This is a genomic window from Actinoplanes sp. TFC3 (assembly GCF_001553785.1).
Lineage (GTDB): Bacteria > Actinomycetota > Actinomycetes > Mycobacteriales > Micromonosporaceae > Actinoplanes.
This window is the reverse complement of the sequence record NZ_LOJP01000001.1, coordinates 2,526,232-2,582,045: the sequence shown is the minus strand read 5'-3', so window position 1 is coordinate 2,582,045 and position 55,814 is coordinate 2,526,232. Positions and strand designations below refer to the sequence as shown.

At 69.8% G+C, this 55,814-nt stretch carries 51 protein-coding genes and 1 pseudogene (1 of these 52 running past the window's edge); 26 read left to right on the top strand and 26 right to left on the bottom strand.

All coding sequences use genetic code 11. From position 1 onward, the window contains the following. Both TFC3_RS11670 and TFC3_RS11665 read right to left on the bottom strand, forming a co-directional pair. Window positions 1-625 carry the 5' portion of an ABC transporter substrate-binding protein gene (locus tag TFC3_RS11670; protein WP_067499112.1) on the bottom strand. 272 nt of this gene lie to the left of the window's left edge, so 625 of the gene's 897 nt are visible here — the first part of the coding sequence; the start codon lies at window positions 623-625; the stop codon falls past the left edge of the window. Beyond that, complete coding sequence (locus tag TFC3_RS11665) at window positions 622-2,016, bottom strand: bifunctional diguanylate cyclase/phosphodiesterase (protein ID WP_067499110.1); 1,395 nt, start codon at window positions 2,014-2,016, stop codon at window positions 622-624. The genes TFC3_RS11670 and TFC3_RS11665 overlap by 4 nt, the downstream gene beginning before the upstream one ends. A 79-nt stretch (window positions 2,017-2,095) precedes the next feature. Here TFC3_RS11665 and TFC3_RS11660 point away from each other — a divergent pair, with 79 nt between their 5' ends. Both TFC3_RS11660 and TFC3_RS11655 read left to right on the top strand, forming a co-directional pair. Further along, window positions 2,096-2,746, top strand: coding sequence for a GntR family transcriptional regulator (locus TFC3_RS11660; protein ID WP_067499108.1), 651 nt, complete (start codon window positions 2,096-2,098; stop codon window positions 2,744-2,746). Between the two features lie 10 nt (window positions 2,747-2,756). Continuing rightward, window positions 2,757-3,761, top strand: coding sequence for a 1-aminocyclopropane-1-carboxylate deaminase (locus TFC3_RS11655; RefSeq protein ID WP_067499106.1), 1,005 nt, complete (start codon window positions 2,757-2,759; stop codon window positions 3,759-3,761). An 8-nt stretch (window positions 3,762-3,769) separates the two neighbouring features. Here TFC3_RS11655 and pdxY read toward each other — a convergent pair whose 3' ends face one another. The 6 genes from pdxY to TFC3_RS11625 form a co-directional block, all read right to left on the bottom strand. Beyond that, window positions 3,770-4,621 carry a pyridoxal kinase PdxY gene (gene pdxY / locus TFC3_RS11650; RefSeq protein ID WP_067499104.1) on the bottom strand — a complete coding sequence of 284 codons (852 nt, stop codon included), beginning with the start codon at window positions 4,619-4,621 and terminating at the stop codon, window positions 3,770-3,772. A gap of 96 nt (window positions 4,622-4,717) precedes the next feature. Continuing rightward, window positions 4,718-5,620 carry a YihY/virulence factor BrkB family protein gene (locus tag TFC3_RS11645; protein WP_067499102.1) on the bottom strand — a complete coding sequence of 301 codons (903 nt, stop codon included), beginning with the start codon at window positions 5,618-5,620 and terminating at the stop codon, window positions 4,718-4,720. Window positions 5,621-5,779: 159 nt separating this feature from the next. Then, window positions 5,780-6,385: a 3-oxoacid CoA-transferase subunit B gene (locus TFC3_RS11640; RefSeq protein WP_201787234.1), complete on the bottom strand. Its 606-nt coding sequence runs from the start codon at window positions 6,383-6,385 to the stop codon at window positions 5,780-5,782. A gap of 17 nt (window positions 6,386-6,402) precedes the next feature. Beyond that, window positions 6,403-7,062 (bottom strand): 3-oxoacid CoA-transferase subunit A, encoded by a 660-nt coding sequence (locus TFC3_RS11635; protein WP_067499099.1) that lies wholly within the window; start codon window positions 7,060-7,062, stop codon window positions 6,403-6,405. Next, window positions 7,059-8,240 (bottom strand): thiolase family protein, encoded by a 1,182-nt coding sequence (locus TFC3_RS11630; RefSeq protein ID WP_067499098.1) that lies wholly within the window; start codon window positions 8,238-8,240, stop codon window positions 7,059-7,061. The genes TFC3_RS11635 and TFC3_RS11630 overlap by 4 nt, the downstream gene beginning before the upstream one ends. 91 nt (window positions 8,241-8,331) lie before the next feature. Next, complete coding sequence (locus TFC3_RS11625; protein ID WP_067499096.1) at window positions 8,332-10,116, bottom strand: alpha/beta hydrolase; 1,785 nt, start codon at window positions 10,114-10,116, stop codon at window positions 8,332-8,334. 514 nt (window positions 10,117-10,630) lie between these two features. On the opposite strand from TFC3_RS11625, the gene TFC3_RS11620 reads away from it, so the two are divergent. Continuing rightward, window positions 10,631-10,870 (top strand): hypothetical protein, encoded by a 240-nt coding sequence (locus tag TFC3_RS11620; protein WP_067499095.1) that lies wholly within the window; start codon window positions 10,631-10,633, stop codon window positions 10,868-10,870. A 79-nt stretch (window positions 10,871-10,949) separates the two neighbouring features. Here the strand turns inward: TFC3_RS11620 and TFC3_RS11615 are convergent, their stop codons facing one another. The 3 genes from TFC3_RS11615 to TFC3_RS11605 form a co-directional block, all read right to left on the bottom strand. Beyond that, window positions 10,950-11,249 (bottom strand): hypothetical protein, encoded by a 300-nt coding sequence (locus TFC3_RS11615; protein ID WP_067499093.1) that lies wholly within the window; start codon window positions 11,247-11,249, stop codon window positions 10,950-10,952. A 101-nt stretch (window positions 11,250-11,350) separates the two neighbouring features. Then, complete coding sequence (locus TFC3_RS11610; RefSeq protein WP_067499091.1) at window positions 11,351-12,493, bottom strand: glutathione-independent formaldehyde dehydrogenase; 1,143 nt, start codon at window positions 12,491-12,493, stop codon at window positions 11,351-11,353. Window positions 12,494-12,584: 91 nt separating this feature from the next. Then, a complete protein-coding gene (locus TFC3_RS11605) occupies window positions 12,585-13,766 on the bottom strand; it encodes an FAD-dependent monooxygenase (RefSeq protein WP_067499089.1) in 1,182 nt (393 codons plus the stop codon). Window positions 13,767-13,844: 78 nt separating this feature from the next. On the opposite strand from TFC3_RS11605, the gene TFC3_RS11600 reads away from it, so the two are divergent. Continuing rightward, entirely contained in the window at window positions 13,845-14,345 is a 501-nt protein-coding gene (locus tag TFC3_RS11600) for a MarR family winged helix-turn-helix transcriptional regulator (protein WP_082771985.1), read from the top strand. Between the two features lie 6 nt (window positions 14,346-14,351). On the opposite strand, the gene TFC3_RS11595 is transcribed toward TFC3_RS11600, so the two are convergent. Then, complete coding sequence (locus TFC3_RS11595; protein WP_067499088.1) at window positions 14,352-15,128, bottom strand: DUF3152 domain-containing protein; 777 nt, start codon at window positions 15,126-15,128, stop codon at window positions 14,352-14,354. A gap of 132 nt (window positions 15,129-15,260) precedes the next feature. On the opposite strand from TFC3_RS11595, the gene TFC3_RS36945 reads away from it, so the two are divergent. Beyond that, a complete protein-coding gene (locus TFC3_RS36945) occupies window positions 15,261-15,506 on the top strand; it encodes a hypothetical protein (RefSeq protein ID WP_153040196.1) in 246 nt (81 codons plus the stop codon). On the opposite strand, the gene TFC3_RS11590 is transcribed toward TFC3_RS36945, so the two are convergent. Beyond that, window positions 15,472-16,068: a hypothetical protein gene (locus tag TFC3_RS11590; RefSeq protein WP_153040195.1), complete on the bottom strand. Its 597-nt coding sequence runs from the start codon at window positions 16,066-16,068 to the stop codon at window positions 15,472-15,474. The two genes, TFC3_RS36945 and TFC3_RS11590, sit on opposite strands and share 35 nt — an antisense overlap. Window positions 16,069-16,194: 126 nt before the next feature. Here TFC3_RS11590 and TFC3_RS37930 point away from each other — a divergent pair, with 126 nt between their 5' ends. Further along, window positions 16,195-16,341, top strand: a complete 147-nt coding sequence (locus TFC3_RS37930) for a hypothetical protein (RefSeq protein ID WP_161952580.1) — start codon at window positions 16,195-16,197, stop codon at window positions 16,339-16,341. Window positions 16,342-16,363: 22 nt separating this feature from the next. Here TFC3_RS37930 and TFC3_RS11585 read toward each other — a convergent pair whose 3' ends face one another. The 4 genes from TFC3_RS11585 to TFC3_RS11570 form a co-directional block, all read right to left on the bottom strand. Next, on the bottom strand, window positions 16,364-18,865 hold the full coding sequence (locus TFC3_RS11585; protein ID WP_067499084.1) for an FtsX-like permease family protein: 2,502 nt from the start codon (window positions 18,863-18,865) through the stop codon (window positions 16,364-16,366). 168 nt (window positions 18,866-19,033) lie between these two features. Further along, on the bottom strand, window positions 19,034-20,314 hold the full coding sequence (locus TFC3_RS11580) for a glycosyltransferase family 2 protein (protein ID WP_067499082.1): 1,281 nt from the start codon (window positions 20,312-20,314) through the stop codon (window positions 19,034-19,036). Further along, complete coding sequence (locus TFC3_RS11575) at window positions 20,308-21,282, bottom strand: hypothetical protein (protein WP_067499080.1); 975 nt, start codon at window positions 21,280-21,282, stop codon at window positions 20,308-20,310. The genes TFC3_RS11580 and TFC3_RS11575 overlap by 7 nt, the downstream gene beginning before the upstream one ends. Further along, entirely contained in the window at window positions 21,279-22,184 is a 906-nt protein-coding gene (locus TFC3_RS11570) for a WcbI family polysaccharide biosynthesis putative acetyltransferase (RefSeq protein WP_067499078.1), read from the bottom strand. Before TFC3_RS11570 ends, TFC3_RS11575 begins: the two co-directional genes overlap by 4 nt. A 109-nt stretch (window positions 22,185-22,293) precedes the next feature. On the opposite strand from TFC3_RS11570, the gene TFC3_RS11565 reads away from it, so the two are divergent. Genes TFC3_RS11565 through TFC3_RS11550 form a run of 4 tightly spaced genes read left to right on the top strand, consistent with a single transcriptional unit; the run spans window position 22,294 to window position 26,262 of the window. Further along, the gene (locus tag TFC3_RS11565) at window positions 22,294-23,394 is read left to right on the top strand and encodes a glycosyltransferase (protein ID WP_067499077.1); all 1,101 of its coding nucleotides are present in this window, start codon (window positions 22,294-22,296) and stop codon (window positions 23,392-23,394) included. Further along, window positions 23,391-24,479: a glycosyltransferase gene (locus tag TFC3_RS11560; protein WP_067499075.1), complete on the top strand. Its 1,089-nt coding sequence runs from the start codon at window positions 23,391-23,393 to the stop codon at window positions 24,477-24,479. Before TFC3_RS11565 ends, TFC3_RS11560 begins: the two co-directional genes overlap by 4 nt. After that, window positions 24,470-25,450 carry a glycosyltransferase gene (locus TFC3_RS11555; RefSeq protein ID WP_082771984.1) on the top strand — a complete coding sequence of 327 codons (981 nt, stop codon included), beginning with the start codon at window positions 24,470-24,472 and terminating at the stop codon, window positions 25,448-25,450. Before TFC3_RS11560 ends, TFC3_RS11555 begins: the two co-directional genes overlap by 10 nt. Beyond that, window positions 25,447-26,262, top strand: coding sequence for a glycosyltransferase family 2 protein (locus TFC3_RS11550; RefSeq protein ID WP_067499074.1), 816 nt, complete (start codon window positions 25,447-25,449; stop codon window positions 26,260-26,262). The genes TFC3_RS11555 and TFC3_RS11550 overlap by 4 nt, the downstream gene beginning before the upstream one ends. Here the strand turns inward: TFC3_RS11550 and TFC3_RS11545 are convergent. Together TFC3_RS11545 and TFC3_RS11540 are read right to left on the bottom strand one after the other, a co-directional pair. Next, complete coding sequence (locus tag TFC3_RS11545; protein WP_161952579.1) at window positions 26,249-28,105, bottom strand: PQQ-binding-like beta-propeller repeat protein; 1,857 nt, start codon at window positions 28,103-28,105, stop codon at window positions 26,249-26,251. The genes TFC3_RS11550 and TFC3_RS11545 overlap by 14 nt on opposite strands. Window positions 28,106-28,267: 162 nt before the next feature. Next, window positions 28,268-28,963, bottom strand: a complete 696-nt coding sequence (locus TFC3_RS11540; RefSeq protein ID WP_082771982.1) for a transcriptional regulator — start codon at window positions 28,961-28,963, stop codon at window positions 28,268-28,270. A gap of 150 nt (window positions 28,964-29,113) precedes the next feature. Between TFC3_RS11540 and TFC3_RS11535 the strand changes: the two genes are divergently transcribed. Genes TFC3_RS11535 through TFC3_RS11515 form a run of 5 tightly spaced genes read left to right on the top strand, consistent with a single transcriptional unit; the run spans window position 29,114 to window position 33,207 of the window. Continuing rightward, the gene (locus tag TFC3_RS11535; protein ID WP_067499070.1) at window positions 29,114-30,079 is read left to right on the top strand and encodes an ABC transporter substrate-binding protein; all 966 of its coding nucleotides are present in this window, start codon (window positions 29,114-29,116) and stop codon (window positions 30,077-30,079) included. Beyond that, the gene (locus TFC3_RS11530; protein WP_067499069.1) at window positions 30,079-30,984 is read left to right on the top strand and encodes an amino acid ABC transporter permease; all 906 of its coding nucleotides are present in this window, start codon (window positions 30,079-30,081) and stop codon (window positions 30,982-30,984) included. The genes TFC3_RS11535 and TFC3_RS11530 overlap by 1 nt, the downstream gene beginning before the upstream one ends. Then, window positions 30,981-31,754, top strand: coding sequence for an amino acid ABC transporter ATP-binding protein (locus TFC3_RS11525; protein WP_236718077.1), 774 nt, complete (start codon window positions 30,981-30,983; stop codon window positions 31,752-31,754). Before TFC3_RS11530 ends, TFC3_RS11525 begins: the two co-directional genes overlap by 4 nt. Continuing rightward, a complete protein-coding gene (locus TFC3_RS11520) occupies window positions 31,751-32,827 on the top strand; it encodes an aminotransferase class V-fold PLP-dependent enzyme (protein ID WP_067499067.1) in 1,077 nt (358 codons plus the stop codon). The genes TFC3_RS11525 and TFC3_RS11520 overlap by 4 nt, the downstream gene beginning before the upstream one ends. Further along, a complete protein-coding gene (locus TFC3_RS11515) occupies window positions 32,824-33,207 on the top strand; it encodes a Rid family detoxifying hydrolase (RefSeq protein WP_067499065.1) in 384 nt (127 codons plus the stop codon). Before TFC3_RS11520 ends, TFC3_RS11515 begins: the two co-directional genes overlap by 4 nt. A 267-nt stretch (window positions 33,208-33,474) precedes the next feature. Here TFC3_RS11515 and TFC3_RS11510 read toward each other — a convergent pair whose 3' ends face one another. Both TFC3_RS11510 and TFC3_RS11505 read right to left on the bottom strand, forming a co-directional pair. Continuing rightward, the gene (locus TFC3_RS11510; protein WP_067499063.1) at window positions 33,475-36,999 is read right to left on the bottom strand and encodes an AAA domain-containing protein; all 3,525 of its coding nucleotides are present in this window, start codon (window positions 36,997-36,999) and stop codon (window positions 33,475-33,477) included. Next, window positions 36,999-37,379, bottom strand: coding sequence for a hypothetical protein (locus tag TFC3_RS11505; RefSeq protein WP_067499062.1), 381 nt, complete (start codon window positions 37,377-37,379; stop codon window positions 36,999-37,001). The genes TFC3_RS11510 and TFC3_RS11505 overlap by 1 nt, the downstream gene beginning before the upstream one ends. Before the next feature lie 512 nt (window positions 37,380-37,891). Here TFC3_RS11505 and TFC3_RS11500 point away from each other — a divergent pair. After that, window positions 37,892-39,286 carry a hypothetical protein gene (locus TFC3_RS11500; RefSeq protein ID WP_153040193.1) on the top strand — a complete coding sequence of 465 codons (1,395 nt, stop codon included), beginning with the start codon at window positions 37,892-37,894 and terminating at the stop codon, window positions 39,284-39,286. A 99-nt stretch (window positions 39,287-39,385) separates the two neighbouring features. Here TFC3_RS11500 and TFC3_RS11495 read toward each other — a convergent pair whose 3' ends face one another. Both TFC3_RS11495 and TFC3_RS11490 read right to left on the bottom strand, forming a co-directional pair. Next, window positions 39,386-40,327 carry a glycoside hydrolase family 16 protein gene (locus tag TFC3_RS11495; protein WP_153040192.1) on the bottom strand — a complete coding sequence of 314 codons (942 nt, stop codon included), beginning with the start codon at window positions 40,325-40,327 and terminating at the stop codon, window positions 39,386-39,388. A gap of 190 nt (window positions 40,328-40,517) precedes the next feature. Continuing rightward, entirely contained in the window at window positions 40,518-41,564 is a 1,047-nt protein-coding gene (locus TFC3_RS11490) for a LacI family DNA-binding transcriptional regulator (protein WP_082771981.1), read from the bottom strand. Window positions 41,565-41,627: 63 nt separating this feature from the next. On the opposite strand from TFC3_RS11490, the gene TFC3_RS11485 reads away from it, so the two are divergent. From TFC3_RS11485 to TFC3_RS11445, 9 genes are all read left to right on the top strand, one after another. Beyond that, complete coding sequence (locus TFC3_RS11485; RefSeq protein WP_067499059.1) at window positions 41,628-42,395, top strand: 6-phosphogluconolactonase; 768 nt, start codon at window positions 41,628-41,630, stop codon at window positions 42,393-42,395. Further along, window positions 42,392-43,231, top strand: a complete 840-nt coding sequence (locus TFC3_RS11480; protein ID WP_067499057.1) for a sugar phosphate isomerase/epimerase — start codon at window positions 42,392-42,394, stop codon at window positions 43,229-43,231. Before TFC3_RS11485 ends, TFC3_RS11480 begins: the two co-directional genes overlap by 4 nt. Continuing rightward, a complete protein-coding gene (locus TFC3_RS11475; protein WP_067499056.1) occupies window positions 43,228-44,424 on the top strand; it encodes a Gfo/Idh/MocA family protein in 1,197 nt (398 codons plus the stop codon). Before TFC3_RS11480 ends, TFC3_RS11475 begins: the two co-directional genes overlap by 4 nt. Further along, window positions 44,421-45,287 carry a sugar phosphate isomerase/epimerase gene (locus TFC3_RS11470; RefSeq protein WP_067499054.1) on the top strand — a complete coding sequence of 289 codons (867 nt, stop codon included), beginning with the start codon at window positions 44,421-44,423 and terminating at the stop codon, window positions 45,285-45,287. The genes TFC3_RS11475 and TFC3_RS11470 overlap by 4 nt, the downstream gene beginning before the upstream one ends. Continuing rightward, complete coding sequence (locus tag TFC3_RS11465; protein ID WP_067499052.1) at window positions 45,271-46,593, top strand: extracellular solute-binding protein; 1,323 nt, start codon at window positions 45,271-45,273, stop codon at window positions 46,591-46,593. The genes TFC3_RS11470 and TFC3_RS11465 overlap by 17 nt, the downstream gene beginning before the upstream one ends. Beyond that, entirely contained in the window at window positions 46,590-47,537 is a 948-nt protein-coding gene (locus TFC3_RS11460) for a carbohydrate ABC transporter permease (protein WP_236718076.1), read from the top strand. The genes TFC3_RS11465 and TFC3_RS11460 overlap by 4 nt, the downstream gene beginning before the upstream one ends. Beyond that, complete coding sequence (locus TFC3_RS11455) at window positions 47,534-48,373, top strand: carbohydrate ABC transporter permease (RefSeq protein WP_067499049.1); 840 nt, start codon at window positions 47,534-47,536, stop codon at window positions 48,371-48,373. Before TFC3_RS11460 ends, TFC3_RS11455 begins: the two co-directional genes overlap by 4 nt. Next, entirely contained in the window at window positions 48,370-49,872 is a 1,503-nt protein-coding gene (locus TFC3_RS11450) for a beta-N-acetylhexosaminidase (RefSeq protein ID WP_082771980.1), read from the top strand. The genes TFC3_RS11455 and TFC3_RS11450 overlap by 4 nt, the downstream gene beginning before the upstream one ends. Window positions 49,873-50,291: 419 nt before the next feature. Beyond that, entirely contained in the window at window positions 50,292-52,001 is a 1,710-nt protein-coding gene (locus tag TFC3_RS11445; protein ID WP_067499047.1) for a M28 family peptidase, read from the top strand. Between the two features lie 59 nt (window positions 52,002-52,060). Here the strand turns inward: TFC3_RS11445 and TFC3_RS11440 are convergent, their stop codons facing one another. The 3 genes and pseudogenes from TFC3_RS11440 to TFC3_RS11435 form a co-directional block, all read right to left on the bottom strand. After that, a complete protein-coding gene (locus TFC3_RS11440; RefSeq protein ID WP_067499045.1) occupies window positions 52,061-53,752 on the bottom strand; it encodes an acyl-CoA dehydrogenase in 1,692 nt (563 codons plus the stop codon). A gap of 204 nt (window positions 53,753-53,956) precedes the next feature. Beyond that, window positions 53,957-54,070 (bottom strand): annotated as a pseudogene (locus tag TFC3_RS40440) (methylmalonyl Co-A mutase-associated GTPase MeaB); the annotation flags it as partial. A gap of 469 nt (window positions 54,071-54,539) precedes the next feature. Beyond that, entirely contained in the window at window positions 54,540-54,908 is a 369-nt protein-coding gene (locus TFC3_RS11435) for a helix-turn-helix domain-containing protein (protein WP_067499044.1), read from the bottom strand. 93 nt (window positions 54,909-55,001) lie between these two features. Between TFC3_RS11435 and TFC3_RS11430 the strand changes: the two genes are divergently transcribed. After that, window positions 55,002-55,640, top strand: coding sequence for an NAD(P)-dependent oxidoreductase (locus tag TFC3_RS11430; protein ID WP_067499042.1), 639 nt, complete (start codon window positions 55,002-55,004; stop codon window positions 55,638-55,640). Window positions 55,641-55,814: the final 174 nt, after the last annotated feature.

Here is a 55,814-nt window from a genome sequence, read left to right as displayed (position 1 = left end):
CTCGGCCGGTGCGGAGTTGCAGCATGGCGTCGGCGTTGGTGGGGTATTCGCCGATGTGGATGGGCTTGGTGCCGCAGCCCGCTTGGGAGCGGCGCAGCAGATCCGCTTGCGTGGTGCCCTTTTCGATGGCGACCACGCGGCCGCACAGGGCTGGGATGTCGGTGATGCCGTTGGGGTTGCCGCGCTGCACGATGATGGAGGTGCCGGCCGCCAGATAGTTGACGAAGTCGACCTTCTTCTCGCGTTGCGGCGTGTCGGTCATGGCGGAGAGCACGCCGTCGTACGTGCCGGCGACCACATCGTCCAGGGCGGTCTGGAACGTGCCGGTCACCATCTCGACCTTCACCCCCAGGATCTGGCCGAGCGCCTGGGCCATGTCGGGTTCGAAGCCGATGATGGTGCGACCGTCCGGGGCGAACTGCTCCAGTGGGGCGTAGCTGGCGTCGGTCACCAGCCGGATCACCCCGGCGTCGCGGATGCGCTGCGGCAGGGAGTCGTGCAGTGCCTGGTCGAACGGGACCGCGCTGGCGGTGTCCGGGGCACCTGTGGACGTACCGGATGATGCTCCACAGCCGCCGGCAGCCAGCGCAAGCGCCAGTGCGGCCGCAACCGAGGTCCTTCTCATTGGGCTCTCCCCACGGGTCGGCTGATGTCCGGCACGCTCAGATGGGTCCAGGGCACGGGACGCGAGTACAGGTAGCCCTGTGCCTCGTCGCAGCCGGCGTCGGCGATCCATCCGGCGGTCTCGGTGGTCTCCACGCCCTCGGCGGTAACCCGCGCGCCCAGGCCGTGCGCGAGCGCGACGACGCCGCGGATGATGGCCTGGCTTTCCGGGTCGTGCTGGACGTCACCGACGAAGATGCGGTCGATTTTGACCTCGGTGATCGGTACGCCGCGCAGCCGGGCCAGGTTGGTGCAGCCGGTGCCGAAGTCGTCAATGGACACACCGACCCCGGCCGCTCGCAGGGCATACAGGGTGGCGCGGGCGGTTTCCAGGTCGTCGGCCATGGCGGTTTCGGTGATCTCGATGATGAGCCGCCCCGGCGCGGTGCCGAACTCGGCCAGCAGCCGGGTCACCAGGGCCGCGAAGCCTGGCGCTTCGAGGTTACGGGCCGACACGTTCACCGCGACGGGCCAGTCCCGGCCGGTGGTCAGCCAGGTGGTCTGGTCGGCCAGCGCGCGCCACAGCACCCAGGCGGTCAGCGGTTCGATCAGCCCGGACAGTTCGGCGGCGGGCAGGAACTCGGCCGGGAACAGCAGGCCGCGTTCGGGGTGTTGCCAGCGCACCAGGGCCTCGACGCCGCTGATCTGGCCGTCGGCGAGCCGCATCTTCGGCTGGTAGTGCAGTTGCAGTTCGTCGCGTTGCAGGGCGCGGCGCAGTTCGGCCTGCACGACGAGCCACTGCGTGGGGTGGGCCATCTTCTCCCCGGCGTAGACCACGATGTCGGCGGTGCCGCGTTTGCCTTGGTACATGGCCGCGTCGGCGCGTTTGAGCAGGGTCTCGACGTCGTCGCCGTGGCGGGGGTAGAGGGCCACGCCGAAGCTTGCCTCGATGGTCAGCGGTACGCCGTCGAGGACCACGTCGCGGGTCAGGTCGGCGCGGACCCGCTCCAGCAGGGCGCGGACATCGTCGACGCCGGTGGCGGGCAGGATGACCGCGAACTCGTCGCCGCCGAGGCGTGCGACAACCTGGCCGCTGAAGGCGCGCAGCCGCATCCGCAGCACCGAGCCGTGGTACACGGCGAGATCGGTGACCTTGGCGAGGCTCTCGCGCTGCCCGGCGGTCAGACCCCGGGTGAGGTCGGCGCCGTCGAGCGCCGGCGCAACAGCCATTTCCGCGATCACGGCGGCTTGCGCCTTGCCCTGGTCCTGGCCCTCATGGGCGGCATCCTCGCCGGCGCCGTGCAGCAGCAGCGCGCCGAGCGCGCCGAGCGGCAGGAGGCTGACCACGGCGTACGTGACGAACAGGCGCGAGCCGGACCGCGCCGCCTGCTGTGATGCTCCATGACGCCACACGCCGGGTCCATCGACTGGGCTGCGGGAGGCATGAGAGAAAGCCTTCCGGCAAACCGATATATTGGATACGGTATCTCGCATGCCCGTTCCCGTCGGCGGCCCGCTGCCGCCTCGCCCGTTGCTGCGGACCCGTGCGTTTGACGCGCTGCGCACCGCCATCGTCGACGGCACGCTCGCGCCGGGTGAGCGGCTCAACGACGCCGAGCTGTGCGAGTGGCTCGGGGTGAGCCGCACCCCCGTACGCGAGGCACTGGCCCACCTGGAAAAGACCGGTCTGGTGCAGATCAAGCCGGGCAGCCGCACCGTGGTCGCCCCGCTGGACGACCGTGCGGCTGTGGAGGCGCAGGCGGTGGTGGCGAGCATGCACGAGCTGGCCGCCCGCGGGGCGGTGCCGCTGCTCACCGACGCGCGGCTGGCGGCGATGCAGCAGGCGAACGCGGACTTCGCGGCGGCGCTGGCCAGCGGCGATGGGGACGCGGCGATCGCGGCGGACGGCGTCTTCCATCAGGTGTTCGTGGACGTGGCCGGCAACCGGATGCTGGCTGCGATCCTCGATGACGCGACCCCGCTGCTGCGCCGGATGGAGAGGGTGCGCTTCGCCGCGCTGGCCGGCCGGTCCTCGGTCGCGCAGCACCAGACGATCGTCGACCTGGCCCGCTCGGGCGACGTCGAGGCGACTGCCGCTGCCGTACGCGCCAACTGGATGACGCTGCGGCCCGTACTGCAATGAAGGAGAACTGATGTCCCTCGACGACTTCGAGCGCTATCCCCTGCTGTTCGGGCCCAGCCCGGTGCACCGCCTCGACCGCCTCACCGCGCACCTGGGCGGCGCGCAGATCTGGGCCAAACGCGAGGACTGCAACTCCGGGCTGGCCTACGGCGGCAACAAGACCCGCAAGCTGGAGTACATCGTCCCGGACATCCTGGCCAGCGGCGCCGACACGCTGGTCTCGATCGGCGGCTACCAGTCCAACCACACCCGCCAGGTCGCGGCGGTCGCGGCCAAGCTCGGCCTCAAGGCCCGCCTGGTGCAGGAGAAGTGGGTCGACTGGCCGGACGTGACGAACGACAAGGTCGGCAACATCATGCTGTCGCGGATCATGGGCGCCGACGTCCGGCTTGACCCGGCGGGCTTCGACATCGGCGTGCGCGACTCGTGGGAGAAGGCGCTGGAGGAGGTACGGGCGGCGGGCGGTACGCCCTACGGCATCCCGGCCGGCGCGTCCGAGCACCGCCTCGGTGGTCTCGGCTTCGCCCAGTGGGCCCGTGAGGTCGAGGCGCAGGAAACCGAGCTGGGCGTCTTCTTCGACACCGTCATCGTGTGCACGGTGACCGGTTCCACGCACGCCGGCATGATCGCCGGGTTCGCCGACCGGGGGCGCCCGCGGCGGGTGATCGGCATCGATGCGTCTGCCACGCTGAAGAAGACCCGCGACCAGGTCGAGCGGATCGCCCGGCACACCGCCGGCCTGATCGGGTTGGGCCGCGAGCTGCGCGACGACGAGATCACCGTGCTGGCGGGCTGGGCGGGTGAGCGCTACGGCATCCCCGTCGCCTCCACGATCGACGCGATCCGCCTGACCGGCTCGCTGGAAGGCATGATCATCGACCCGGTGTACGAGGGCAAGTCGATGGCCGGACTCATCGACCTGGTCCGCAACCGGGACATCCCGGCCGATGCCACGGTGCTCTACGCGCATCTGGGTGGGCAGCCGGCGCTGAACGCCTACGCCGGCGCCTTCTGACCGCTCGCTCAGCGCACCTGCTCGGCCCGGAACTGCATCCGCGGTGCGGCATAAAACTCCTGCGCCGCCACCAACTGCAACTCACGCTCACCGGACCGGAACGTGGTCTCGATCAGATCGAAGACGCTGGACGCGGTACGTTCCAAAGCCACCGCCGCGTCTCCGGTCCCGACATAGTGCGCGGTGAACAGCGCCGCGGTGACGTCACCGGAGCCGTTGGCCTTGAACGGCAGGTGCGGCGTGGTGACCACCCAGGCACCGGCGTCGTCGGCGACGAGCATCTCGATCGTGCCCTGCTCACGGTCGGGTCGCTCGACGCTGGTGACCAGCACGGTCGAGGGTCCCAGGGCCCGGGCCAGGTCGACCGAGGCCAGCGTGGATTCGATGCTCGCCGGTTCGGTGCCGGTCAGGAACCCCAGCTCGAACTGGTTCGGGGTGATGATGTCGGCGACCGGCACCACCCGGTCGCGCAGCAGCGCCGGGATCTCGGGGGCGACGAAACACCCGGACTTGGCGTTGCCCATCACCGGGTCGCACGCGTAGACCGCCGCCGGGTTGGCCGCTTTCACCCGGCGCACGGCGTCGATGATGACGTCGCCGATGCCCACCCCGCCCTGGTATCCCGACAGCACCGCGTCGATCTGCGGGAAAACGCCCCGTTCCTCGACCCCGAGCAGGATCTCGGCAACGTCCGGCGGCGGGATGAGCGGGCCGCGCCAGGCGCCGTACCCCGTGTGGTTGGAGAAATTCACCGTCGGCACGGGGACGACCTCGACGCCGATGCGCTGCAACGGGAACACGGCCGCGGAGTTGCCGACGTGACCGTGGGCGACCGCCGATTGAATGGACAGAACCTTCATGAACCCAGCTTAGAGCTGGCTCAAGCAGGGAGCATCCAGTGGCTGAAAGCGGCGTAGCGCCCGGCGTACCCGATCGGCGCCACATGTTCCAGCGCGTCACTGCCCAACGGTGTTGTCGTCCCCCTCTTCGGCCAGGTCAGCCGGGCGGCCGGTGGCGCTTGTCGCGGTCAGGGCGGCGGCGAACAGCACCAACTGGTTGATCGCGTTGAGGAAGACGAGCAGCCCCCCCGACCCGGCGACGAGCTGGTACGTCGGGTTGTCCTCGGTGCGCTGCACGTACAAGCGGCCCAAGGTTTTCAGCAGTTCCAGGCCCACGGCCACCAGCAGGGCCGGACCCAGCACCCGGCGCAGCGGCATCCGCACGCGGGGCAGCCCGGTGAGCATCCCGGCGGCCAGCACCGTGTTCACGGCCAGCCCCACCACCAACCCGACCGAGGCCAGCACCCACCGCGACGGGTCCGGGCCGGTGTCCGCCGCGTCCACCGCCCGGTACGCCACCGTGGTGGTCACGTAGGCCACCGCCAGCGAGGCGGCCAGCAGAACCCCCAGCCCGGCCAGCACGAGCAGGTCGACGAGCACGCGGGTGGCCAGCCGCCCCGGGTATTCGGCCAGGCGCCACATCTTGCGAATCGAGGAACGCAGCACGTCGACCCAGAACCAGCCGCTGATCGGCAGGCCGATGAACGCCACGAAGCCGGCGGTGTTGCGGGCGTTGCGCAGGGTCTGCACATTGACCGTGGGCAGGTTCTCCGCGGCGTAGCGTTCCACCGCCCGCAGCACCGACGGGTCGTCCAGGATGAAGCCGAAGACGGCGAAACCCAGCAGGCCCAGGGAGAAGGTGGCGAAGAACGAGTAGTACGTCACCGCGGCGGCGAGCCGGCCGCCGTCGGCCTCGTCGTAGCGCAGCCCGGCCCGCACCAGGTGGTCCAGCCACCCCGCCCGGCGGCGCAACCGCTGCCAGCCGTGCACCACTGACCGTCCGAAGCGCCCACCTGTCACGCGGGCAGGCTACCCGGCGCGGCCCGCGGCCACGCCATAGCCGCACCGGACGCCGGGGGCAGCGCGCCGAGCCCCAGCCCCACCCCCGTGACCCGTCAGGACGGCCACCATCGATCGCACACTGCCTCGAGGTTGATGCCGCGCGTGACCGCTTCGGCCTTACCGCAGCGGCAGCGCCAGCCGGTCGCTGAGCTCGCCGACGGAGATGCCGAAGGTTTCCCGGACGATCACCGCGTCGCCGGTGATCGTGAAGGTGGCCAGGTCGGTGTAGACGCGGTCGACGCAGCCCACCCCGGTCAGCGGATACGTGCAGGCAGGCACCAGCTTGGGGCTGCCGTCGCGGGCGAACAGCGTCATCATCACGTAGACGCTTTTCGCGCCGATGGCCAGGTCCATGGCCCCGCCCACGGCCGGGATCGCGTCGGGGTCGCCGGTGTGCCAATTGGCCAGGTCGCCGGTCACAGAGACCTGGAAGGCGCCGAGCACGCACACGTCGAGGTGCCCGCCGCGCATCATGGCGAACGAGTCGGCGTGGTGGAAATAGGCAGCACCCGGCAGCTCGGTCACCGGAACCTTCCCCGCGTTGATCAGATCCGGATCAGCAGCGTCGCCAGGGGCGGCCGGGCCCATGCTGAGCATGCCGTTCTCGGTGTGCAGCACCACACCCGAGTCCGGCGCCAGGTGGTCGGCGACCAGCGTGGGCTGGCCGATGCCGAGGTTGACGTACGCGCCGGCCGGGATGTCGCGGGCCACCAGTGCCGCCATCTGGTGCTTGTCCAGGCTCACACCGCCACCACCCGATCGACGTAGATGCCCGGCGTCACCACAGCCTCGGGATCCAGCGCGCCGGTTGCGACAACCTCGCTGACCTGGGCGGCCACCAGGGCGGCGGCGGTCGCCATGACCGGGCCGAAGTTGCGGGCGGTCTTGCGGTAGACCAGGTTGCCCAGGCGGTCCGAGCGGTGCGCGCCGATCAGCGCCACGTCGCCTGTGATCGGGTATTCCAGCACGTAGGTGCGCCCGTCGAGCTCGCGGGTTTCGCGGCCCTGCGCGAGCGGGGTGCCGACCCCGGTGGGTGAGTAGAACGCGCCGATGCCCGCGCCGCCGGCTCGGATGCGCTCGGCGAGCGTGCCCTGCGGGATCACCTCCAGCTCGATGCGGCCCGAGCGGTACAGATCGTCGAAGATGTACGAGTCGGCCTGGCGCGGAAACGAACACATGACCTTGCGGACGCGTCCCTGGGCCAGCAGGGCGGCCAGGCCGGTGTCGCCGTTGCCGGCGTTGTTCGACACCACCGTCAGCCCGGTGGCGCCTTGCTCGATGAGTGCCTCGATCAGTTGCACCGGCATGCCGGCCAGCCCGAAGCCGCCGACCAGCACGGTCGAGCCGTCGCTCACCCCGGCCACGGCCTGGGCCGCGGTGTCGCAGATCGTCACGCTCATAGCAGGTTTTCCAGCACCACGGCGAGGGCCTGGCCGACGCCGATGCAGATCGCAGCGACGCCGTAGCGGTCGCCGGATTCACGCAACCGCCCGGCCAGGGTGCCCAGGATGCGGGCGCCGGACGCGCCGAGCGGATGTCCGAGGGCGATCGCGCCGCCCTTGGCGTTGACGATGCCCGGGTCGATGCCCCACGCGTCGACGCAGGCCAGCGACTGCACCGCGAACGCCTCGTTGAGCTCCACGGCCGCCACGTCCGCCCAGGTGATGCCGGCGCGGGTCAGCGCCCGATCGGCCGCCTCGACCGGGGCGTAGCCGAACATCGGCGGCTCGACCGCGCTGGTGCCGCGCCCGGCGATGCGGGCCAGCGGCGCCGATCCGATCGCTTGAGCGGCGGCCTCCGAGCCCAGCAGCAGCGCCGACGCGCCGTCGTTGAGCGGGGAGGCGTTGCCCGCGGTGATCGTGCCGCCGAGGCGGAACGAGGGCTTGAGACCGGCCAGCTTCTCCGGCGTCGACCCGGGACGGATGCCCTCGTCGCGGGTCAGGTCGACGCCGGGCACCGCCACCACGAGATCGTCGTAGAAGCCGGCGGTCCAGGCGGCGCCGGCCAGCCGGTGTGAGCGGGCAGCGAACTCGTCCTGACGCTGCCGCGAGATCGCGAACTTCTCCCCCAGCATCTCGTTGGCCTCGCCCAGCGACACCGTCCACTCCCGCGGCATGCCCTCGTTGACCAGCCGCCAGCCCAGCGTGGTGGACACCGCCGTGACATCGCCGGGCGGGAACGCCCGCGACGGCTTGGGCAGCACCCACGGCGCCCGGGTCATCGACTCCACGCCGCCGGCCACCACCACCGCGGCGTCGCCGGATTCGATCGTGCGGGAGGCCATCATCGCGGCGTCCAGCGAGGACCCGCAGAGCCGGTTGATGGTGCTGGCGGGCACCGTGACCGGCAGCCCGGCCAGCAGCACGGCCATCCGGCCCACGTTGCGGTTGTCCTCACCGGCCTGGTTGGCGCACCCCCAGTACACGTCGCCGATCGCCGCCGGGTCCAGCCCGGGCGCCTTGTTCAGCACCCCGCGCAGGGCGGTGGCGGCGAGGTCGTCCGGGCGGATCTCGGCCAGGGCACCGCCGAAGCGGCCGAACGGCGTCCGGGCTGCTGCATAGAGAAACGCGGAAGTCATCCCCCGACCGTACGGCCGCCGCCCGCCCGGAATCCAATGCTGCATCTCGCCTCAGCCGGTACACGGCTGAGGCGAGATCAGCGGGCGCGGCTCACCGGCTGCGGCGCAGCAGCCCCGAGCGCAGGTACGGGCCGGCCACCGGCGGCAGTTGCTGGGCCTCGGCCGGTGCCGCCTGAACCGATGCGCCGGTGCTGAGCAGAGATCCCCCGGAGCGGCCGGTGAAGGGCTGGCTCACCGAGTGGCAGACGGTGCCGGCCGCGGGCAGCGCACCCCGCAGCAGGTACCGGTCGACGGCGGAGGTGACGCAGGCGGAGGTGCCGTACGCGGTGTGACCCCAGTTGTCGCTGGACAGCAGGCGGCTGCCGGGCAGCAGCTTGGCCGCGGACACCGCCTGGCGGTAGCTGGTGGCCGGGTCGAAGTCGTTGCCCACGAACAGCACGGGAGCGCTGGTGCGGCGGGTGAACGGGCCGCGGTAGGCGTCCTCGTCCTGCACGGTCCACGTCTTGCCGGCGCAGAACACGGTGCCCCAGCCCCAGGCACGCCCGAAGTAGGGGGCGCGCTTGTCCTCCGCGGCGGTCAACGCCGGCCACTGGGCGGTGTCGCGGGGGTGGCTGGCGTCGGTGCAGGTGACCCCGCTGAAGGCGTCGATCACATTGTCGTACGGGAAGTCGCGCGCTGTTGGGCGTACCCGCGACATCTGGGAGCGCAGCGTGGCCTGCGCGGTGGACCGCTGCTTGCCGGTCTTGCCGCTGGGGACGGCGAGCAGCGTCTCGACGGAGGCGGCGAACTGGGTGACGAAGTCTCCGGCGTCGGGGAAGTACAAGCCGGTGAGGGTGATCCCGACGAAGTCGGCATAGGTCAAGCGCAGCGCTCCGCCGGCCTCGGAGCGGCCGATGTCCAGCGGCTTGGCCCGCAGCTTGCGAGCGATCGCGGCGAAGTGCCGTTGCGGGTCACCGGCGGAGAAGACGCAGCGCTTGGCGCCGGCGCGGTCGCAGCGGGTCAGCAGGACGCGCAGGGCGCGGTACGCCGCGTCGGCGGAGCGCAGGCGGCTGTCCTGCAACGAACCCTGGTCGGCCGGGACACCGGTCCACGACTTCGGGTTGATGACACCGTCGAGGGCCAGCGCGCGTACCCGGTCGGGGAACATGTTGGCGTAGTACTGACCGAGCAGCGTGCCATAGCTGAACCCGAGGTAGGTCAGCTTCTTGTCACCGACAGCGCGGCGCAGCACGTCCATGTCTCGGGCGACCTCTGCGGTCGACATCGCGCCGGCGAGTGCGGCGCCGGTGGTGGAGCAGCCACGGCCCAGCGCACGGGCCGCCTTGGTGTAGGCGGCTTCTTCCTTGGCGCCGTACGGGAAGAACTTGTTGAGCTGTTTCTGCGCCAGCATCAGCTCACGCGTCGAGCCGAAGCACTTGACGTTGTCGCTGGCTCCTACCCCACGCGGGTCGAAGCCGATGACGTCGAAGCGGTCCAGCACGGCGGTGCTGAGGAAGGCGGGAGCCATTTCGGCCATCTCGGTGCCGGATCCGCCCGGACCGCCGGGGTTGACGAACAGACTGCCGATCCGCTGGGCGGGTTTGCGCGCCTTGACGCGAAGCAGCGCGATCTCCACCGACGCCCCGTCGGGCTCGTCGTAGTCCAACGGCAGCCGTGCGGTGGCGCACTGTGCGTTGCCGTAGCAGGAATACCATGCGAGCTCGGGGGCCTGCACACGGTCGACGCGGGCGGCCTCCTGCGCGCTGGTCGCATCCGCCGCCGGGGCGATCGCGACGGGAGCGGCGGCCGGGGAAGTAGCCAGGACCGGGGTGACCGCGGCGCCGGCGAGCAACAATCCGCTTACTCCAGCGCCAAGCAGGCGAGCTGGGAACGACATGGGGGAGCCTCCTGGCGGGTGGGGACACTGCTACCGGTTACAGCGGGCGTGGCTGCCTGCCTGTGAAGCGGCTGAGCGCCTATTACCGCATTTCACCGGCACCGGCTGCACCATCCGACTACATGGAGTAGCCGACCGGAACGGCAGTTGCGCGCAGGTCACTCGGCGGCACTCTTTCGCCTTTCGGTCATTACCTGCGGCAATGACGCGTCAACAGGCTCAGAAGTCACGCTTGCCCCCACCCGTTAAGGACGGAAACCATTAACGGAGAGTACGCACGTCTGAGCGGAGTGACTCGACGCCTCACCCCGTTCCTTGGCGTAGGCCCCGGCTCAAAGCCTTCCCGCTGACGAGCCACCCTGGGCGAAGTGGCCCCGTGGCAGGCGCATCCCTTCAGGTGGCGGCCACGCCGGCCGCATCGAAGACGTTTCTCGGTCATCTGCGACTTGTCCTCAACTTCGCGTACCGGCCTACACCCTTGTCCCGTCCCAACCCAATTAGTTAACTTTCCTATATGAAGCTGATCACCGGAATCGCACTGACCACCGCAGCTCTCGGCGCCATGCTCTCCATCTCCACCGCGGCCGAGGCCGCCAGCGGATACACCCTGCAGGGCCGGTACGGCCATCCCGACCAGTGCGCCGGAATCGGCTACTACGGCCAGCAGAACCACCAGTGGGCGCAGTACTACTGCAACACCGTCACACCGGCCGGCGCGACCGGTCCGGGTCTGTATGAACTCTGGGTGGCGTGATCAGGGGCGCACGAGCACTTCGAGGCTCGTGCGCGCCGCCATCTGCCGGACCAGCGCGCACCTGTTCATGACCCCGTTGTCAGCGCACGGGGAGCTCCACCCGGCGGCCCATCCCGACGCGGGGCGCGTTGGTGTCGGTCACCATGGCGAAGGCGCCCGCCGGCACTCCCTCGCGGGTGGCCACCCGCGAGGCCGCTCTCAGCAGGGTGCGCTCGTTGGCCCCGGCGATGAAGAAGATGTACGTGTCGCCGGACTCCTCGCCGTCGTCGAATTCCTCCAGCCCCACCTCGTCCTCCAGGTCGATCATGAAGTCGCCGACGTCATCGATCCACTCGTCGTCGCCGGTCATCGGGAAGTGGATCTCAACCAGAACAGCCATGCCGTTGATGATTCAGCACCGCTGACCGCCGGATGCACGAGGGCCGCCGGCCGGGCAGCAGCCGAGGCCCGCCCGGCCGGCGCCGGGCGGGCTCTGCCGGCTCAGGCCGCGGGGCGCAGAAGCACCTTGGTCCAGCCGGCGTCGCGGCTGTCGAAGTGCTGGTAGCCCTCGGCCGCCTCGGTCAGCGGCAACTCGTGGGACACCAGGAACGACGGCTGGGCGCGCCCGGTGATGATCAGGTCGCGCAGGTGGCGGTTGTAGCGCATCACCGGGCACTGGCCGGTGCCCATCCGCTGGCCCTTGCTGAAGAAGGTGCCGTAGTCGAAGGCGATCCGGCCCTGCTGGGCTTGCTCCGTCGCGGCGCCGGGATCCTGCGGCATGTACACCCCGACCACACCGATGCCGCCGGTGGAGCGGACCACCTTGACCAGATTGTCGAGCACCAGTTCGGGGTGTTCCTGACCGGATGGGTCGTGCGCCTGGTAACCGACAGCCTCGACCCCGCAGTCGGTTCCGCGCCCGCTGGTGACATCCATGATCTGCTCGACCGGATCACCCGCCGAGAAGTCCACCGGCGTCGCGCCGATCTTGCCGGCCAGGTCCAACCGGTCCCGCTCCTTGTCGACCACGAACACCTGGGACGCACCCCGGATCATCGCGCTGTGGGCGGCCATCAGGCCCACCGGTCCGGCGCCGAAAACGGCTACCCGGTCCCCGGGCTGCAGACCGGCCAGCTCGGTGCCGTGCCAGCCGGTCGGGAAGATGTCCGACAGCATCGTGAAGTCGTTCTCGTGCTCCCCGCCCGGCGGCAGCTCAAGCAGGTTGAAGTCCGCGTACGGCACGCGGAGCAGTTCGGCCTGACCGCCCTCGTACGGACCCATGTTGGCGTAGCCGTACGCGGCGCCGTCCATGCCCTCGGCCGGGTTGGTCCGCAGGCAGAAGCTGGTCCACCCGGTCAGGCAGTTGCGGCAGGTGCCGCACGCGATGTTGAAGGGCACCGACACCCGGTCGCCGACCTTGATCCTGCTGACGGCGTCGCCGACCGCCTCGACGATGCCCATGTTCTCGTGGCCGAGGATCTTGCCCTGCTCAACCGACGTGCGGCCCTCGTACATGTGCAGGTCGGAGCCGCAGATGTTGGTGGTGGTGACCCGTACGATCGCGTCGCTCGGGAACTGGATCACCGGATCCGCCACCTCCGTGACGGTAACCTCGCGCGGACCCTGGTAGACGACGGCTTTCATGGATGTCCTCCGATCGCTGATCGCCGCTGGCTACCCGCACCCCTGGCTTCCTAACGCCCGCCGTGATCGCACGCCCGGCGCTCAGCGCGTCCTACTCGAGTTCCGGGAGGGCGCGGTCGGTGCTGGCGACCTCGGTGAGCCTGGCCGCGACCGGGGCGAACAGCGGCGAGGTCAGCACCTTGTCGGCCAGGGCGCGCACGCCCAGCCCGAAGCGCGTCTGCGGGTAGGCGAAATACTCCAGCCCCGGGGGCAGCTTCTGCACGTCATCGACGAGGGGCCGCATCCATTTCTCGTACGCGCTGAGCGCCGCGCGCCGGTCCCCGGGCTGCTGCGTGAGGTAGGCGGCGAGGACGTACCCGCTGGTGAGCGCGAGGGACGCACCGCCGCCGCCCATGGGGGTGACGCACCACCCGGCATCGCCGGCCAGCACCACCCGGCCGCGGTGCCAGGCGTTCATGCGGATCTGGGTGAGATGGTCGATGTAGACGTCGTCGGAGGTGTCGAAGGCGTCCAGGATCCGCGGCGCCTCCCAGCCCGCGCCGGCGTATCGGGCCCGGACCCGGGCCAGGGCGTCGGATCGGTCGAGGCTGGTGAGATCCTCGCTGCGGGCGTACGACAGGATCGCGCGGGTGGTGCCGTGGTTGTCCGGCCGCAGATGGATCTGACGCCCGCCGACGGTGTTGTACCAGCGCCACCGGTCGTCGTCGCTCGGCGTGCGGGGGATGGTGCCGAACACCATGGTGATGCCCAGCTCGCGGCGCTCGACCGCCGAGCCGAACAGCCGGTCCCGGGTCGCCGAGCGCACTCCCTCGGCGATGACGAGCAGGTCGGCGCGCAGGGTCAGGCCGGATGAGGTGGTGACGGCGAGGTCGGCGGGACCGTCGGTCACCTCGTCGATGGTGTCGCCGTAGCGGATGTCGACGCCCTCGGGCAGGTTGTCCAGAATCGTGCGGGCGAAGTCGCCGCGCAGCACCTCCAGCTCGGCCGTCGCGCCGTCCGGGCCCTGCGAGGGCAGCTCGGCGCGCACGTCGCCGGTCGCGGTCACCAGGACAGTGCCTGTCTCGGTGGTGTTCTGGGCCTTGATCGCATCGAACAGCCCCATGCGGGTCAGCACGTCGCGGGCGACGCCGCGCACGTCGACGTTCTGACCGCCGTCGCGAAAGTTCGGCGCGCGTTCGATGACGGTCACGTCCCAGCCGGTGCGACGCAGCCAGAAGGCGGCGGACAGCCCGGCGATGCTGGCACCGGAAACAATGGCATGTGCTTGAGTCATGGTCTGCTTCGCTCTCCCCGGCACGACGGCGCGTCATACTTTAGAGTGAAGATACTTCAGAGCGAAGGGTTTTGCCCGGTGAAAGTGGATCCGCTCACAGTGGATTGGTCGTCGGAGCAGACGGCCGTCATGCATCGCCTCCGCGACTGGGCGGTCAGCTTCGCGGAACTCAACCAGCACCTGGCGGCATGGATGGGGCTGCCGAACTCCGACGCGAACGCGCTCGGCCAGATCATCTGGGCCGCCGAGCAGGACCAGCCGCTGTCGCCGGCGGAGCTGTCCCGCCAGATCGGCATGACCTCCGGCGCCACCACCGTGTTGCTCAACCGGCTCGAGAGCGCCGGTCACATCCGGCGCAGCCGCGAGCACGCCGATCGGCGCCGGGTGACCCTGCGACCCGAGCCGGGTGCCCGGGAACAGGCCCGCGAGTTCATGGCGGCGGCCGGTGCCGAGATCGCGCAGGTGCTCACCGGCACCAGCGCCGACGAGCTGCGCCAGGTGGCCGCGTTCGTGGCACGCATCACCGCCGCCAGCGCAGCGGCGAGTCAGCGCCTGCAGCGCCCCACCGCCAACCCGTAGCGGGCGTTACCGGCGGCCGGGGTCGCGGGCCGGGACCTCGTCGTCGTAGGCGCCCGGGACGCCCGCGTACCGCTCGCCGTGCAGGTAGGGCCAGGCATTCGCCGTGCAGTCGTGCAGGCCCAGCGTCTGCTGCTGCATGACCGGCGCCGGCTCCCCCGGCCCTGGGCACAACTCATGGCCCTGCCCCAGGCGGTGCCCCACCTCGTGATTGACCATGTATTGCCGGTACGTCGCCAGCCCCGCGCCGTAGTGCGGTACGCCCTTGACCCAGCGCGCCACGTTGAGCACCACCTTGCCGGCGTTGCGGCACGAGGTGTAGCCGTCCGAGGCGTCACCGCACAGCGGGTCGCGGGTGCCCGGGGTGGCCAGGTAGATGGTGAAGTCGTAGGGGCTGCCCGGCCCGACCCGTTGCAGCCGCCACCGGCCGCCGGCGGTCCAGCCGCGCGGGTCGGCCAGCGTGGCGGTGACCGTGTCCGCGAAGGCGTTTGGCGGCAGGCCCCCGATGTCGCGCTCGACCAGGACCCGGTAGCGCAGGAGCCTGCCACCCTGCCCGGCCGCCGGTCCGGACTGCGCCGAGGCATGTTTCCACCGCCCGGACCCGTGAGCCGGATAGGTGATCGGTACGGGCTTGGCCACCTCCGATGCCGGCGCGGGCGGAACCGGCGCGGACGGAACCGGCGCGCTGGCCTGCGGGAGGTGCCACGCCGACGGGTTGGCCCCGGGGGCCGGAGAACAGGCGCTGAGCAGGAGCACACCGCAGACGGCCAGAACGCGCAATTGCATGACCCTGTTGACGATCCGGGCGACAAGCAGGTTGGTCGGATCCGCGGCGAGACGACGTGGCAAAGATCGCCGATTGAGCATGCAACCCGCGGCGCGGCGCAATCGTCAGGGAGGGGCGAGCAAGGAGGGCGCGTGCCTACCGAGCGTGACGAGCAATTCGACATCTTCGTACGGAAACGGTGCCCGTCGATGCTGCCGCTGCTGCGCGCCGGGCAGGCCCGCGTGGTGTCGCGGCTCAGCCTGGCCGCGAACTCCGGGGCGATGAACCGGGACGATCTGAACTGGCAGCGGACGTACCGCCGCGGTGACCGCGTTCCTGCACTGACCCGCGGGTCGGCGGGGGTCAGGGCCGGTACTGTTCGGCGATTTCGTAGATGAAGTCGCCGGTGTTGGCGATGGTGACGGCGAAGCCGCCGTGCCCGAGTTGCTTCTTGAGCCAGGCGGCGGTGGCCAGGCAGCTGCCGGTCGTCTTCTGGTCCGTACCGTCCATGCAGTCGGGGTTGCCGCCGTTGGTGCTGAAAATCTTGGGCGCGTCGTTGACCGGCAGCGTGAACCGGCTGCCGTCACCCTTGATCGACTGGCCGTCCTTGGTGAAGGCCGCGGGCTCGATGACGGCGGTGTGCTTGGCGCTGTCATAGCTGTGCAGCAGCACCAGGTGCGTACCGGCTCCGATGGGGAACGTGGCGTCGCCGCCGTCCTTGCCGCCGGTGCTCTTGCTCTTCTTGGTCGGCGCTGCGGCCGCGCTCGACCGGTGGGCGGGCGCCGACGCGTCACCGGCCTTGGCCACCGGGGTGGCCGAGATGGCCGCGGCCGTGGGCGAGGTAGCCGCGCCCGTGGGCGCGGCGGCGGCCGTCGAGGGCGAGGCCGTCTCAGTTGCGGCGCAAGCAGTCGAGAGGACGAAGGCGCCGACGATCACGGGAACAACCAGGATGCGTTTCATGTTGATGATCCTGTCCACTGGATGATCTTCGCAGGGGTGTTGCGGCCGTCGATGGCACGAATGCGGGAGGAACGAGGCCGTCGGGGCGCGGGAGTGGTTTGCCGTCCAGCGGGTATGCCTGGAGCCATGACCGCACAACCGCAGCAGCCCGCCGCCGACGACGCCCCGGCCGATGAGGGTGACGCGCCTGTCCTGCCGGCCGGTGACGACGTCCGGGTGGGACCCGAGCAGTCCGACGAGCCGCAGGCCGGGGCCACCGAGCCGACCGACTGATCGCCCCGGCCGGCCCGGCCGCTCAGTCGGTGGCCAGGGCTGCCACCGGGCTCACCGTCGCGGCGCGCCGGGCCGGCAGCACACCGGCCAGGGCGGTGAAGACCACCAGCGCCAGGAAGACCGCCGCGAGTTGCCCGGCCGGGAAACTCAGCGGCGCTCCCAGGTTCATCGTGCGGACGGCCAGCCACGCGTACGGCACGCCGATCAGCAGCCCGAGGCCCGCGCCGATGACGCCGTAGAGACTGGACTCGGCGGTCAGCATGGCACGCAAGCCGCCCCGGGACAGACCCACGGCCCGCAACAAGCCGGATTCACGGGTACGTTCCACGACTGACAGCGCCGACGTGCTGCCCACCCCGACCACCGCGACCAGCACGGTGAGCCCGATCAGGGCGATGCCGGCGGCCAGCACCATGGTGAAGGACTTGTCCAGTTCATCGCGGCGGTCAGCCATCACATCGACACCGAGTCCGGGCTGACCGGCCAGAATCTCGTGCAGCGCCTTGGCTCCGGCGGTGCGGCCGTCCTCGCCACCGGACGCCGCGTTGGCGATCATCCTGGTCGGGGCGGGGGCGACACCGAGCTTGCTCAGGTCGGCGGGGTTCATCAGCACCGACAGGCCCAGCGGAGCCGACGGGTTGAGCAGGGCGGTCACGGTTACTTCAACGGATCTGTCGTTCAGCCGTACCGTAATCCGATCGCCTTCCTCCACCTCCAGATAGCCCGCCGCCCAGCTTGCCACCGCAAGCTGTCCCGGCCCGACCGCGGTGATGCCGGCCAGCCGCGGCACCGCCGCCGGGTCGATGTCGGCGGCGTCGAAACTGGCGTCCCCGTCGTTGACCGTCAGCTGGGAGTTGCTGCGGAAGAAGGTGACGTCGGTCAACTCGGGACGCTTCCTCGCCGCGGCGATGACGCTTGGACGCAGCGTGGCATCCTGCGCGAGAACTTGGAAATCGGCGGGGGTTTCCACTGCGGACTGCTGTTGCAGGACGGTACGCAGCGACGCCCCGGCCACCAGCGAGCCGCCGATCAGCGACACCCCCAGTGCCACGACCACCGACACGGCCGCCGCCCGCCGGGGCGTTCCGCCGATACCGCCGACCGCGAGGCGTCCCAGCGGGCCGAGCCGGCGCAGCGGCCAGCCCACCACCGCGAGGAACGGCCGGATCAGCACCGGGCCGAGCACGGCGAGCGCGAAGAAGGCCAGCGACGCCGACCCGACGGTGGCGAACAGCGGCGCGGTCGGGTCGTAGTTCTTGGCGTCCGGGCCGGGCAGGAGCGCGAAGACGAGCGCGGCCAGCGCCGCCGAGCCGAGCACCAGCAGCAGGCCCAGGATCCACCGCCCCGCACCGATGGTCCGCCGGCTACCCGCGGTGCTGGCCGAGCGCAGGGCTTCCAGCGGCGACACCTTCGCCGCCGAGCGGGCGGGTGACAGCACCGCCACCAAGGTCAGGAACACCGCCAGGGCGATCACCCCGATGGCCTCGGCCACCGGGAATCCGGGACCGGAGATGTGGGCGCCGAACACCGCCGCCGCAGGGGAGGCCAGCTGTCCCAGGGCGAGCGCCGCGAGTACGCCGGTTCCGCCGGTGACCAGGCCCGTGAGGGCGCCCTCGACGGCCAGCGCACGCGAGATCGAGCGCCGGCCCGCCCCGATGGTGCGCAGCAGGGCCAGTTGGCGCATCCGCTGGGCGAAGACGATCCGGAACGTGGAGATCGCTACCAGGACGGCGGCCACCACGGCAATGAGCACGAAGACGCTGACCACGAGAAGGACGTACCTCGCGGCAGTAAGGGCTCCCTCGACGGCACGGGCGTGATCGTCGGCGCCGGTGATCACGTCGATGCCCGGGTTGTCGTCGCCGACCGCAACCGTGGCCGTGACCTGCCGCACCGCTTGCTGCGCGGTCTGCTGCGCGACGCCCGGCTTGAGGAGCAGGTCAGCGCGTTCGACGGTCGTGCTTCCGAGCACCTGGGTCAGCGTGCGTTCGGTGCTGTAGGCGTTCTGCCCCCAGTCGGCGGGCCCGTCGACCACCCCGACGACCGTGAACGTGACGCGTTTGGCCTTGCCGGACTGCTGCTCCACCTCACCGGCGACGCTCGCCCCGACCGGCAGGCCCATCCGCTCGCTGGTGCGCGGGGTGACCGCGATCTCGCCGTTGGCCTTGGGGTAGCGGCCCTGCCGGACGGTGACCTCGGTGAGCGGGCCGGCGCCGGGATCGGCGGTCACGTCGAGGTAGCCGCCGGTGAGCTGCACGGTGCTGCTGGTGCGCGCCGCGTGCCCGGCCACCCCCGGGACGGCGTCGAGCTTGGGCAGCAGGCTCACCGGCAGGTCCCCGGTGACGATCACCCCGGCGGCAGGGGCCTTCACCGCGTCCACGACCGTGTTCTCAGCGATCCGGTAGCCCAGCACCACGGCGTAGACCACGAACGAGGCCACCAGCATGGCCACGCCGGTCAGCATCAACCGGCTGGGCCGCCGGGCCACCCCGGCCAGCTGGGTGCGCAGGACGACGCTGCTCATCGGCGCCGGCCGCGGGCCGCGGTGGTGGGGGCGTACGCGCTCATGGTGGTCCCTCGCAGGCAGTCGGCGATGTGATCGGAGCACAGCCTGCAGGTCGACGGCGTGGTCGCACATCGGTCGCGCGTCAGGAAGACAGACCGCCGCCGATCTGACTTTCGGCCGAGGGACTCAGGCCCACCCGCCCAGATAGCCGGCCAGCCCCGGATCGGCGTCGAGCGGCACAAGCCCGGCCTCCGTGTGCGCCCGGGTCTCGAACAGCTCCTTCCCCCAGATCGCCCGCCGGGCCCGCGCGCGAGCCGAGTCGATGCGCATCTCACCGAGCATCACGGTCCCGAGCGTGCCCGTGCCCACCGTCGCCACCGCTTCCTGCAGTTCCTTGGCCACCGCATCGACACGCACCGCCGACGGCACTTCGATGAACACGCGTGCCGAATCGTCGAGCGCAGACAACGACGACACCCGCTGATCCGCCACAAAAAGATCAGCAAGCTTTTCGGGTACGCCCACACGTGCCGACGGCAGGACGGCAAGCACCGAATCGACACAGACGTACGCAGCCGCGTCCGACGGCGCCTCGCCGAGCCGGATGACCACGTCCGCGCCGGCGCTGCGTACGCCGTGCCCGCGTGAACCGGCGACCGGGATGCGATCGGCGAGCAGCAGCGTCTCGGCGTCCTTGCGGGCCCGGCGGTGCGGGTCGCGCAGGTCGCGCCCGGCCCAGTCGGGACCGTCGTGCCAGGCCACCGCGTCGGCGGCGTGCGCGAGGATCGCCCCGCCGAGCCAGGCGCGGTACGCCCACTCCCAGTCCTCCCCGCCGTACACCCGGAAGGTCTCGTCGAAGCCGCCGAGCCGCTCGAAGAACCAGCGGGAACAGGCGAGCGCGGCGCTGATCACGTAGCGGTAGGACCGGTCGTCGGCGTCGAGCAGGTCGCGGGAGAGCCGGTAGCCGTCGCGCAGCCACTGCGGTTCGGGCAGCTCGGCGGCGGGTCCGGCCTGCTCCACCGGGGCGTCAACGGGCAGCCCGGCGAGTTCGGCGTGCCGGCGCCGCCCGACGACGACGGCCTCGGGTGCGAGCGCGGGCAGCCGGGACATCCGTTGCACGTACGAGGGTTCCGGCACCGTGTCGGCGTCAAGGAAGCACAGCACGTCCCCGGTGGCGGCCGAGGCGCCGAGATTGCGTGCCGCCGCCGCGCGGAATCCCTCGTCGGCCTGGCGCACCAGCAGCACCCCGTCGGGAACCCGCGGTGGTTCCGGTGATCCGTCGTCGGCCACGATGATCTGGGTACGCCCGGCGGGGTGGGTCTGGCGGCGCAGCGCCGCCAGCGTGCGGTCGAGTTCCGCCTGCTGCTGGTAGTGCACGACGATGACCGACACGGTGGGCGGCTCGGCGGGGTTGACACCGTCGAGCAGGTCCCAGCGGTTGCCGGGTACGGAACGGCCGTTCACCATGTGATCTCTCCTGTCCACCAGCGCAGGTACGCCGCGGCCGTGTCGTCGAGGTGCGGCCGGGTGACCGCGTCGGGTGTCAGCCACGTCGACGCGGGGTCGGCCAGGGCAGCGGCGATGGCCGGTGCGAGGTCCTGGACCAGGCGGACCGTGCCGGGTCGCAGCGCCGCCATTTCCCGGGTGTACCGGCTCTCGACGACCAGGGGCCGGCGGCCCGCGGCGATCCAGGTGGCGAGGGAGCCGGAGGCGGAGAAGTGCCGGTGCGCCACGACCGGCACCGCGACCGACCGGCACCGTGCGATCAGATCGTCCTGGGGCACGAAGCCGGTCACCTCGACCGTGACGCCGCGCGCCGCGGCTTGCCCGGTGAAGTCCCGCAGGTCGTTCTCGTGGCCGGCGGACGGCCCGCCGAGCACGGTCAGCTGCGTGGGGAGGCCGACGATCGCGTCGACCACCTCCGCGTGGCCCTTGCCGGGGTAGAAGAAGCCGAGCACGGCGACGTCGCGGCCTGCTGGCGGGGGCGCGGCGAAGGGTGCCGGGGTGACGGGAAGCGGTACGACGCCGAGCGCGCGGGGCACGATGCCGGCCTCGGTGAGGTGCGCCGCCTCGTGCCTGCTGTTCACGACCACGCCCCGCGCCGCGGTGACGACACGCGCGTAGCAGTCGGTGCGGCGCGGCAGGTTGCGGGGCCCGTCGGAAGGTTGCGGGACGTCGTGCAGGGTGACGGTCAGCGCCGTACGGGTGGCGATGCGCTCCACCACCGCGGCGGCCTCCTCCGGCGAGCCGGCCCAGAGCCGATCGGTGAAGTGCAGATGCGCACGCTCCGGAGGGTTGTCCCCGAGCAGCATGTCGGCGGAGACCTCAAGATCCAGGCCGGTCGCCGCCTCCGCGGCGGCGGCGAGGTCGCGGGCGGCAACGGTGACCCCGTGGCGCTCGTCGGCGGTGACGGCCAGCGCCGGCAGCCCGGTCATGCCAGCCCCAGCAGGCGCAGCGCGCTGGCGTGCCGGATCAGCCCGGCCTGCACCACGTCGGCATGCCGGGCGTACCAGGACAGGTGCGCCTCCCGGACCTGCTCAACCGGGATGATCTGGCCGTCGGTCACCCAGTACGGGCGTTCCTGCTCGTCGAGCCCCCACGCCTGCAGTACCGCCGCCTCGCGCGGGGCGTGCACCGAGTTGAGCAGTGGCCGGCCCGGGTCGACGACATGCTCCGGGAGCTCCAGTGCCGCCCGGACGCGGCTGGCCAGCGCCGTCCAGACGGGGTTGCCGGGGTGGTTGAGGGTGCGCATCTGCGTGAACGACGGCGCCGCGAACAGATCGGAGACGACCACCGTGGTGTGCTGGGCCTCCCGGCGGCGCAGCTCGTCGAGGGAGAGCTCGGCGATCGCCCGGACGGCCGGCACGTCCAGCGGGGCGCGGGCGCGCAGCCCGGCGGCCTCGGCGAGCAGGCGCAGATCGTGGTACGCGACCACGGGCGGGACGAGGCTGGGATCGGCGGGCGGGCGCACAATAGCGTGCGCCGGGTAGAGACCGGCGAAGCGAATCACCGGCACGTGCAGCGTGCGGGCGGCGGGGCTGAGCCGGGCGCTCAGTTGCGCCGAGCCGAGCGGCAGACCGCGGTAGTCGTCGCGGACCGGCTGCGTGACCAGGAACGCCGCGCGCGCCAGCCACCGGTCGAGGCACGGCAGGTCGGCGGCGGTGAGCTCATGCACGGGCGGGGTCCGTACGGTCCGCAGTCCTCCGCCGTCGATCATGAGCCGCAGCGACTCGGCCTGGCAGTTACCGATGACAAGGGCGATGGGGCCGTCGCCGGCTGGCTCGTCGAGCCCGTAGAACGCCCCGTAGTGGCGGGTACGCGGGTCAGGTTGTTGCACGGCCCGCTCATACCCCGGGCGACCTCATTTCAGTGATCTTGTGAACAACAAGATTCTTTGCGGGGCGACAAGGGAACAACGGGGCCTCACCGACCCCGAGGACGCCACGATGACGCTTACCGCACCCGTCGTACCCGATGTCAGAGTGGCTTCGATCCCGGCTGGTCACCCGTACGTCCGCAATGTCCTGTCGCGGTCCGGGGTGGCTCTTTTGCCCGATCCCGTGCCGCCGGGGGCCTCGGATGGCCGTTGGTGGCCGCCGGTCATGTGCGACGCCGCCTGGGTGAGCGCGAACGCGGACCGCTTCGACCTGATGCATCTGCACTTCGGCACCGAGTCGTTCCCGATCGGGCACCTCCGCTCGCTCGTGCAGGCCTTGCGCGCCTTGCAACGCCCGCTGGTCTACACCGTGCACGACCTGGAGAACCCGCAGCTAGTCGATCAGGCACCGCACCGCGAGCACCTCGACGTGCTCATCCGGGCCGCCGACGCGTTGATCACCCTGACGCCGGGCGCGGCTGCCACGATCGAAGACCGCTGGGGGCGTCCGGCCGACGTCATCCCCCACCCGCACGTGCTGCCCCTGGACGCCCCGGCCCCGGCCGGAACACCGTCGCAGGCGTACGTCCTCGGCGTGCACCTGCGCGACCTGCGCCCCGGCACCGACGCCGTGCGGGCCGCCGAGACCCTGCTCGACGCCGTCGACCGGCTCCGGGCGCTGGGCATCGCCGCGACCGGTCGCGTGCACGTCAACGAACGGGTCCGCGACGAGGCCGCCCGTGACCGGGTCACCGCCCTGATCGCCGGGCACCCCGGCGCCGAGCTGCGCCGCACCGAACGGCTCGACGACGAAGCCCTGGCCCAGTCGATCGCCGACCTCGACGTGGCCGTGCTGCCGTACCGCACCGGCACGCACTCCGGCTGGGCTGAGCTGTGCTGGGATCTCGGGGTCCCGGTCGCCGGCCCGCCCGTCGGGTACGCGCGGGAACAGCATCCCGACGACTTCGCGCTCTTCGCCGCCGGGGACGGCGCCGCGCTCGCCGGTGGCGTACGGCGGCTGCTCGCCGCGGGAGCCCGCCCCGGTTCGGCCGCTCGCCTGGCGCGCCTGGCCGAGCGGCGCGGACAGCGCATCGCCCAGGCCTCGGCGATCACAGCCGCCCACAGCGGCGTGTACGAGCGGGTGCTGAGCCGGACGGAGCAGGCTGGATGAAAACGATCGCTGTCATCGCCCCGCTGCGTCACCCCATCCGGGAACCCCACGCGGGTGGTCTGGAAGCCATGGTGTGGGACCGCGTCCGGATGCTGCGCGCCCGCGGGCACCGGGTGCTGCTGTGCGCCGTGGAGGGCTCGCAGTTCCAGGAGGACGGGCCCGCCGAGTTCCGCCTGCCGGCCGTGGTCTGGCCCGACGAGCGCGACGCCACCGACTCCACCTTCCCGCCCGGTCACCTCGAGCGGGCCCTGCCTGCCCTGGAGCGGGCGCTCGACTTCATCCAGCAACACGCCGACACCATCGACCTGGTCGACAACCACAGCCTGCACCCGCAGCCGCTCACCCGGGCCGCGGGGCTCGGCGTGCCAGTGGTGACCACGCTGCACACCCCGCCGCTGCCCCGGCTCGTCGCCGCGGCCCGTTCGGCCGCGCACCCCGGGCGGCTGTTCGCGGTCAGCGCCTACACGGCCGCCGAATGGCGTGAGCACGGCGTCAACGCGCTGGTGATGCCCAACGCCATCGACGCCGACCGCTGGCGGCTGGGCCCCGGCGGGCAGGACCTGGTCTGGTTCGGGCGCATCGTGCCGGAGAAGGGCGTGCATCTGGCCGTACAGGCGGCGCGGCTGACCGGCCGGACACTGCGCATCGCCGGCCGCGTCGGAGACATCGGGTACTTCCAGGAGCACATTCGCCCGTTCCTCGGCCACGGCGTCACCTACCTCGGGCCGCTCGGCCAGCCGGCGCTGGCCGATCTCGTCGGGGGCAGCGCCTGCGCCCTGGTCACGCCGCTGTGGGAGGAGCCGTTCGGGCTGGTGGTCGCGGAGGCGCTGGCGACGGGTACGCCCGTCGCCGCGTTCGACGCCGGCGGCATCGGCGAGGTCGCGGGCTCCGCGTCGGCGGTGCGGCTGGTCCCGATGGGTGACGCCGATGCTCTGGCGGTCGCGGCCGAGCAGCTCGCGAGCACCCGCGGTACGCATCACCGGCTGCACACCCGCGCCGCGGCTCTGGCCCGTTTCTCTCTGGAGCAGCGAGCCGTTGAGCTGGAGACGGTATTCGATCGGGCGGGAGCCGGCGCATGGGTCTGACCGGCTGGTACATCCATCACCACGGCGCAGGACATCGGACCCGTTTTTCCGCGGTACGTCCCCACCTGAGCGGCAAGGTCGTGGTCTTCAGCTCCCTGGCCGCACCTGCCACGCTGCCACCGGAGACAACCTGGGTTCGCCTCGACCCCGACAATGACCGCCCGCCCGGTGCGCCCGACCCGGCTGGCATGGACCCTACCGCCGGCGGGCTGCTGCACTGGGCGCCGCTCGGGCACGCCGGGCATGCACGCCGGTTCGCCGCCATCGCCGGCGCCCTCGGCGATCGGCGCTTCGACCGCTTCGTCGTGGACGTGTCGGTCGAGGTGGCGCTGCTCGTACGCCTGCTCGGGGTGCCCACGGTCGTCGTCACCCAGCCCGGCGACCGCAGCGACACCTCGCACAAGCTGGCGTACGCGTCCGCGTCGCGTGTCCTCGCCCCCTGGCCCACCGGCGTGCACCCCTCGCCCGCGGCGCACCGGATCGTGGAGGTCGGCGGCATCTCCCGCTTCGACGGCCGTACCCGCTCGCTGCCCTGCGAGCCCGGTACCGTGCTCGTCCTCGGCGGCGGCGTCGCCGAGCATGATCTCGCCGCCGCGGCGTCGGCCACCCCGGGCTCGCGCTGGCAGCATGCGGGCGCGTCGGCGACCACCTGGGTCGAGGACCCGTGGGAGGCCTTGCAGCGCGCCGAGGTCATCGTGTCCGCCGCCGGGCAGAACAGCGTCGCCGACCTCGCCGCCGCCGGCGCCCGAGCCGTCGTCGTGCCGCAGCCGCGCCCCTTCGACGAGCAGGCCACCACCGGGCGCATCCTCGCCGACCGTGACCTCGCCGTCGTCGCCCCGGCCTGGCCGGACCCGGAATCCTGGCCGGCGCTGCTCGACCGGGCCCGCGCCCTGCAACCCGACTGGACCCAGTGGAATGTCACCGGCGCCGCCCGCCGCGCCGCCGACGCGATCGCCGAGGTGCGCGCATGACCGCCGTCATCACGCTGTGCTCCGCGGCGCGGCTCGACCACGTACGCCGCCAGCAGCGGTTGCTGGCCGCACAGCCCGTCCACCGGGTCCTGGTCTGGCTCGACCCCGAGCCGCCGCCCCCGGTCGCCGAATTCGCCGGCGCAGAGCTGGTGCACGTCCCGCCCGGCCCGGCGGGTCTGCGCCTCGCCGCCGGCCGCAACCACGGTGCCGCAGCCGCCGACGCCGACCTGCTAATTTTCCTCGACGCCGACTGCCTGCCCGGCCCGGACCTGCTCGACCGCTACGGTTGCGCGGCGCGGGCGCACCCGGATGGTGTGCTGTGCGGCCCGGTCACCTACCTGCCCGAGGGTGTGCTCCCCGAGGACGCCGCCTCGTTACCGTCGCTGACGTCCCCGCACGCGGCCCGCCGCGCCCCGCCCGCCGGCTCCACTGTCGTCGCCGGCCCCGACGACTACCGCCTGTTCTGGTCCCTGTCGTTCGCCGTGACGGCTGCCACCTGGGACACCCTGGGCGGCTTCTTCGAGGGCTACGAGGGCTACGGCGGCGAGGACACCGACCTGGCGTGGACCGCCCGTACCGCCGGCATTCCGCTGGTCTGGGTCGGCGGCGCGCACGCCTACCACCAGTACCACCCGACCTTGTCCCCGCCCTGGCAGCACCTCGACGACATCCTTCGCAACGGCCGTCTCTTCGCCAGCCGCTGGGGTTTCTGGCCCATGCAAGGCTGGCTCGACGCCTTCGCCGCAGCCGGCGCCATCGAACTCACCCTGTCCGGCTGGCAACGGCGAAGCCCCAGCATCACAGCGGGGTGATCGTGATGCTGCCGTCGAGGCGGCCGATCGCGAAGGCGCCCGTCCCAGCGACGGTGGCAGCGCACGCGGCCCGCGGTACGTCCCCGAGGTGCTGGCCGGTGAGCACGTCCCAGCACCGCAGCACCTCGTCGCGGCCCACTGCGATCACCTGCCCGGGCACCACACCCTCAAGGCTCAAAGCCGGTCCAGCCTCTCCCCCCGCCACCAACTGATCACCGACCGGCTCGCCGGTGACCGCGTCCCACCGGCGCACCACACCGTCATCGTCAACCGCGCTCAGCAGCACCCGGCCGCCCGCGATCGGATAAAACGCCAGCCGCATCACCCACCACTTGCCGACGGTGAGCGGCTCACCGATCTGGTGCCCGGTGACCGCGTTCCAGCGCAGGATCCGCCGGTCCTCGCCGCCGGCCGCGGCCATCACGGTGCCATCGGCCAGCGTGGTCACGGCCACCGCGAGCACCTGCGATCGCAGGCCCCGCAACGGTTCGCGCAGGGTTTCGCCGGTCGCCGCGTCGATCAGGTTGACCAGTCCTTCGCTGCTCGTCCCGGCGAAGAACACCTGCCCGTCCGGTAGCTGCCCGGCAGCGACCGCGGTCATGCCGTAGTGATCCGGCTCCTCATCGAGCGGCTCCTCGACCGTGCCACCAAAGACGTCACACCGCAGCAAACCCTCGTCAGTGCCGGTAGCCACCATCAAACGCCCGTCGGGCAGCCAGGCCGCGGCAAGCCCGTCGCCGCCCGGCAGCGATCCGGGAGCGGCTTGCACCGGTTTCCCGGTCGTGGCGTCCCAGGCCCGCAGTCCGTCCCGGCCGCTCGACACAACGACCGGGCGGTCGCCCGGCACTGCGATCAGCTCGGCGACCCGGGCGGGATGCCCGGCCAGGTCCTCGCCAACCGGCCGGCCCTCGATGGTCCACCGGCGCAGCAGGCCGTTCTCTCCACCGGTGACGAACAGCCAGCCCTGCGCCGACGGTGCCACCGCCAACTCAGAGGCCAGGGAGACCGGCACGGTCAGCGGCTCCGCGACCGGCTGGTCCCGGGTCAGGTCCCACAGCCACGGCACCCCCGCCTGATCGGCGCAGAGCAACACACGCCCGTCCGGGGTGACGGCCAAGCCCGTGTCGACCAAGCCGAGCCCGGCCCGCCGCACCGGCGCACCGGCCGGCTTACCGGTCGCCACGTCCCAGCGATGGAGAGAGCCCTTCCACTCCTGGCCGATCAGCAGGCCGGCATCACCGGCAACAGCGAAGCCAATCACCGGGCGCTGCGGCCCGTCGAGCGGTGACCCGATCAGCTCCCCACTTGCCGCGTCCCACCGGCACACCAGCCCGTCCTCGCCAGCGGACACGACGACCGCGCGACCGTCGCGCAGCCGCGTCGCGGTCAGCGCCAGCACCTTGCCGGTGTGCGCTGTCCAAGGGCGGCCGGCGGGCTTGCCTGTCACGGCGTCCCACTGGTGCAGCTTGCCGCCGACGCCCGCCGCAACCACAAGCTCGTCGATCAACGCGACCGGCCCGAGACCGCCTCGTGGCAGCCATTCCGCGCCGGGTGGACGCAGCCGCTCCCCCACCTCCTCGCCGGTAGCCAGGTCGAAGCGGCGGATCGCCGTGGTGTCCGCACACACCACCAGCCGCCCGCCGGCCACGCCGAGGAAGGTGACGGGCACCGTCTCACAGGGCGCGCGGAAGCCGGCCGGGAGACCCGAGGTCGCGTCCCACGAGCGGATCAGATCGTCGCCGCCAGCGGTCAGGATCAGGCCCTGGCCGTCCGGCGTGGAGGTTCCGGCGACGGCCCGCACGGGTGAGTGGTGGGCCATGGGGATGCGAACAACGCCGGGCATGAGGCCTCCAAGTAGACGGTCCAGCGCACCATAATGGCGTGTAAGGACTGCCGGGCCACTGGCCTCCCGTCCGCTGGCTGCGGCGTGCTCGATGCCCTGGCACATCCGTCTACGGCGATGCGCGTTGCCGTCCTACCGGAGCGCACCCCGGTGGCACCGCCGCTAGGACCGGACCTGTTTGAGATAGCGGTACAGCGTCGGCTCCGACACGTGCAGCGTCTCGGCGGCCCGGGAGACGGCGCCCTTGAGCAGGAAGACGCCGGCGCGGTCGAGTTCGCGCAGGATCTGCAGCTTCTCGTCGGTGTTCATCCGGTGCGCGGGCACGCCTTGCGACTGCACGACGCGGTTGATGCCGTCGAGGGTCAGCTCGTCCGCGCTGACGCTCAGCCGCTCGGCGATCGCGCCCCGGCTCGGCGGCTCCTGCCGCGTCGTGGTGGTTGCGGTGATCGTGCCGAGCAGCTCCCAGGCCTTGAGCAGCGGCTCGTCGTCCACATTGACGCAGAGCATCCCGACGACCTCGCCGGCGGTGTCGCGAATGAAGTACGTCGACGAGCGGAACCGTCCCCCCGAGGTCGACTCCGCTGCGTAGTTGGCGAGGTAATCGTCGTTGGAATGCGCTCGGTTTTGCTGCACTTTGAGAACAAGGTCTGTCGCCGGGCCACCCACGTCGCGTCCACTGATGTGACCGTTGGTGACGGCGACGATGGAGCGGGAAAGGTCGCTCAGGTCGTGCAGGACGATCTCGGCGCGGGGCCCGAGCACGTCGGCGAGGAAAGCCATGAAGCGCAGATAGGGCGCGAATTCCGGACGTAGGTCACGAGTCTCGTCGACAACTGTCCTCGACTGCACGGGGGTCATGGCACCTTTCCAGGAGGTCACTCGCTGTGAATTGTTGTGAGTTGATCACGACTATAGACCTGAGACGAATCTCTTGGCATGATAATTCTCTCTCACGGTGATCTTGACGTTCCGTGACCACGAACTTCTGCCAGGAAGGCTTCACCCCTCATGCGTTCTTTGCGTAGCTTGCCGGTACGGGTCGCCGTCGCCGGGCTCACGGCCACCCTGGCACTCACCGCCTGCGGCGGCCCGTCCGCTCCGCAGCCCGGCGACGCGGCCGGCGGAGCCAGCGGCGGCACGTCGTCAACCGTCCCGGACACCTCGGCCCTGCTCTCCGCCGTCAGCAAGGACGACGCGCTCGCCAGCAAGGTTCCGGCCGAACTGACCAGCGCCGGCGTGCTGAAGGTCGGCTCGTACGTGCAGTCGGCACCCAACAACTTCTACGCCGCCGACGGCAGCACCGTGATCGGCTCCGACCACGACCTGATCACCGCGGTCGCCGCCAAGCTCGGGCTGCGCACCGAGTACCAGAACCAGGACTTCGGCGCGCTGATCACCAGCCTCCAGTCGTCGCGGGTGGACGTGACCATCGCGGCCATGAACGACACCGCCGAGCGGCAGAAGGCCGTCGACTTCGTCGACTACCTGACCTCCGGCATCACCATCATGGTCAAGAAGGGCAACCCGGCCGGCATCACGGGCCCCGACACCCTCTGCGGCAAGAAGATCGCCGTGGTCACCGGCACCAGCCAGCAGGAGTTCGCCGAGAAGACCAGCACCGGCTGCCAGGCGGGCGGCAAGCCGGCGCTGGCCATCACGGTCACCGACAGCGACAGCCAGAACCAGACCCAGCTGCGCACCGGCCGGATCGAGGCGATCGTGAACGACCTGCCGAGCGCCGTCTACATCTCCAAGACCACCCAGAACGGCGAGGCCTTCGAGGTCGTGCCGGGTGACGTGATCGACGGCGCCCCGTACGGCATCGGCGTGAACAAGACCAAGCCGCAACTGCGGGACGCGATCGCCGGGGCGCTCGACGCGCTGATCAAGGACGGCACGTACGGCAAGATCCTGGACGCGTGGGGCATCACCTCCGGCAGCCTGAGCAAGGCCACCGTCAACGGCGGCAAGTGATGACCCAGGACCTGCTGCCGCAAGTGCGGCTGCGGCACTGGGGCCGCTGGATCAGCGGCGTACTCATCGTGCTGGTGCTCCTGGCGCTGAGCTGGGGCGCCGCACACGGCGACATCTCGTACCGCGACATTCCGTACTACCTGTGGTCGCCGATCATCCTCAAGGGCCTGGTCGGCACGATCGTCCTGGCCGTCGTCGCTCAGGGCGTGGCCATCGTGATCGGCATTCTGATCGCGCTCATGCGGATCTCGCACAACCCGGTGGCACGCGTCTTCGCCGGCGCGTACACCTGGTTGTTCCGGGGCCTGCCGGTGCTGTTGCAGATCCTGCTCTGGTACAACCTGGCGCTGATCTACCCGCGGCTGACGCTCGGGGTGCCGTTCACCGATCTGAAGGTCCTCGACGTCGAGACCAACGCGGTCATGACGACCTTCGTGGCCGCGTTCCTCGGTCTGGCGCTGAACGAGAGCGCCTACATGGCGGAGATCGTGCGGGCCGGGCTCAAGAGCGTCGACAAGGGCCAGATCGAGGCCGCGCAGTCGATCGGTGAGACCCCCGCCCAGCGGCTGCGGCGCATCGTGCTGCCGCAGGCGATGCGGGTGATCATTCCGCCGACGGGCAACGACTTCATCAACATGCTCAAGGGTACGGCGATGGCGTCGGTGATCGGCTATGTGGAGCTGATCCGCGCCGCGAACAACATCTCGTCCTTCAACCTGCAGGTGATGGAAACCCTGATCGCCGCGGCGATCTGGTACATGGTCATCGTCACCGTGGCGAGCGTCGGGCAGTACTACCTGGAACGCGGGTTCGACCGGCAGGATCGCCGCACCGGCCCCGCATCGCTGAGGCGCAGGATCGCGCTGAACCTCGGCCGGCCGCCGATGGTGAGGAGTCCGCAGTGAACGACTCGGGTCTGGTCCTGGACGCCCGCAAGATCACCAAGGCGTACGGCGACCACGTCGTACTCAACGAGGTGTCCCTGCAGGTGAGCACCGGCGAGGTCGTCTGCATCATCGGCCCGTCCGGTGCCGGCAAGTCGACCTTCCTGCGTACCCTCAATCATTTGGAAAAGCCGGACAGCGGCGAGGTGTGGGTCGACGGCGAGCCGATGGGCTTCCGCCTGCGCGACGGCAAGCTGTACGAACTCAGCGAGCGTAAGGTCTCGGCCCAGCGCGCCAAAACCGCCATGGTGTTCCAGCACTTCAACCTTTTCCCGCACCTCACCGTGCTGGACAACGTGATGGAAGGCCCGGTACGAGTGCAGCGCCGGCCCGCCGCCACGGTGCGCGCCGAGGCCCTGGAGGTGCTGGCCCGCGTCGGCCTGTCGGAGAAGGCGCGGGCATACCCGGGTCAGCTCTCCGGCGGTCAGCGCCAGCGCGTCGCCATCGCCCGCGCCGTCGCCATGAAACCGTTGTTCCTGCTCTTCGACGAGCCCACCTCGGCACTCGACCCGGAGCTGGTCGGCGAGGTCCTCACCGTCATGTCCGACCTGGCCGCCCAGGGCATGACGATGCTCGTGGTGACCCACGAGATCCAATTCGCTCGCGAGGTCGCCGACCGGGTCGTGTTCATGGCCGACGCCGGCATCGTCGAGCAGGGCCCGGTCGAGCAGGTCCTGGTCGCGCCGCAGGAGGCGCGCACCCGCCAGTTCCTCAAGCGGGTGCTGGAGTGAGCGACTACCTCACGTCGTTCGAGGAGCCGCTGGGCTACCTGAACTTCGCGAGCTACGGCCCGCCCTCGCGGGCCGTGCTGCGAAGCGTCACCGAGGCTGTTGAGGGCTCGGTGACCGGTGTCTCCAGCGCCGTGCTGCACGCGGCCGATCGGCGCGCCCTGGCAGCCGTCTCCCGCCTGACCGGCTTCGCGCTGCCGGCCTGCACCCTGGCCACCAGCACCTCGGCGGGCCTGCAGCAGATCGCCTTCGGCATGCCCGGCGGCGAGGTTCTGGTCAGCAGCGGCGAGTTCCCGTCCAACCTGTACCCCTGGTGGCGGGCGCAGGAGGCCGGGCTGCTGCGGGTGAAACAGATCGACAGCACCGAGATGACCCCGGCGGTCGTGGCCGACGACCTCACCCCCGCCACGACCGCGGTGGCGCTCAGCGCCGTCGACTTTCGCACCGGCTACCGCGCCGACCTGACCGCCCTGCGCAAGGTGGTCGGCGACCGCCTGCTGATCGTCGACGCGATCCAGGGCTTCGGCGTCCTCGACCAGGACTGGACGCAGGCGGACGTGCTGGTGGCCGGCGGCCAGAAATGGCTGCGCGCCGGCTGGGGCACCGGTTTCCTCACGCTCTCGCCACGCGCCCTCGACCGCCTGCGCCCGGTCCTGGGTAGCTGGACCGGCGTTGAGGACCCGACCGGTTACGACGGCCGGCCGCACCCGGTGCTGGAGGGCGCCGGCCGGCTCTCGGTCACCAACCTGTCGCCGTACTCCTCGGCCGCTCTGGGCACCGCCCTGGAAGACCTGGAAGGCTTCGGCGTCGCCACGGTCGAGGCCCGCATCCAGGAGCGGGTCGACGCGCTGATCGCGGCCCTGTCCTCGCCGGTACTCTCCCCCGTGGACGCGCGTCAACGGGCCGGCATCGTCGTCGTACGCGTCGCCGATGCCCAGCAGGCTCTCAGCCGCCTGCAGGACGCCGGCATCACCGCCACCGCCCACGGCAACGAGCGCATCCGCCTGAGCGTCCACGCGACGACTGATCCCGCCGTCTTCCCCCTCGTCGGCACCATCCTCGGAGGCATTTCGTGACCACAACCGTCAACACCGCCGAGGCGCCCGCCGCCATCGGCCCGTACGCCCAGGCCGTCAAGGCCAACGGCTTCGTCTTCGTCTCCGGCCAGCTACCCATCGACCCGGCGACCGGCGAGTTCGCCGGCCCCGACGTACGCGACGAGGCCCGGCAATCCCTGCGTAACGCGGCGGCGATCCTCACCGAGGCGGGTGCCTCCATCGACACCGTCGTCAAAACCACCGTCCTGCTGACCGACATTGACGACTTCGCAGCCGTCAACGAGGTCTACGCCTCAGTCTTCACCGGCAAGTCCCTCCCGGCCCGCGCTGCCTACGCGGTCAAGGCGCTACCCAAGGGCGCCCGGGTCGAGATCGAGATGATCGCCGTAACCGCGTAATTGCCAGCTTCCCGGGCAGCACCGGCACTCAGTCATCCCCGCGGTGGTAATCGTGCCGGTCACGAAATGCGAGGCGGTCCGGCGGCCGCAACCGCGATCCGGACCGCCTCGTCGTGAACATGCACGCCGTCTTCGACGATCTCGCACGTGACAGCCGGGTGGCCAGGAAACTCGTGGTGACGTGAGCCGCGGGTAGTGCCGTGCCGCCGGTGGCGCGCAACCGCCCGCCGGTTCCGGTGGCAGGAATCAAGCCCTCGGCATCAGCAGCTACCCCACTGCGGCGAGCAGCTCATCAGCCACCAGATCGGCCTCAGCCGTGCACCGCCAAGCCGGTACGCGATGACCTCCGGCGATGTCAAGCCGAGCGAGGACCTTCCGGAAAGCACGGCCGTCAGCATCACCATCCGGGTCGTCAACCAGAACCGGCAGTTCGAGTTCCGCGCCACGCACCACAAGGTCGAACAGCTGCCCCTGCACCGTCACGTTGCGCTGGACGTGGGCGCCCCGGCGGCGCAGCGCGGCGTGCAACAGATCAGCCGCCGGCGTCTCACGGTCGCGCACCTCCGTGCGAGCGCCACCCTCGATCGCAATCGTGGACAGCATTCCCCGTTGCGCCGACCACCATGATTGGTCGCCCACAACGATCAGCTGCGACTTGGCCCGGGTGATCGCGACGTTCCACAGGTTCATCTGGTGGATCAGCCAGTCTCGCGTACGGTCACGAATTCCGTGAGCGCCGACCGGTGAGACGACCATGATGTCGCGCTCGCTGCCCTGGAACCGGTGAATAGTCGCACAGAACAGCTCGCCATTCAGCAAGCCGGCCCTGTGCAACGCGCGCTCCAATTCCCGCTGCTGGCGCGCTAGAGGCGTCACCACGCCGATGCGGACATCAGGGAATTGATGACGAAGCTCGGCCACCTGCTGCACGACCTCGGCAACCTCCAGGAGGTTGACACCTGACCCGGCGAGGCCGTGCTCGAAAGCGCCGCTGACATGGCGCCACCGCAGCGGATGCTCAGCGGGTGCGGCCAACCGGCTCGGATCGGTGAGCACAGTGAGCCGGCGCTGATAGACCTCACGGTTGGACGGTTCCACGATGTCCGGGTGGCATCGGTAGTGCTCGTCGAGCAGGAAAGCCTGTCCGGCCGCGTCGGCGAAAGCGTCGTAAGTCGAATGCCGCGTGAAAGTCAGGTGCCGGGCTTTGAGCCACCGTCGGGACAGTCCGGCTTGGCCCTGCTGCTCGTTGTCCTCCCCCTCCGACAAAGTGATGACCGGCTGCAGCTGACGCGGGTCACCGATAATGAGCGCGCGCTTGGCCCGGAAGAGCATCGGAAGGATCGCCGGGATGGTGCATTGCGCCGCCTCGTCGATAACCACCAGGTCGAACATGGCTGGATCGGGCTTGAACTGACGGGCGGACATCGCGGTGACGGCCCATCCGGGCAACGTTTCCAGCAACTGCGGGAAGCAGGCGTACCGATCGGGACGGTCTTTGGAAAGCTCGTCGACCCGTTTCTGCAGCACCTCCGATCCGGTTGTTGTCCTCCGGGAAATTTGGGCGCGGAGCAGTTCCACACTGTGCGCGGGGCGCTCTGATCCGGTCAGCGTGGTGAGCCGATCCCAGCAGCCGTCATCGCTGGGTAGCGCGGAGCGTCGTGCACGCCATTGCGCTTCGATCTGTGCATGCCAGGCCAGCTCTGTAATGGCGGTGCGGTTCACACCGTGCCGGCGACGGAGTAGCCAGCGATACCACCAACCGATGAGTTTGCTGTGCAGGGCGCGTTCGGTAAGTGCAAGGAGCCGGTGAAGTTCCTCGTCGTTCGCCGGCAACTCCAAACTGCCTGGCTTGGCCGTACGTTCCAGAGCGAGATCGGCCAGATCGCGTTCGACAAGTCGTACGTCATCAAGGGTGTTGCGAATTTCGGTGACCTCTTCGGCGACGAGCCGGAGTTCCGCGGCGGGCGTCTGTTCATCAGGTAGACGCTGAGGGCCGGAGGACAACAATTCCGTCAGTACCTCAGGTTCGGTTGCCCGGATCCTCTTGTTGCCGGTCCGCATGAGCAATCCGGAACCGACCAGCTCGAAGGCCTTGTTCGATACCGAGGTGACGGCCTGATTACCGGTGGATCCGATCAGCACCTTTTCGCCAGCCGCCGTTGCTGTCGCCAGCAACGCTGTCACCAGCTGACTCTTACCCGTTCCAGGCGGTCCTTGAGCAACGGTGAGCCGCCGCATCATTGCCGCCGTGATGATCTCTTCTTGTGCCTCATTCAGGCGATCCGGTGCGACGATGCGAACAGGGCGATCGAGCGTCTTCGTCGACTTTTCGGCCAGCGATCCCAGCGCCGTACCCCTGATCGCGGTTGGATTCCTGATGAGCACTTCCAGATCCTGGAGCAATTCACGCTGCGGCCCGCCGGCATCGTCGGCGGAATACAGCACCGCAACGTTCTGCACCCGGTCGATCGGCGCAGGCCGCAGAATGCCGGCCAGATCGGTGGGGTCGATGGTGCCGAGAGGTCCCAGCCCGAAAGTCTTCATCAACAGATCGGTAGTGGCCAGAACAGAGGCGGGATCCCCGGGTACGAACATCTGGGCGACTCGCTCGGTAAGTTGTTCCACCTCCAAGTCAGACAGCTTGCGAAGGTCGGCGACGGCGAGATTGGGTCTCGGCGGAAAGGCTGCATGCAGTTCACCGGTCGGGCTCACCTCGACATCGCACACCAGGAGCGGCGCATAGACCGGACGATCCTGCGGCTTCACTACGGCCACGGCGTAGCCGTACACCAGGCTCTTGCCGTCCGTTCGCGCCTGATGCGCAACCCTCGCGACCTGATCGGTCAGCTGGACCCGTGCTGTTGCCTTGGCCGCATAAACCTGCTCCGCGCCCCCGTTGAAAACCGCGTACGTTTCTTGGCGTGCCGGATTGATCAACGCCTGCAGCACTGCCGATCTCCGCAAACAGCCTACATAGTAACGAAGAAGCCGCCGCCATTGATCCGCGTCGAATGCCGCCTCATCATCACCGGTTCGAGGAACAGCGGCCTCGACCTCATTCTTGTCGTCTCCGATGAGGACCAGTTGAGCCGGTTCGGTGACACCTTCGCTCGACTCGACCGGCTTGGGCATCCGTTTGCGAGCCATTTCGGTCATGACGTACCGGGACAGCTCACTGGTGGTCAGCCAGCCGCCCTCCCCCGGTTCTGCCGCACCCCGCAGACCCTCGAGCAACGTTTCGGTGAAGACGGAGGGCTGGTCCGGGCCCTGCGCTTTGGACGCCTCGCGGTAGGTGCTGGACGTGAGGACAAAAGTGCCAAGCTCGCGTCGCCCGCGGCGGGGCTCAACCCGCATACCGCCGCTGATTCGCGCGCGAGTGCTGAACGCACCGGAATAGCAGCAGTCCAGCAGAACAACCTTGCTGGAGGCGCTGGTGTGATTGAGAAGCAGCCGGAGCTGTCCATCGGTGTCGAGCGCCGTTGCCGCCAAGTTCGTGGTGACAGTGTCGGTGGCGGCCAAGAACACGGACTGCCGGTCGTCATGCCGAATGCCGTGCCCGGAGTAGTAAAGCAGGGCGGTATCAGTTCCCCGTCGTGCGGCATAGAAGTCCTCGACGGCCTGGACAAGTGCCTGTTGGGGAAGATCCAGGAGGGCAATAACGTCGTCGAACTGGCCCGCTTCGTCCAGGACGGCTTTGAGTTGGTGCACATCCTGCCGGACCGAGGGAAGGTCTGCCAGTTGCTTGTCCGCGTGATAAGTCGAGGTCCCCAGCAAAAGCGCGTAACGGCCCATCAGCGCTGCGACCGCTCGATGGCGGTCTGCACCGTACGGATCAACTCCGCGGTTTCGGCCCGGCTGGGCTGGTCAATGGTCAGCTCGACGTCCGCCACTTTGAGATGAACCCGGCGGCCCGCGTTCCGCCGGAGAAAGGCGGCCAGTAGCTCCACGACACTTTGCACGATTGCGGGGTCCGTTCCAGCCACCAGTGCCAGTGCGCCGGTAGCAACCTCGACGGCTCCTTTACTTCCCGGCAGCGGCGGACCGGCTGACAGAAATGACACCTCGCCGAGCTCACGCAGATCGTCGGCGAGTTCATCGGTGAGCCGATCGACTTGGAAGTCATCCTCTCCCGGCCGGCTCGTGAAATCGACCTGGAACTTGGCCTCCGACATGCAGTCTCCTCGCTCGGCAACAACGAACTAACCTAAAAGGAATGCCGCGCGCACAACAGAGCACTGTCGGATAGCAGACCATTGAGTCACGCAGTGGGTAGGTAGCGGCCCTGACCGAGTACCTGCTAGTGGTCCGCCCCCATCTGAAAGCCGTCAAGCACCATGGAGCACCGCGAGCTGTTCGAGCGAGCGCTGCGCAGGCTGGCGCACGGCCCGCTGGTCCATAAGGCTGAAGGATTCTCGGTTCCGGGCCCAGACATCCATGACACCGGCGTGCTGTTCGTCCGGCCCAAGCGGCGAATGGTGCGCAGGTTCCAGAGACTACTAAACGACCGGCTCGTCAATGAGGGTTTTGGACCTTGCGGGTCTATCCGCCAGCCACAGCTTCGGCTTTGGGGACAGCGGGAGGGGCACAATGAATCAAATACGGCTAATGTCCGATGGGTCAATTCCACACTCGACTTTCCGATAGGATCTTGCGGCGGCAATGCGCCACACCTGGAGGAGGCAACGTGTACGTACGCAGATGGGGCTCAGCTGTTCTGGCCCTCGCTCTGGCCATGGGGGGTACGTTGGCGGTCACTGGAACCGCCCAGGCTGCTACGACGACCAGCACCATCGAGGACACCGTCCAGGGCACCGGCCTCGGACAGGTCCAGTTCTCCGGCGACTGGGGCTACTGCGGTGACAACTGCGTCAAGGCGACCACCGACAACAGCTTCCGCTGGACGGAGAACGTCGGCTCGTCGGCGACCATCCGCTTCACCGGCAACAAGATCAGCCTGTACGGGATGAAGGAGCCCTGGGCGTACATCGCCACCGCGAAGATCGACGGTGGCGCGGCGGCCGACGTCGACTACTACGCTCCCGCGGTCTCCGCGACGACCGTGCCGGTGTGGACGTCCCCCGCGCTGGCTCAGGGGACGCACACCCTGGTGCTCACCATGACCAACCGGCACAACAGCGCCTCCAGCGGTGGGCAGGCGATCACGCTGGACCGCGCCGTGGTCACCTCGGACACCGGCAGCACCAGCCCGCACGCGTCCGGGCTGCCCTGGTCCGACGGCGGCTACTTCATGCACGACCCGGCCCAGGCCACCGCGTTCGCCTCGTGGCGGGGCCGGCCGGTGGACAACGTGCTGGCGTTCACCGACCGCAGCACCTGGGAGAACCAGCTCAACCCGTGGTGGGGTGACACGGTGCCCAGCACGTTCAACGCGACCCGCGACGACTTCATCCTCGGGGTGCCGTTGTGGACCGACGACCAAAACTATGGCACCGACGCCCAGTGGACCCAGCTGGCTCAGGAGATCGCGGCCGTCGACCCGAACGGCTACGTGCGGCTGGGCTGGGAGATGAACTGCTGCTTCTCCTTCGCCGAGGACGCCACCACCTGGCGCAACCAGTACACCCGGGCCGCGCGGCTGATCCGGGCGGCGGCGCCGGGGCTGAAGCTCGTGTTCAACCCGAACGAGGGCGCCAGCAAGGACCAACTTGTGGCCGACCCGTCCACCCTGTACGTCGCCGGCCTGGTCGATGTCATCGCCATCGACGCGTACGACTGGTACCCGGCCTACAACTCGGCTGCGAACGCCAACCTGCACTTCACGCAGACGTACGGCTGGAACTGGTGGTACAACTTCGCCCGTTCGAAGGGCCTGCCGTTCGCGATCGGCGAGTTCAGCGTGGCCACCGGCTCCTCGGCTTCGGGTGGCGACAACCCGGCGTACTTCACCTACGTCTACGACTGGTTGAAGGCGAAGAACACCGCCGCACCGGGTTCCATTGCGTTCGTTTCGCTGTTCAACGAGAGCGAACGATATTGCACCTGCAACGTCTACCCCACCACGGCGAACCCGAAGGCCGCGGCGCGCTACAAGAGCATCATCACCTCCCTGGCTAGCTGAAAGCTGCGATGACACCGTGCGGGGCCTGCCCGGCCCCGCACGGCTCGGGGAAGTGTCAGGGACGCCGGTTGAGCGACGATGGAGGCATCGGACGGACGCTCAGACGCCGGCCGTGTTCACGTAGTACTGGCCGGCGTTGCGGTAGCCGGTGACCTGCTGCACGGCCTGGGCCTGGGTCAGCACCTGGTTGGGAGCGAAGAAGACGTAGTCGACCGACTCGTTCCAGACGCTGACTCGGCCCGCGCAGCAGTGCCCGGTCAGGTTCTGGATCCACTGGTTGAAGTCGATCGACATCCCGCGCCGCGGGTAGTATGCGCCGCTGTGGTCGGCGAGCAGGGTGCCGTCGGCGTAGTACTTCACGTGGCCGCCGGAGATGGTGGCCATGATGGTGTGCCACCCGTCGAAGCTGCGGTTCTCGTCCTTCTCGACGAAGTCGCGGCAGCTACCACCGCCGGCCCAACTGGTCTGCGAGTTGAAAGTGGCAGTGCCGCCGTAGCCGCCGTTGGGCAGGTATTCGCTGAAGTCGGCCTCGCTGTAGGACGGGTCGCAGGTCGAGACCGACGAGATCGCAAAGAACGTTTGCACGACGTGGTCGCCGTTCGGTCCACTGACCGGCTTGTCGGCGAACTTGATGCGGGCGACGTACGTGCCGGCCAGCGCGTTCTCGGCGGACCGGCTGATCTCGGAGTTGACCGTGCCGGCGGCGCTGCCGTCGGTGGTGGTCTTGAGCTGCAGCACCTGGTTGCCGTCGACGGTGGGGAAGGAGATGTTGCCGGACGACCAGGACGCGCCGCTCACGCCGGGCCCGCCGCCGCCATTGCGCAGCGTCCAGCCGTGCGAGCGCAGGTTCGCGTCGCTCGCCGAGCTGTAGCGGAAGTCGTCGAACAGTGCGGGTCCGGCAGCCGCCGCGGCCGGGGTGGTGGCGGCGTCGGCCTGTCCGAGCACGACCGTGGTCAGGCCCGCGGCCAGCAGCGGAACGCCGGCCAGGATGCTCAGGCGGCGGGCTCGGCGGCGCTTTCGGGTGGTTGGTGCGAGGTGCATTGCCATCTGCCTCTCGTGAGGTGCGGGCCCGCTGAGGGGCCACGCAGCGGGGAACGCCTTGTCGCGCCGGGATGGCGAACGCTTCGGGGGGTCGGCGCGAGCACGGCGTGCGGACAGCTTCTTCTGTAATCGTTTGCACGTCAAGCCCGTGACGAACTTCGATCCCGGAACGGACGTGGACCGAGGTGCGTCAGGGCACCGTGACCGGTGACGGCGCGGTCGTCGCGCGCACCACCAGATGGGTCGGGATGGTCATCCGGCGGGCTTGGGAGCCGCCGGACACGGCGTGCAACAGCATGTCGACGGCCGCGGAGCCGGCCTCGGCGGCGCCGCCGGAGATCGTGGTCAGCGGCGGATCGGTGCTGATCGCGAGCGTGTCGTCGCAGCCCACGACGCTGAACTGCTCGGGGACCGAGTAGCCGCGGCGGCGCAGGCCGGCCAGCACGCCGTGAGCAATCACGTCGTCGAACGCGATCGCCGCGGTGATCGGCGTAGCCGTCAGGGCCTCGACCGCGTCGTAGCCGGCCTGGAAGGCCGGGCGGCCCAACTCGACCACTCGCAGTTGCAGGCCGAGGCGCAGGCACGCGGCGCGGGCTGCCGTGCGCCGCTGCTGGTCGGCCCACGAGTCGGTGGGGCCGGCGAGGTAGGCGATGAGCTCGTGCCCGAGGTCCTTGAGGTGCTGCACCGCCTCGTGGATGCCCCGGCTCGAGTCGATCAGCACCTGCGACACCGACGCGACGTCCCGGTTGATCAGCACGGTCGGCCGGACGCGCGACTGCTCGACGATCGTTGGCTTGTCGAGGCGGGTGCCGGCCAGGATGAACCCCTCCACCTGGCCGGTGAAGCGGGTCAGCAGGGTCCGCTCCCGGTCGGCGTTCTCGTCCGAGTCGCCGAGGAACACCGCGTAACCCAACTGGCCGGCCCGGTCCTGCACGGCTCGCAGCAGGGACGGGAAGAACGGGTTGGCGATGTCGGGGACCACGACCGCAATGTTGCGGAACCGGCCGGTCTTCAGCGCTCGCGCAGCCTCGTTGCCGACGTAGCCGAGCCTGGCGGCGATCGAGCGGACCCGTTCGACCGTCTCGGGGCTGAGCAGCTCGGGTCGGGAGAACGCACGCGAGACCGTCGCCCGGGACACACCAGCCGCGCCGGCAACGTGACCGAGCGTGACGTCGGTGGCCGGACGACCGGACGGCACCCGGGTCTTGGACGGCCGCGAAGGGTCCTGCTGACTCATGTCCGGGAATCTACCTCACCCCGAATCCTTGACGTGCACACGTTTGCACAGCAGGATCGGCGCATGTCGGAAGTCGAATCGACGCTGGTCGTCAAGGTCTTTGGCAGCCGGGCTGACCTGGGTGCCGCCGCCGCGCGGGACATCGCGCTCGCCATCGGCGACGCGGTCGCCGCACACGACTCGGCCCGGGTCGTCTTCGCTGCGGCCCCGAGCCAGCGGGAGACCCTCGCGGCGCTGGCCGCCTCGCCGGGGGTGCCGTGGGAGCGCGTCGACGCGCTCCACATGGATGAGTACGTCGGCCTGCCACCCGGGGCCCCCGAGAGGTTCGGGGCATGGCTGCGGCGCCACTTGTTCGACCGGGTGCCGTTGCGCTCGATCGACGTCATCGACCCCGGCGACGACGCCGAGGCCGAGGCTGCCCGCTACGACGCCGTGCTCGCGGCTGGCCCGGTCGACGTGGTGGTGCTCGGCGTCGGCGTCAACGGCCACATCGCCTTCAACGATCCCCCGGTCGCCGATTTCAGAGACCCGCGCCTGGCCAAGGTCGTGCACCTGGACGAACAGAGCCGCGTCCAGCAGGTGCAGGACAACTGCTTCGCCCGGCTGGAGGACGTGCCCCGCACGGCAGTCACTCTGACCGTGCCGGCGCTGTTGCGGGGCCGGCGGCTGTTCTGCCTCGTTCCGGGTGCGATCAAGGCCCCGGCCATCCGGGCCACGCTGCGCGAGCCGATCTCCACCCGGTGGCCGAGCACGATCCTGCGGACCCACCCGGACTGCGCGGTCTACCTCGACGCCGACGCGGCGTCGCTGCTGAGGGAGCCGGCCCGATGAGCGCCGCCCGGTGGCGGCTCTCCGGATTCGGCGACGAGATCCATCCGGATCCGGCGGTCCAGGTCGCTGTGCTGCAGGCACTCGGCGCATCGTCGATCGAGGTCCGCAGCGCCTGGGACGTCAACGTGATCGAGCTCGGCCCCGATCGGCTGCGCGACCTCCGTACGCTGTTCGACCGGCTCGGGCAGGACGTCTCCGCGGTGGCCTCGCCGGTCGGCAAGGTCGATGTGGCGTTGCCGGTTGAGTACGAGATCGACCGGCTCGGCCGGGCCGTCGCGGCGGCCCACACGCTCGGCACCCGCTACATCCGGATCTTCTCGTTCTACCGCGGGCCGCACCGGACACCGCTCGACGTCCGGGACGACGTGCTCACCCGGATGCGAGCCCTGACCGATCTCGCCGAGCGCGAGGACGTGGTGCTGCTGCACGAGAACGAGAAGGACATCTACGGCGACGTACCGGCACGGGTGCTCGACCTCGTCGAGGCGGTCGGCTCGCCGAACCTGCGCCTGGCCTGGGACAGCGCCAACTACGTGCAGTGCGGCGTGCGGCCCTTCTCGCAGGGCTGGGCCGGCCTGGCCCCCTACGTCGAGTATCTCCAGGTCAAAGACGCGGTGGCGGCGACCGGTCAGGTCGTCGCCGCGGGCGAGGGGGACGGCGAGCTGCCGGCCACGATCGCCGCACTCAAGGCCGACGGATACGCCGGCTACGCCTCTCTCGAACCTCATCTCACGCAAGCGGGAAGCCTCGGCGGCTTCTCGGGTCCGGCCGCCTTCGGCCGGGCCGCGCGTGCCTTCCGGCGCCTCGCCGACCAGATCGGAGTCGACCTGACATGACCACCAGCAACCCCCGCATCCGCCTCGCGGTGGTCGGCTCCGGCATCATCGGCCGCCACCAGGCCAAGGCCGCGCTCGCCCAAGGGGACTTCGAGGTCGCCGCGTTCATCGACGACACGCTCGGGCAGGCCACCGAGGCGGCCGACGCCGTCGAGACGGCCGGGCACCCGCGACCGGTGGCTGCCCGCACGATCGCCGAGGCCTTGGCCGCCACCGCGATCGACCTGTTCACCATCTGCACGCCGTCCGGCCTGCACGTCGATCTGGCCGAGGAGGCGCTGGCCACCGGCAAGCACGTGGTCATCGAGAAGCCGCTGGACACGACCATGCCCCGGGCCCGGCGGATCGCGCAGGCCGCGGCCGAGGCGCGGCGCAACGGCGCGATGGTCTCGGTGATCAGCCAGCACCGGGTCGACCCCGCGTCGGTGCTGGTCACCAAGACCGCGCACGACGGTGGCTTCGGCCGGGTGACCTCCGGTGTGTGCAGCGTCGCCTGGTATCGATCCCAGGGTTACTACGACTCCGGCGCCTGGCGTGGCACCTGGGCACTCGACGGCGGCGGCGCGGTCAGCAACCAGGGAGTGCACACCGTCGACCTGCTCGTCTGGGCCCTCGGCCGGCCGGTCGAGATCACCGCTACGACCGCGCTGCTCGGCCACGAGCGGATCGAGGTCGAGGACGTCGCGGTGGCGACCGTACGCTTCGAGTCCGGCGCGCTCGGCGTCATTCACTGCACCACCGCGGCGTACCCGGGGTTGTCGGCCCGGTACGCCGTCTACGGCACGCACGGCTCGGCGGTGATCGAGGACGACCGCCTGGCCTACTTCCACGCCGCTCCCCCGTCCTCGACGCTCGCCTCGGCGTCAACGACCGGCAACTCGCCGGCCGCCGAGGGTGCCGGCGACCAGAAGGCCGGGCTGGTGCCGCCGGAGCACTCGACCGACGGCCCGGCCGAGAAGGACCACTTCCTGGCCGGCCACATCCGGCAGTACGCCGATCTGTCCGGCGCGATCCGCGACCAGCGCGAACCGGCCGTGACCGTCGAGGCGGCCCTGCTCACCTTGGCCACGGTCCGCGGCCTCTACCTCAGCGCCACCCTCGGCCGACCGATCCGCATCGACGACGTCCTGGCCGGCGAGTACGACGGCGAGCCCGAGCACAACAGCGACCCGATCGAGGGGGTCGCGCGATGAAGTTCTCGGTGTTCACCGCGTCCACCCCGGACTGGACGCCGCAGGAGGCGGCCGCCACGCTGGCCGCGCAGGGCTGGGACGGCATCGAGTGGCGGATCGTCGACCAGCGGCCGGCCGACCCGCCGGGTTTCTGGGCCGGCAACCGCTCGACCTGGCCCTTCACCGGGCTCGAGGAGCGGGTGCCGGAGATCGACCGGGTCACCGCCGAAGCCGGCTTGGAGATCTCCGGAATCGGCGGCTACGAGCCCGCCTCGGAGCACGAGCGGGTGCTGACCGTGCTGCGCGCGACCGCCGCGCTCGGGGCACGCCAGGCGCGGGTCACCATGCCCGCGACCGGGGGTGTCACGCCGTACCCGCAGCTCTTCGCCCGGACCCGCGCCGACCTGGAGTGGGTCGCTCAGCAGGCGGCCGAGCTGGGTGTGAAGGCACTGGTGGAGACGCATCAGGACACCGTCACGCCGTCCGCGTCGGCCGCGTTGCGGCTGCTCGACGGGCTCGACCCCGAGCATGTCGGGGTCATCCACGACCTCGGCAACCTGGTCGTCGAGGGGCAGGAGAACCATCGGGCCGCGTTCGAGATGCTCGGCCCCTATCTGGCACACGTGCACGTCAAGAACGCTCGCTGGGTCACCACCGGCGAGCAGTGCGCGGACGGCGGTGCGCAGTGGACGTACGAGTGGGCCGGGCTCACCACCGGCCAGGCCTCGGTCGGCCGCTACCTCGGTGAGCTGCGCGCTCACGGCTACGACGGCTGGGTGACGGTCGAGGACTTCTCGACCGAGCTTCCGCTGGCCAAGCGCACCGCCGGCAATCTCGCCTACCTCCAAACCCTGTTGGGAGAGACGCATGCGACGAATAGTTAGCTCCCTCGCCATCGCCACCACCGCGGTGCTGGTCACCGCCGGATGCTCGGCCGGCAGCGGCGGCTCGAGCGGGATCGACAAGAGTGCACCCGACAAGCTCTCGGGCACCGTGTCGCTCTGGCACTTCTTCTCCGACCAGAACGCCGACGTGATGAAACAGGTGGTGGCCAGCTTCGAAAAGAAGTATCCGGATGTCAAAGTCGAGCTCCACGACGGGCAGGACGACACCAAGGTCCAGAAGGCGATCTCCGCCGGTCAGCCGATCGATGTCGCGGTGTCCAGCTCGTCCCAGCCGGTCGGCAGCTTCTGCTCCTCGGGAGCGTTCCGCGACCTGCAACCGTTCATCGACCGCGACAAGGTCGACCTGGATGACATCCCGCCCGCGGTCCGCGACTACACGCAGTACAAGGGCAAGCGATGCACGCTGCCGATGCTGGCCGACAGCACCGGCATGTTCTACAACACCGACCTGTTCAAGGCGGCCGGCATCGCCTCACCACCGAAGACGCTGGAGGAGCTCGAGGCCGACGGGCTCGCGCTGACCAAGTACAACCCGGACGGGTCAATCAGGCAGCTCGGCTTCAACCCGCTGATCGACTTCTACGAGAACGGCGTCGGCCACTGGCAGCCGATGATCAACGGGACGTTCCTGAACGCCGACGGCACCTCGGCGATCGGCGGCTCGGACGCCTGGAAGAAGCTCATCACCTGGCAGAAGGCGTACGTCGACCGGATCGGCTACGCGAAGCTGAGGGCGTTCACCTCCGGTCTCGGCCAGGAGTCGCAGGCCAGCAACGCGTTCTTCACCGGCCAGGTCGCCATCACGATCGACGGCGAGTGGCGGGTCGGCAAGATCACCAAGATGAAGCCCGGCCTGCCGTACGCCACCGCGCCTTCGCCGGTGATGGACGGCGTCGGCAAGTACGGCGCCTCGTCGATCACTGGGAACGTAGCCGGCATCGGCCGGGGCTCGAAGGTGCCGGAGCTGGCCTGGGCACTGCTGAAGTACTTGACCACCGACACCGCCGTGCAGGTGGAGCTGGGCAACGGGGTCAGCAACATCCCGACCCTCACCTCGGCGCTGAAGTCTCCCGACCTGAAGGTCAGCCCGGTCTACAAGACGTTCGTGGTCGGCGCCGCCGATCCTCACACGGTCACCTTCCCGGCCACCCCGGACGGCGCGGCCTACCTCCAGACCTTCCAGAAGGCGTGGGCCGATTACCAGGAGAAGGGTGGCGACGTGAACGCCTTCACCGCGAACCTGGACATCACCATCGACAATGCCAGCAAGCTGGCGGGTCCGTGACGAGGCCGAGCCGGCGCGGCATCGAAGCGCGTCGCCGCATGGTGGCGCTCTCGATGCTCGCGCCGACGCTGACCGGCCTGCTTCTCTTCTTCGGCTATCCGCTGGTCGCGTCGGTGTTCTACTCGTTCACCCGCTACAACCAGTTGCAGGCGCCGCAATTCGTCGGGCTGTTGAACTACCGGTTCATGGTCACCGCGGATCCGCAGATCTTCACCGCGGCCCGCAACACCTTGTGGTTCGTGGTCGTGCTCGTGCCGGCGCGGATCGTCTGCGCGCTGATGCTGGCCGGTCTGCTGGCTCGGGCCAAGACGGCGGTCGGCTTCTGGCGCACGGTGTTCTACCTGCCGGCCCTGGTGCCCCCGGTGGCCAGCGTGGTGGCATTCGTGTTCCTGTTCAACCCCGGTACCGGCCCGGTCAACCACGTGCTGTCCTGGCTGGGCATCAAGGGACCGCTGTGGTTCAACGACCCGGCCTGGTCCAAGCCGTCGCTGGTGCTGCTCGGCGTCTGGGTGATGGGCGACATGATGATCATCTTTCTGGCGGCGCTACTCGACGTGCCCCGGGAGCTGTACGAGGCGTCCTCGCTCGACGGCGCGAACGGCGTCCAACAGGTGCGCCACGTGACCCTGCCGACGATCTCGCCGGTGCTCGGTTTCGCGGCCGCGACCGGTGTGATCGCCGCCCTGCAGTACTTCACCGAGGCCGCGATTGCCTCGCAGGTCGCCTCCGGCAAGATCACGGTCGGCGGCGGGTCGGGCACCGACCTCGGCTATCCCGGCAGCTCGTTGATGACCTACACGCAGCTGCTCTACCAGCACGGCTTCGCAAACTTCCAGTTCGGCTACGCGTCCGCCATGGCCGTGGTGCTGTTTCTGACCACCGCACTGGTCCTCGTCCTGGTGATGCGCCGCATCGCCGTCTTCCGACCGGAGAACAACTCATGACCTCGCGCGTGCACTCCAGCCGGCCGCTGCTCTGGGTCGCCGAGCACACGGCCCTGGTCGTGCTCGGCGTCGCGACGGTCGTACCCGTCGTCTTCGTGGTGCTGACCTCGCTGATGACCAGCGACCAGGCGCTGTCGGCGACGATTGTCCCGCACCCCTTCTCCTGGGACAACTACACGCACATCTTCACTCAGTTGCCGGTCGCGCGCTGGTTCGGCAACTCGGCCCAGTACGCGGTGCTGGCCACCACGTTCATGCTGGCGTCGAGCATTCCCGCGGCGTATGCGCTCTCGCAGGTGCGCTTCCGCGGCGCCAACCTGATCTTCACTCTGATCATCGTGACGATGCTGCTGCCGCCGCAGGTGACGGCGGTGCCGAAATACGTGCTGTTCAGCCGGCTGCACCTGACCGGCACGCTGTGGCCGTTGATCCTGCCCAACCTGCTCGGCGACGCGTTCAGCATCTTCCTGTTGCGGCAGTTCTTCCTGACCATCCCCAAGGAGTACGCGGATGCCGCGCGCATCGACGGCTGCGGCGAGTGGGGTGTGCTGCGACGCGTCATCGTACCGATGGCCCGGCCCGGCATCGCGTCGGCGGCCATCTTCTTGTTCTTCAGCTCTTGGAACGACTACTACGGACCGCTGGTCTACGCGTCGGAGAACGAACGCTGGTGGCCGATCGCGTACGGGCTGGCCACCTTCCGCGGCCAGCACGGCAGCGACTGGTCGTTGACGATGGCGCTGACCGTGGTGATCATGGTGCCGGTGGTGGTGATCTTCTTCTTCGCGCAGAAGGCGTTCGTCGAAGGCATCTCGCTGACGGGGGTGAAGGGATGATCGTCCCGGCCCCGGTGCGATATACCGAGAGCGGCGGTCCGCCGTACGAGCTCTCGCCACGCACGCGCATCGTCCTCGACGACCCGGCGCTGCACACCACGGCTTCCCTGCTCGCGGAGCGGTTGCGTGTGTCCACCGGATTCCCGATCCCCGTCGTCACCCAGCCCGTCTCCACCCGGCTCGCCGGGACGGACGACGTCGAGCTGATGATCGGCGAGCTGACCGGCCCGGCGGAGGCCTACCTGCTCACCGCCGGGCCGCGCCGGGTCACCATCACCGGTGCGAGCGCCGCCGGGGTGCTGCGTGGCATCCAGACGCTGCTGCAGATGCTGCCGCCTGCGGTGTTCGCCGGCTCGGCGGTGCAGCCGGCTCCTCGGTGGACGGTGCCGTCCTGCCGCATCGCCGACCATCCGCGGTTCGCGCACCGCGGGCTGATGCTCGACCCGGCCCGCAGCTTCCTGGGCGTGCCCGAGGTCAAGCGGCTCGTTGACGCTCTGGTGCTGGTCAAGGGCAACCGGCTGCACCTGCACCTGACCGACGACCAGGGCTGGCGCATCGAGATCCGATCGTGGCCGAACCTCACCGCGCACGGCGGCACCGGAGCGGTCGCGGGCTGCCCTTCCGGCTTCTACACCCAGGACGACTACGCCGAGATCGTCCGCTACGCCGCCGACCGCCACGTGCTGGTCGTTCCGGAGATCGACGTACCCGGTCACACCACGGCCGCGGTCTCGTCCTATCCCGAGCTCCACGGCGGCGGCCCGCCGATCCCGCTGATGACCACGGATGGCGTCGGGACGGTCGCGCTGGACGTCGAGCGCGAGGTGACGTACGCGTTCCTGGACGACGTGATCCGCGAAGTGGCCGCGCTGACCCCGGGGCCTTACCTGCACATCGGCGGCGACGAAGTCGTCGGCATGCCGGAGGAGCAGTACGCGGCCTTCCTGCGACGGGCCCGCCGGATCGTCGCCTCGTACGGCAAGACGATGATCGGCTGGACGCCGGTGCCGAAGGCCGGCCTCGACGCCGGGGTGGTCCACCAATACTGGGCCGATCGGGCCGGCGAGACCACGCAGGAGTGGTTCGCGGGGGGCCGGCCGGTGCTCCTCTCCCCCACGTTCCGCACCTATCTCGACTACGGGTTCGCGCCCGGCTACGGCATCAAGTACACCGACCGCACCACCCGAGCCGCGTACGAGTGGGACCCGGCCGACGTCATCGACGAAACCACGGGCCGCAGCCTGCACCGCGAGTTCGGCCTCACCGAGGCGCAGACCCAGGGCGTCGAGGCGGCGATCTGGGGCGAGACGATGCGCCGCGGCGGCCCGGACGTCGAGACGGCCGTGTGGCCACGCCTCGCCGCGATCATGGAGAAGGCGTGGAGCCCAGCCGGAGACTTCGACGACTTCGCTTCGCGGATGGCGGCCCTCGGCGCCCGGCTGCGCGCGATGGGCATCCGCTTCTGGCCCGACCCCGAGATCGCGTGGGACCTCCCGTAAGGGGCGGATCAGCCATGTTGACATGCCAACCAATATCCACCAGGGCCGTTGATCACGCACGAATCACGCGTGGGGGCCGTCGGCCGTTGTTCGACGGACACACCGAGGTCGCCCGGCACGACGGCTGATGCCGCCGTGCTCGCATCACCCGCCCGGATGACGGCCATCCGGGCTTGGCGCCGGTGCGACCCAGTTGGTTCAACGGCGGGAACCCTTGGCGATCGGTACGACGCCGAAGCGCTGAGAGCCACGCCCACCCGTTCTTTCCCGAGAACCGGACCGCCAGCGGGCCCTCGATGCCATCCCCGGCCTGCCTGAACAACTCAGAGATATAGGCATTTCAATATCTTGCGCTCGACGGCACTGTCCTGTTCTCCTACGGCAGGCCGTGAACCCGGCCTCGACCCTGGGAGCGCTTCATGAGATTCAGAACGGTGATGGCAGCTGCGGTTGTCAGCGCGGTGACGGCACTGGCGATCGGTGCACCACCGGCGGCTGCGGCCGATACTCCCCTGTTGCTCGCTCCGCCGCCCGTCGATGTCGCCAACGTCAACGCCCACCTGCAACAGCTGCAGACCTTCGCCACCAGCAACGGCGGCAACCGGGCCACCGGCACGGCCGGGCACTCCGCGACGACGACCTACCTGCAGCAGAAGTTGCAGGCGGCCGGGTTCACCGTCACCGTGCAGACCTGCACCACCTGCAGCGGCTCCGCGAAGAACATCATCGCCGACTGGCCGGGCGGCGACACCAGCAACACCTACATGTTCGGCGCCCACTCCGACGGCGTTTCGGCCGGGCCCGGCATCAACGACGACGGCTCCGGCACGGCCACGCTGCTGGAAGCCGCGCTGCGGCTGGCCGCGAACCACCCGGCCATGACCAAACATTTGCGCTTCGGCTGGTGGGCCGGGGAGGAGCAGGGGCTGATCGGCTCCAAGTTCTACGTCAACTCTTTGACCACGGCACAGAAGTCGGCCATCAAGGCCTACGGCACCTTCGACATGGTCGCGTCCACCAACGGTGGCTACTTCGTGACCGGCACCGACGCCATCGCCGTGAAGCTGCGTGAGTACTTCACCTCGATCAACGTTGCCACCGAGACGTCGACCGAGTGCTGCAGCGACGACGGCTCGTTCCGCAACGCGGGCATTCCGTCGTCGATCAACTCCACCGGGGCCGGCTACACCAAGACCAGCGCCCAGGTGACCAAGTGGGGCGGTACCGCCGGGCAGCCGTACGACCCCTGCTACCACAAGGCCTGCGACTCGTATCCGTCGAACATCAACAGCACCTCCCTGGGCCGCTGGGCCAACGCCGAGGAGTACGCCCTCTGGACCCTCACCACAGGCACTACGCCGGCCAACGACTTCTCGGTGTCGCTCAGCCCGGGTACGGGCGCGGTGACCCCGGGTGGAACAGTCACGACCTCCGTGAGCACCGCCACCACCTCCGGCAGCGCGCAGACCGTCGCGCTGAGCAGTTCCGGCGCTCCCGCGGGCGTCTCGGTGAGCTTCAGCCCGGCCTCGGTCACCTCCGGTGGGTCGTCGACCATGACCGTAGCGACCACCACCGCCGCCGCGCCCGGTTCCTACACCATCACCGTCACCGGTACGGGATCGGCAAGCCACAGTGCTTCGTACACGTTGGTTCTCAATGGCACCGGCGCGTGCACCAGTCCCGGTCAGAAGCTCGGCAACCCGGGCTTCGAGACCGCCTCCGCCCCGTGGACGGCGTCGAGCGGGGTCATCGGCGCGAACACCGGCGACGGCGCGCCGCGATCCGGCACCCGTAACGCCTACCTGGACGGCTACGGCTCGGCCCACACCGACACCCTGTCCCAGTCGGTGACCCTCCCGGCCGGCTGCAGCACCTACACGCTCTCGTTCTACCTCAAGATCAGCACGGCCGAGACGACAACCACCAGCCAGTACGACAAACTGACCGTCCAGGCCGGCTCCACCACTTTGCAGGTCTTCTCCAACCTCAACGCCAGTGCCTACACCCTTCGCTCGTACGACATAAGCGCCTTCGCCGGACAGACCGTGGTCCTCAAGTTCACCGGGGTTGAGGACTCCTCGCTGAAGACGTCCTTCGTGATCGACGACACCGCACTCACGGTCAGCTGAGGCAACCGGACGATGCCGCAGGGCGCACCACTCCTGCGGCATCGTCGGGCCGGCACGGATCAAAGGACCGTGTCGTCCAGGTCCAGCAACAGCGTGTCACCGGATTCGAGCAGGTCCAGCCAAGGCCCGATCCGCGGCAACTCGTGCTCGAAGAAGTACCGGCCGGCCACCCGCTTGCCGTCGTAGAACGCGCCCTCCTTGACACCGGCCGCGTCGAGCTGGGACAACCACATCCAGGCGATCACAATGTGCCCCGCAGCGTCCAGATAGGTCGATGCGTTCGACAGCGCCTTGTCAGCGTCGCCGGACGCCCACAGGTACGCGGTAACCGCGGCCAGCCTCTCCGCCGCCGCGAGCAACCGCGGTGCGTACGGCGACGACGAGGACGTAGCCGTGGCGGAGATCGCCGACACCAGCACCCGCAGACCGTCGTTCAGCAGAACCTTGCGGCCGAGCAGGTCGAGCGCCTGGATCCCGTCCGTACCCTCGTGGATCGGGTTGAGCCGGTTGTCGCGGTAGAACTGCTCGACCGGGTATTCGCGCGTATAGCCGTAGCCGCCGTACACCTGGATGGCGAGGTCGTTCGCGCGTAGACACCACTGCGACGGCCACGCCTTGACGATCGGCGTCAGCACGTCGAGGAGCACGTTCTCGCCGACGTCGACGAGCTTGGCGGCGTACAGAATCAGAGCCATGCCGCCCTCGACGTAGCTCTTGCAGGCCAGCAGCATGCGCCGCACATCGGGGTGACGCACGATGGGCACCGGCGGCGCCGAAGGGTCCTTCCCGGCGGGCGGCCGGCCCTGCTGGCGCTCCCGCGCATAGGCGAGCGCATGCAGATAGCCGGTGTATCCGAGCGCCACCGCACCCGCCCCGACACCGATCCGCGCCTCATTCATCATGTGGAACATCTGGGCCAAACCCTGACCTTCCGACTGTACGAGGTGAGCAGTCGCGTCGTCGAAGGCCAGCACAGCATTGGTCGTACCGCGGAATCCCATCTTGTGGTTGAGCCCGGCCAGGGTGACGTTGTTGCGGATGCCGGGGGCAAGGTGCTTCGGCACGATGAACAGCGACAGTCCCTTCACCCCCGCCGGCGCCCCCACCACCCGCGCCAGCACCAGATGCACGATCGACTCGCTGAGCTCATGATCCCCCGCCGAGATCCACATCTTCGACCCGGTGATCCGGTACGTTCCGTCGTCCTGCCGCACGGCCCGGGTCGTCACGTCGCTGAGCGAGGAACCCGCCTGCGGTTCCGACAGGCACATCGTCCCGGTGTAACGGCCCTCGAGCATCGGCCGTACGTAGGTGTCGATCTGCTCCGGGCTGCCGTATTCCAGCAGCAGGGCAGCGTTGCCCATGGTCAGCATCGAGTACGCCGACGTGGCGATGTTCGCCGCCTGGAACCACGCGAAGCATGCCCGCCCCACCACTTGCGGCAACTCCATGCCCCCGACCGAAGCCGGAAACGTCGCCGACAGCAATCCCGCGTCCGCGAAGGCCCGCAACGCCTTACCCACCTCGGGAATCACCGTCGCCGACGACCCGTCAAACGTCGGCTCCTCCAGATCGCCGCGCCGGTTGTGCGGGGCAAACTCCCGCTCGGCGATCCGCTGCGACAGATCAAGCAGCGCGTCGAACGTCTCCCGGCCGTGCTCGGCGAACCGCGGCTGCGCGGTCAGGGACTCGACGTCGAGCCACTCGTACAGCAGGAAGTCCAGATCGCGGCGGTTCAGGATCATCGACATGCATCCACCGTAGGCGCCGGTAACCGCAATCGCCCGCCTGAAAAGATCACTGGAGTCTTGACTAGCCTCATTTGTCGGGCTGACAGGATTTACACCTGCGACCCCTCGACTCCCAGCATTTGGCAGGCCCGGCGACGTGCCACCGAAGACCGCTGTCTCCGACTGCCCGACGCCGACCGTCTCGACCAGGACCACGTCGTACCCGGCCGCGTCGACGGCGGTGATCGCGTTGCGGGTCGCCGGGCCCACGCCGCCGAGCGCCCCGCCGAACGGGGACGCCCGCAAGTAGACACCGGATCGGTCGGTGAGGCGTCCCATCCGGGTGCCGCCGCGCCGCGGCAGTGGCTGGTCGGCTTGGGAACAGATATCCGGGAGCGCCGCCGGCGATCGCCGCGGGACCCGGGGACGCCGAGATCCGTTCTCCCCTGCGCGACCCGGCCAAAATGATGAACAACGGCGCGCGAAAAACGGTACGAAAGAATGGCCGTCGCTTTCACCACCATCGTAACCGGCAGTCTAACGGTCCGGCGGAACGCAGGCCAATACGATTTCGGCCCGGCCGGGAAACCGCAATTATCTAGAGGGGAAAAGCGGGTTATCGGCTCCCGAGAAACTTATTACCATTCGCTTTTGCCGTGACCACGGGCGGCCCTTTCGCAGAATACGGAAACCGGGAACCCGTCGTCACTGATGTGCACCGGCTCGCCGACCTGATCACCGAGACGCCCTGGCGCGTCGGAAAGCTCGCTGAGGACGGCCCCGGCAGACCCGGGGCCGTCCGCCCATATCAGGCGCTGCGCTGCTCGTAGACCTCGCGGGCGCCGAGTAGCTCGCCGAGGTGCTCCTCGGCCCAGTCGCACCACGTGTTCAGCGGCTCCAGCAGGGAGCGGCCGAGATCGGTCAGCTCATATTCCACCCGGGGCGGGACACCTGGGTAGGACGTGCGGGTGATGATGCCGTCGCGCTCCATCGCGCGCAGCGACTCGGCCAGCACCTTCGGAGTGACGCCCTGCAGCGGCGCCTGCAACTCGGAGAAACGACGCCGGCCGTCCTTCAGGAACACCATGATCTTCGCGGCCCACTTGTTGGTCATCCGCATCGGCAGAGCCGTGGTCCGGCACTGCGAAAACATGGCGGGATCCAGCGGAGTAGTCATGCCCGAGACGATAGCAAATTCTTTCGTATCGTTGCAGTAACTGAGGAGTCGGCCGCTACCGTTCTGGCTACTACAACGGAAGGAAATTGTTAAATGAGCAAGATCGTGGTTTTCGGCGCCGGCGGCAAGGCGGTGGCCGAGGCGGTCTGCCGCGGGCACGAGGTGATTGCGGTCATGCGTGACCCGGGTAAGTACCCGGACCTCGGCGGCGCGGGCGTCTCCGTGGTGGCCGGCGACGTGACCGACGCCGACAGCGTCGCCACTGTGGCGGCCGGTGCGGACGCCGCCGTCTCCGCCGTCTTCCGCCCCGACGTCCCGGCCGGCGACTTCTACCGGGCGGCCGCCGAGGCGCTCGTCGGCGGCCTGGCCAAGGCGGGCGTCGGCAGGCTCGCGGTCGTGGGCGTCGGCACCGCGCTGGAGGTGTCGCCCGGCGTCGCCGTGCACGACACCCCCGGCTTCCCGGATGCAGGAAAGGACTTCTCCCTGGGCCACGCGGCGGAGATCGCGGTCCTGGAGGGCAGCGACGCGTCCCTCGACTACGTCATCGTGGTGCCTCCGCCGGTCGTCCTGGACGCCGACGCGGAGCGCACCGGGAAGTACACGGTCGGCGGCAGGCAGCTGCAGCCGACTGTCGAGGGTGCGCCGGCCTTCGCCTACGCCGACCTCGCCGTCGCGCTGATCGACGAGGTGGAGACGCCGCGGCACCACCGTGAGCTGATCTCGGTCGCCTGACTTCACCGCGGGGTGAGGACGGTCGGTTCTCACCGCGTGCGGCCCGTGTCCATGGACCGTCTCCCCCGTCGGGACCCGCCGATGAAGCCATCGGCGGGCAGGCCGGCGACGTGCCGGATCGCCGGGTGGAAGCGGGTCTGCAGGCCTACCGCGCCGCGCACCCCCGCCCCGGCG

What these genes read in the sequence shown, in the direction of transcription:
- TFC3_RS11660 (WP_067499108.1), top strand. Translation starts at nt 2,096, where the DNA reads ATGCCCGTTCCCGTCGGCGGCCCGCTGCCGCCTCGCCCGTTGCTGCGG.
- TFC3_RS11655 (WP_067499106.1), top strand. Translation starts at nt 2,757, where the DNA reads ATGTCCCTCGACGACTTCGAGCGCTATCCCCTGCTGTTCGGGCCCAGC.
- pdxY (WP_067499104.1), bottom strand. Translation starts at nt 4,621, where the DNA reads ATGAAGGTTCTGTCCATTCAATCGGCGGTCGCCCACGGTCACGTCGGC.
- TFC3_RS11640 (WP_201787234.1), bottom strand. Translation starts at nt 6,385, where the DNA reads ATGGCGGCACTGGTGGCCCGCGACATCCCGGCCGGCGCGTACGTCAAC.
- TFC3_RS11635 (WP_067499099.1), bottom strand. Translation starts at nt 7,062, where the DNA reads ATGAGCGTGACGATCTGCGACACCGCGGCCCAGGCCGTGGCCGGGGTG.
- TFC3_RS11630 (WP_067499098.1), bottom strand. Translation starts at nt 8,240, where the DNA reads ATGACTTCCGCGTTTCTCTATGCAGCAGCCCGGACGCCGTTCGGCCGC.
- TFC3_RS11625 (WP_067499096.1), bottom strand. Translation starts at nt 10,116, where the DNA reads ATGTCGTTCCCAGCTCGCCTGCTTGGCGCTGGAGTAAGCGGATTGTTG.
- TFC3_RS11620 (WP_067499095.1), top strand. Translation starts at nt 10,631, where the DNA reads ATGAAGCTGATCACCGGAATCGCACTGACCACCGCAGCTCTCGGCGCC.
- TFC3_RS11615 (WP_067499093.1), bottom strand. Translation starts at nt 11,249, where the DNA reads ATGGCTGTTCTGGTTGAGATCCACTTCCCGATGACCGGCGACGACGAG.
- TFC3_RS11610 (WP_067499091.1), bottom strand. Translation starts at nt 12,493, where the DNA reads ATGAAAGCCGTCGTCTACCAGGGTCCGCGCGAGGTTACCGTCACGGAG.
- TFC3_RS11605 (WP_067499089.1), bottom strand. Translation starts at nt 13,766, where the DNA reads ATGACTCAAGCACATGCCATTGTTTCCGGTGCCAGCATCGCCGGGCTG.
- TFC3_RS11595 (WP_067499088.1), bottom strand. Translation starts at nt 15,128, where the DNA reads ATGCAATTGCGCGTTCTGGCCGTCTGCGGTGTGCTCCTGCTCAGCGCC.
- TFC3_RS11590 (WP_153040195.1), bottom strand. Translation starts at nt 16,068, where the DNA reads ATGAAACGCATCCTGGTTGTTCCCGTGATCGTCGGCGCCTTCGTCCTC.
- TFC3_RS37930 (WP_161952580.1), top strand. Translation starts at nt 16,195, where the DNA reads ATGACCGCACAACCGCAGCAGCCCGCCGCCGACGACGCCCCGGCCGAT.
- TFC3_RS11585 (WP_067499084.1), bottom strand. Translation starts at nt 18,865, where the DNA reads ATGAGCAGCGTCGTCCTGCGCACCCAGCTGGCCGGGGTGGCCCGGCGG.
- TFC3_RS11580 (WP_067499082.1), bottom strand. Translation starts at nt 20,314, where the DNA reads ATGGTGAACGGCCGTTCCGTACCCGGCAACCGCTGGGACCTGCTCGAC.
- TFC3_RS11575 (WP_067499080.1), bottom strand. Translation starts at nt 21,282, where the DNA reads ATGACCGGGCTGCCGGCGCTGGCCGTCACCGCCGACGAGCGCCACGGG.
- TFC3_RS11565 (WP_067499077.1), top strand. Translation starts at nt 22,294, where the DNA reads ATGACGCTTACCGCACCCGTCGTACCCGATGTCAGAGTGGCTTCGATC.
- TFC3_RS11560 (WP_067499075.1), top strand. Translation starts at nt 23,391, where the DNA reads ATGAAAACGATCGCTGTCATCGCCCCGCTGCGTCACCCCATCCGGGAA.
- TFC3_RS11555 (WP_082771984.1), top strand. Translation starts at nt 24,470, where the DNA reads ATGGGTCTGACCGGCTGGTACATCCATCACCACGGCGCAGGACATCGG.
- TFC3_RS11550 (WP_067499074.1), top strand. Translation starts at nt 25,447, where the DNA reads ATGACCGCCGTCATCACGCTGTGCTCCGCGGCGCGGCTCGACCACGTA.
- TFC3_RS11545 (WP_161952579.1), bottom strand. Translation starts at nt 28,105, where the DNA reads ATGCCCGGCGTTGTTCGCATCCCCATGGCCCACCACTCACCCGTGCGG.
- TFC3_RS11540 (WP_082771982.1), bottom strand. Translation starts at nt 28,963, where the DNA reads ATGACCCCCGTGCAGTCGAGGACAGTTGTCGACGAGACTCGTGACCTA.
- TFC3_RS11535 (WP_067499070.1), top strand. Translation starts at nt 29,114, where the DNA reads ATGCGTTCTTTGCGTAGCTTGCCGGTACGGGTCGCCGTCGCCGGGCTC.
- TFC3_RS11530 (WP_067499069.1), top strand. Translation starts at nt 30,079, where the DNA reads ATGACCCAGGACCTGCTGCCGCAAGTGCGGCTGCGGCACTGGGGCCGC.
- TFC3_RS11510 (WP_067499063.1), bottom strand. Translation starts at nt 36,999, where the DNA reads ATGGGCCGTTACGCGCTTTTGCTGGGGACCTCGACTTATCACGCGGAC.
- TFC3_RS11505 (WP_067499062.1), bottom strand. Translation starts at nt 37,379, where the DNA reads ATGTCGGAGGCCAAGTTCCAGGTCGATTTCACGAGCCGGCCGGGAGAG.
- TFC3_RS11495 (WP_153040192.1), bottom strand. Translation starts at nt 40,327, where the DNA reads ATGCACCTCGCACCAACCACCCGAAAGCGCCGCCGAGCCCGCCGCCTG.
- TFC3_RS11490 (WP_082771981.1), bottom strand. Translation starts at nt 41,564, where the DNA reads ATGAGTCAGCAGGACCCTTCGCGGCCGTCCAAGACCCGGGTGCCGTCC.
- TFC3_RS11485 (WP_067499059.1), top strand. Translation starts at nt 41,628, where the DNA reads ATGTCGGAAGTCGAATCGACGCTGGTCGTCAAGGTCTTTGGCAGCCGG.
- TFC3_RS11480 (WP_067499057.1), top strand. Translation starts at nt 42,392, where the DNA reads ATGAGCGCCGCCCGGTGGCGGCTCTCCGGATTCGGCGACGAGATCCAT.
- TFC3_RS11475 (WP_067499056.1), top strand. Translation starts at nt 43,228, where the DNA reads ATGACCACCAGCAACCCCCGCATCCGCCTCGCGGTGGTCGGCTCCGGC.
- TFC3_RS11470 (WP_067499054.1), top strand. Translation starts at nt 44,421, where the DNA reads ATGAAGTTCTCGGTGTTCACCGCGTCCACCCCGGACTGGACGCCGCAG.
- TFC3_RS11465 (WP_067499052.1), top strand. Translation starts at nt 45,271, where the DNA reads ATGCGACGAATAGTTAGCTCCCTCGCCATCGCCACCACCGCGGTGCTG.
- TFC3_RS11455 (WP_067499049.1), top strand. Translation starts at nt 47,534, where the DNA reads ATGACCTCGCGCGTGCACTCCAGCCGGCCGCTGCTCTGGGTCGCCGAG.
- TFC3_RS11450 (WP_082771980.1), top strand. Translation starts at nt 48,370, where the DNA reads ATGATCGTCCCGGCCCCGGTGCGATATACCGAGAGCGGCGGTCCGCCG.
- TFC3_RS11445 (WP_067499047.1), top strand. Translation starts at nt 50,292, where the DNA reads ATGAGATTCAGAACGGTGATGGCAGCTGCGGTTGTCAGCGCGGTGACG.
- TFC3_RS11440 (WP_067499045.1), bottom strand. Translation starts at nt 53,752, where the DNA reads ATGTCGATGATCCTGAACCGCCGCGATCTGGACTTCCTGCTGTACGAG.
- TFC3_RS11435 (WP_067499044.1), bottom strand. Translation starts at nt 54,908, where the DNA reads ATGACTACTCCGCTGGATCCCGCCATGTTTTCGCAGTGCCGGACCACG.
- TFC3_RS11430 (WP_067499042.1), top strand. Translation starts at nt 55,002, where the DNA reads ATGAGCAAGATCGTGGTTTTCGGCGCCGGCGGCAAGGCGGTGGCCGAG.